This is a genomic window from Pedobacter sp. NEAU-ZC8 (assembly GCF_059278965.1).
On the sequence record NZ_JCAJXC010000024.1, the window covers coordinates 1 to 57,671 of the forward strand.

At 45.6% G+C, this 57,671-nt stretch carries 49 protein-coding genes and 1 tRNA gene (1 of these 50 running past the window's edge); 31 read left to right on the forward strand and 19 right to left on the reverse strand.

Annotated elements, in window-relative coordinates; genetic code table 11:
* Window positions 1-54: 54 nt before the first annotated feature.
* From AC5WJX_RS16310 to AC5WJX_RS16320, 3 genes are all read right to left on the reverse strand, one after another.
* A complete protein-coding gene (locus AC5WJX_RS16310; RefSeq protein ID WP_494483982.1) occupies window positions 55-1,119 on the reverse strand; it encodes an IS110 family RNA-guided transposase in 1,065 nt (354 codons plus the stop codon).
* Window positions 1,120-1,399: 280 nt separating this feature from the next.
* On the reverse strand, window positions 1,400-3,244 hold the full coding sequence (locus tag AC5WJX_RS16315) for a DEAD/DEAH box helicase (protein ID WP_440428036.1): 1,845 nt from the start codon (window positions 3,242-3,244) through the stop codon (window positions 1,400-1,402).
* A 137-nt stretch (window positions 3,245-3,381) separates the two neighbouring features.
* On the reverse strand, window positions 3,382-3,837 hold the full coding sequence (locus AC5WJX_RS16320; protein WP_440428034.1) for a DUF4293 domain-containing protein: 456 nt from the start codon (window positions 3,835-3,837) through the stop codon (window positions 3,382-3,384).
* A 182-nt stretch (window positions 3,838-4,019) separates the two neighbouring features.
* Here AC5WJX_RS16320 and truA point away from each other — a divergent pair, with 182 nt between their 5' ends.
* The 6 genes from truA (at window position 4,020) to AC5WJX_RS16350 (ending at window position 13,906) form a co-directional block, all read left to right on the forward strand.
* A complete protein-coding gene (gene truA / locus AC5WJX_RS16325) occupies window positions 4,020-4,772 on the forward strand; it encodes a tRNA pseudouridine(38-40) synthase TruA (RefSeq protein WP_494485365.1) in 753 nt (250 codons plus the stop codon).
* A 1-nt stretch (window position 4,773) separates the two neighbouring features.
* Complete coding sequence (locus AC5WJX_RS16330; RefSeq protein WP_494485366.1) at window positions 4,774-6,543, forward strand: ABC transporter ATP-binding protein; 1,770 nt, start codon at window positions 4,774-4,776, stop codon at window positions 6,541-6,543.
* A gap of 126 nt (window positions 6,544-6,669) precedes the next feature.
* Window positions 6,670-7,944, forward strand: coding sequence for a dicarboxylate/amino acid:cation symporter (locus AC5WJX_RS16335; RefSeq protein WP_494485367.1), 1,275 nt, complete (start codon window positions 6,670-6,672; stop codon window positions 7,942-7,944).
* Window positions 7,945-7,954: 10 nt separating this feature from the next.
* Window positions 7,955-9,895 (forward strand): alpha-L-fucosidase, encoded by a 1,941-nt coding sequence (locus AC5WJX_RS16340; protein WP_494485368.1) that lies wholly within the window; start codon window positions 7,955-7,957, stop codon window positions 9,893-9,895.
* 48 nt (window positions 9,896-9,943) lie between these two features.
* Window positions 9,944-11,383 carry an alpha-L-fucosidase gene (locus tag AC5WJX_RS16345; protein ID WP_494485369.1) on the forward strand — a complete coding sequence of 480 codons (1,440 nt, stop codon included), beginning with the start codon at window positions 9,944-9,946 and terminating at the stop codon, window positions 11,381-11,383.
* A gap of 108 nt (window positions 11,384-11,491) precedes the next feature.
* Complete coding sequence (locus AC5WJX_RS16350) at window positions 11,492-13,906, forward strand: glycoside hydrolase family 3 N-terminal domain-containing protein (protein WP_494485370.1); 2,415 nt, start codon at window positions 11,492-11,494, stop codon at window positions 13,904-13,906.
* 293 nt (window positions 13,907-14,199) lie between these two features.
* Here the strand turns inward: AC5WJX_RS16350 and AC5WJX_RS16355 are convergent, their stop codons facing one another.
* Entirely contained in the window at window positions 14,200-14,922 is a 723-nt protein-coding gene (locus AC5WJX_RS16355; protein WP_494485371.1) for a hypothetical protein, read from the reverse strand.
* A gap of 149 nt (window positions 14,923-15,071) precedes the next feature.
* On the reverse strand, window positions 15,072-15,974 hold the full coding sequence (locus AC5WJX_RS16360; RefSeq protein ID WP_494485372.1) for a helix-turn-helix domain-containing protein: 903 nt from the start codon (window positions 15,972-15,974) through the stop codon (window positions 15,072-15,074).
* Window positions 15,975-16,133: 159 nt separating this feature from the next.
* On the opposite strand from AC5WJX_RS16360, the gene AC5WJX_RS16365 reads away from it, so the two are divergent.
* From AC5WJX_RS16365 to AC5WJX_RS16410, 10 genes are all read left to right on the forward strand, one after another.
* Complete coding sequence (locus AC5WJX_RS16365; protein ID WP_494485373.1) at window positions 16,134-19,253, forward strand: SusC/RagA family TonB-linked outer membrane protein; 3,120 nt, start codon at window positions 16,134-16,136, stop codon at window positions 19,251-19,253.
* 12 nt (window positions 19,254-19,265) lie between these two features.
* Window positions 19,266-20,852, forward strand: coding sequence for a RagB/SusD family nutrient uptake outer membrane protein (locus AC5WJX_RS16370; RefSeq protein WP_494485374.1), 1,587 nt, complete (start codon window positions 19,266-19,268; stop codon window positions 20,850-20,852).
* A 52-nt stretch (window positions 20,853-20,904) separates the two neighbouring features.
* Entirely contained in the window at window positions 20,905-23,211 is a 2,307-nt protein-coding gene (locus tag AC5WJX_RS16375; RefSeq protein WP_494485375.1) for a family 20 glycosylhydrolase, read from the forward strand.
* 83 nt (window positions 23,212-23,294) lie between these two features.
* Window positions 23,295-24,497: an L-fucose:H+ symporter permease gene (fucP, locus tag AC5WJX_RS16380; RefSeq protein ID WP_494485376.1), complete on the forward strand. Its 1,203-nt coding sequence runs from the start codon at window positions 23,295-23,297 to the stop codon at window positions 24,495-24,497.
* A 1-nt stretch (window position 24,498) separates the two neighbouring features.
* A complete protein-coding gene (locus tag AC5WJX_RS16385) occupies window positions 24,499-24,828 on the forward strand; it encodes an L-rhamnose mutarotase (protein WP_494485377.1) in 330 nt (109 codons plus the stop codon).
* Window positions 24,829-24,832: 4 nt separating this feature from the next.
* Window positions 24,833-26,473, forward strand: a complete 1,641-nt coding sequence (locus AC5WJX_RS16390) for a UxaA family hydrolase (protein ID WP_494485378.1) — start codon at window positions 24,833-24,835, stop codon at window positions 26,471-26,473.
* A 62-nt stretch (window positions 26,474-26,535) separates the two neighbouring features.
* A complete protein-coding gene (locus AC5WJX_RS16395; protein ID WP_494485379.1) occupies window positions 26,536-27,297 on the forward strand; it encodes an SDR family NAD(P)-dependent oxidoreductase in 762 nt (253 codons plus the stop codon).
* 74 nt (window positions 27,298-27,371) lie between these two features.
* A complete protein-coding gene (locus tag AC5WJX_RS16400) occupies window positions 27,372-28,229 on the forward strand; it encodes a fumarylacetoacetate hydrolase family protein (RefSeq protein ID WP_494485380.1) in 858 nt (285 codons plus the stop codon).
* 6 nt (window positions 28,230-28,235) lie between these two features.
* A complete protein-coding gene (locus AC5WJX_RS16405; RefSeq protein WP_494485381.1) occupies window positions 28,236-29,075 on the forward strand; it encodes an amidohydrolase family protein in 840 nt (279 codons plus the stop codon).
* A gap of 23 nt (window positions 29,076-29,098) precedes the next feature.
* On the forward strand, window positions 29,099-29,887 hold the full coding sequence (locus tag AC5WJX_RS16410) for an L-fucose dehydrogenase (protein WP_494485382.1): 789 nt from the start codon (window positions 29,099-29,101) through the stop codon (window positions 29,885-29,887).
* Window positions 29,888-29,898: 11 nt separating this feature from the next.
* Here AC5WJX_RS16410 and AC5WJX_RS16415 read toward each other — a convergent pair whose 3' ends face one another.
* Genes AC5WJX_RS16415 through AC5WJX_RS16440 form a run of 6 tightly spaced genes read right to left on the reverse strand, consistent with a single transcriptional unit; the run spans window position 29,899 to window position 33,802 of the window.
* Window positions 29,899-30,342: a luciferase domain-containing protein gene (locus tag AC5WJX_RS16415; RefSeq protein WP_494485383.1), complete on the reverse strand. Its 444-nt coding sequence runs from the start codon at window positions 30,340-30,342 to the stop codon at window positions 29,899-29,901.
* The gene (locus tag AC5WJX_RS16420) at window positions 30,329-31,240 is read right to left on the reverse strand and encodes an SRPBCC family protein (RefSeq protein ID WP_494485384.1); all 912 of its coding nucleotides are present in this window, start codon (window positions 31,238-31,240) and stop codon (window positions 30,329-30,331) included. The genes AC5WJX_RS16415 and AC5WJX_RS16420 overlap by 14 nt, the downstream gene beginning before the upstream one ends.
* A 52-nt stretch (window positions 31,241-31,292) precedes the next feature.
* Entirely contained in the window at window positions 31,293-31,697 is a 405-nt protein-coding gene (locus tag AC5WJX_RS16425; protein ID WP_494485385.1) for a hypothetical protein, read from the reverse strand.
* 33 nt (window positions 31,698-31,730) lie between these two features.
* The gene (locus tag AC5WJX_RS16430; protein ID WP_494485386.1) at window positions 31,731-32,264 is read right to left on the reverse strand and encodes a GNAT family N-acetyltransferase; all 534 of its coding nucleotides are present in this window, start codon (window positions 32,262-32,264) and stop codon (window positions 31,731-31,733) included.
* Complete coding sequence (locus AC5WJX_RS16435) at window positions 32,265-32,477, reverse strand: hypothetical protein (RefSeq protein WP_494485387.1); 213 nt, start codon at window positions 32,475-32,477, stop codon at window positions 32,265-32,267.
* 59 nt (window positions 32,478-32,536) lie between these two features.
* On the reverse strand, window positions 32,537-33,802 hold the full coding sequence (locus AC5WJX_RS16440; protein ID WP_494485388.1) for an erythromycin esterase family protein: 1,266 nt from the start codon (window positions 33,800-33,802) through the stop codon (window positions 32,537-32,539).
* A gap of 341 nt (window positions 33,803-34,143) precedes the next feature.
* Between AC5WJX_RS16440 and AC5WJX_RS16445 the strand changes: the two genes are divergently transcribed.
* The 6 genes from AC5WJX_RS16445 (at window position 34,144) to AC5WJX_RS16470 (ending at window position 39,232) form a co-directional block, all read left to right on the forward strand.
* On the forward strand, window positions 34,144-34,989 hold the full coding sequence (locus tag AC5WJX_RS16445) for a hypothetical protein (protein ID WP_494485389.1): 846 nt from the start codon (window positions 34,144-34,146) through the stop codon (window positions 34,987-34,989).
* A gap of 77 nt (window positions 34,990-35,066) precedes the next feature.
* Complete coding sequence (locus tag AC5WJX_RS16450; protein WP_440427992.1) at window positions 35,067-35,471, forward strand: hypothetical protein; 405 nt, start codon at window positions 35,067-35,069, stop codon at window positions 35,469-35,471.
* A gap of 270 nt (window positions 35,472-35,741) precedes the next feature.
* Window positions 35,742-36,614 carry a succinate--CoA ligase subunit alpha gene (gene sucD / locus AC5WJX_RS16455; RefSeq protein ID WP_494485390.1) on the forward strand — a complete coding sequence of 291 codons (873 nt, stop codon included), beginning with the start codon at window positions 35,742-35,744 and terminating at the stop codon, window positions 36,612-36,614.
* Between the two features lie 191 nt (window positions 36,615-36,805).
* A complete protein-coding gene (locus AC5WJX_RS16460; protein ID WP_494485391.1) occupies window positions 36,806-37,303 on the forward strand; it encodes a methionine-R-sulfoxide reductase in 498 nt (165 codons plus the stop codon).
* Between the two features lie 191 nt (window positions 37,304-37,494).
* Window positions 37,495-37,579: transfer RNA gene (locus AC5WJX_RS16465), tRNA-Ser, on the forward strand.
* A gap of 165 nt (window positions 37,580-37,744) precedes the next feature.
* Window positions 37,745-39,232: an anti-phage protein gene (locus tag AC5WJX_RS16470; protein ID WP_494485392.1), complete on the forward strand. Its 1,488-nt coding sequence runs from the start codon at window positions 37,745-37,747 to the stop codon at window positions 39,230-39,232.
* A gap of 315 nt (window positions 39,233-39,547) precedes the next feature.
* On the opposite strand, the gene AC5WJX_RS16475 is transcribed toward AC5WJX_RS16470, so the two are convergent.
* Window positions 39,548-39,856: a helix-turn-helix domain-containing protein gene (locus AC5WJX_RS16475; RefSeq protein ID WP_494485393.1), complete on the reverse strand. Its 309-nt coding sequence runs from the start codon at window positions 39,854-39,856 to the stop codon at window positions 39,548-39,550.
* 779 nt (window positions 39,857-40,635) lie between these two features.
* On the opposite strand from AC5WJX_RS16475, the gene AC5WJX_RS16480 reads away from it, so the two are divergent.
* A complete protein-coding gene (locus AC5WJX_RS16480; RefSeq protein WP_494485394.1) occupies window positions 40,636-41,475 on the forward strand; it encodes an MBL fold metallo-hydrolase in 840 nt (279 codons plus the stop codon).
* Window positions 41,476-41,536: 61 nt separating this feature from the next.
* Here AC5WJX_RS16480 and AC5WJX_RS16485 read toward each other — a convergent pair whose 3' ends face one another.
* Together AC5WJX_RS16485 and AC5WJX_RS16490 are read right to left on the reverse strand one after the other, a co-directional pair.
* Window positions 41,537-42,034 (reverse strand): SRPBCC family protein, encoded by a 498-nt coding sequence (locus tag AC5WJX_RS16485; protein WP_494485395.1) that lies wholly within the window; start codon window positions 42,032-42,034, stop codon window positions 41,537-41,539.
* Window positions 42,031-42,351 (reverse strand): ArsR/SmtB family transcription factor, encoded by a 321-nt coding sequence (locus AC5WJX_RS16490; RefSeq protein ID WP_494485396.1) that lies wholly within the window; start codon window positions 42,349-42,351, stop codon window positions 42,031-42,033. The genes AC5WJX_RS16485 and AC5WJX_RS16490 overlap by 4 nt, the downstream gene beginning before the upstream one ends.
* 140 nt (window positions 42,352-42,491) lie before the next feature.
* On the opposite strand from AC5WJX_RS16490, the gene AC5WJX_RS16495 reads away from it, so the two are divergent.
* Window positions 42,492-43,823, forward strand: a complete 1,332-nt coding sequence (locus tag AC5WJX_RS16495) for a DUF6089 family protein (RefSeq protein ID WP_494485397.1) — start codon at window positions 42,492-42,494, stop codon at window positions 43,821-43,823.
* 136 nt (window positions 43,824-43,959) lie between these two features.
* A complete protein-coding gene (locus AC5WJX_RS16500; RefSeq protein WP_494485427.1) occupies window positions 43,960-44,661 on the forward strand; it encodes an NADPH-dependent F420 reductase in 702 nt (233 codons plus the stop codon).
* Between the two features lie 123 nt (window positions 44,662-44,784).
* Here AC5WJX_RS16500 and AC5WJX_RS16505 read toward each other — a convergent pair whose 3' ends face one another.
* The 3 genes from AC5WJX_RS16505 to AC5WJX_RS16515 form a co-directional block, all read right to left on the reverse strand.
* Window positions 44,785-45,927, reverse strand: a complete 1,143-nt coding sequence (locus AC5WJX_RS16505) for a glycoside hydrolase family 43 protein (protein ID WP_494485398.1) — start codon at window positions 45,925-45,927, stop codon at window positions 44,785-44,787.
* Window positions 45,928-46,107: 180 nt separating this feature from the next.
* On the reverse strand, window positions 46,108-47,013 hold the full coding sequence (locus AC5WJX_RS16510) for a helix-turn-helix domain-containing protein (protein WP_494485399.1): 906 nt from the start codon (window positions 47,011-47,013) through the stop codon (window positions 46,108-46,110).
* Window positions 47,014-47,059: 46 nt separating this feature from the next.
* Window positions 47,060-47,833, reverse strand: a complete 774-nt coding sequence (locus AC5WJX_RS16515; protein WP_494485400.1) for an SDR family NAD(P)-dependent oxidoreductase — start codon at window positions 47,831-47,833, stop codon at window positions 47,060-47,062.
* Between the two features lie 234 nt (window positions 47,834-48,067).
* Here AC5WJX_RS16515 and AC5WJX_RS16520 point away from each other — a divergent pair, with 234 nt between their 5' ends.
* The 3 genes from AC5WJX_RS16520 to AC5WJX_RS16530 all read left to right on the forward strand — a co-directional run bounded on the left by AC5WJX_RS16520 (window position 48,068) and on the right by AC5WJX_RS16530 (window position 52,653).
* Complete coding sequence (locus AC5WJX_RS16520; protein ID WP_494485401.1) at window positions 48,068-49,441, forward strand: hypothetical protein; 1,374 nt, start codon at window positions 48,068-48,070, stop codon at window positions 49,439-49,441.
* A 113-nt stretch (window positions 49,442-49,554) separates the two neighbouring features.
* Window positions 49,555-50,958 carry an ATP-binding protein gene (locus AC5WJX_RS16525; RefSeq protein WP_494485402.1) on the forward strand — a complete coding sequence of 468 codons (1,404 nt, stop codon included), beginning with the start codon at window positions 49,555-49,557 and terminating at the stop codon, window positions 50,956-50,958.
* A gap of 33 nt (window positions 50,959-50,991) precedes the next feature.
* Window positions 50,992-52,653: an NAD(P)/FAD-dependent oxidoreductase gene (locus tag AC5WJX_RS16530; protein WP_494485403.1), complete on the forward strand. Its 1,662-nt coding sequence runs from the start codon at window positions 50,992-50,994 to the stop codon at window positions 52,651-52,653.
* 30 nt (window positions 52,654-52,683) lie between these two features.
* Here the strand turns inward: AC5WJX_RS16530 and AC5WJX_RS16535 are convergent, their stop codons facing one another.
* Window positions 52,684-53,994: an alkaline phosphatase family protein gene (locus AC5WJX_RS16535; protein WP_494485404.1), complete on the reverse strand. Its 1,311-nt coding sequence runs from the start codon at window positions 53,992-53,994 to the stop codon at window positions 52,684-52,686.
* Between the two features lie 330 nt (window positions 53,995-54,324).
* Here AC5WJX_RS16535 and AC5WJX_RS16540 point away from each other — a divergent pair, with 330 nt between their 5' ends.
* Both AC5WJX_RS16540 and AC5WJX_RS16545 read left to right on the forward strand, forming a co-directional pair.
* Window positions 54,325-55,380, forward strand: coding sequence for an AI-2E family transporter (locus tag AC5WJX_RS16540; RefSeq protein WP_494485405.1), 1,056 nt, complete (start codon window positions 54,325-54,327; stop codon window positions 55,378-55,380).
* Window positions 55,381-55,488: 108 nt separating this feature from the next.
* Window positions 55,489-56,343 carry an ATP-grasp fold amidoligase family protein gene (locus AC5WJX_RS16545; RefSeq protein WP_494485406.1) on the forward strand — a complete coding sequence of 285 codons (855 nt, stop codon included), beginning with the start codon at window positions 55,489-55,491 and terminating at the stop codon, window positions 56,341-56,343.
* 29 nt (window positions 56,344-56,372) lie between these two features.
* On the opposite strand, the gene AC5WJX_RS16550 is transcribed toward AC5WJX_RS16545, so the two are convergent.
* Complete coding sequence (locus AC5WJX_RS16550) at window positions 56,373-57,098, reverse strand: SGNH/GDSL hydrolase family protein (RefSeq protein ID WP_494485407.1); 726 nt, start codon at window positions 57,096-57,098, stop codon at window positions 56,373-56,375.
* A gap of 200 nt (window positions 57,099-57,298) precedes the next feature.
* On the opposite strand from AC5WJX_RS16550, the gene gltS reads away from it, so the two are divergent.
* A protein-coding gene (gene gltS / locus AC5WJX_RS16555) for a sodium/glutamate symporter (RefSeq protein WP_494485408.1) crosses the window boundary here: on the forward strand, window positions 57,299-57,671 show its 5' portion. The gene runs 827 nt beyond the window's last position; only the first 373 of its 1,200 coding nucleotides appear in the window; it begins with the start codon at window positions 57,299-57,301; its stop codon lies off the right edge, out of view.

Sequence of the window (57,671 nt, forward strand, 5' to 3'; positions counted from 1 at the left end):
AAAAGGTACTGTTATAAATTGCAAACATTTTAGACAAAAAAGTATTTTTGTATTTCAAAGAAGTTCGACTATGGAACTATCTAGCGTAGTCTCAACTTTCGGGTTGGGACTACTTAGTTTATAGCCCTCAATGAACTCCGTATCATTCTTCCATAAAGTATAGATCAATATTAATAGCTTTCTTTGAATGGCAACTTGTCCAATCATCTTTGAGGGTTTGTTTTGATTGATTCTTGTATACATTTCTTTTAGACCAGGATTGAATCTGCAAGCGACCATTGCCGGGAAGTACAATGCATTTCTGATGTACCGATTGCCTTTTTTAGAGATTCTGGTCTTGCCTTTTATGGAGGTTCCTGATTCTCTTTGCACGACATCATAGCCTGAATAACTTACCAGTTGTTTAGCATTCCTGAAATGCTCAAATCCCATAGTTTCGGCCAGGATAGTAGCTATGGTAATCAAACCTACTCCCTTTATGGTGAGCAGCTTTGTTATTCTTTCTTTCAGGTTGCTGTCTGTTTCTATAAGCCTTTTTATCTCTTTTAACGTTTTTGCAATTTCTTTGTCGATATCTTCAATCAACTTTTTATTACTCTTGAGAATGAAGCTTTGAACATCGTGCGAAGCGTCCTTACTGTGCTTGATGTTGCCAAGGCTAGTTTTTTGTTCTTGTAGCTGAACATAATATCTGGTTAGATTCCTCAGCTGTAATAAGGCGGCAGGAGGTGGAGTCCAAAGCTTATGAGTCCGCTCTACTCCAAGCTGACTTAAGATCCTTGCATCAACAGCATCTGTCTTGGTCTTGATGTTTAAGCTCGAAAAGTAGTGTTTAGAGGTGTTAGGAAGCACCACATGAACCCTTTTCTTTACTTTATGTAAATGGTGTGCCAAATTTTCGTAATAAACACCCGTGGCTTCCATTAGAAACACAAGCTCTGGTCCGATGGCGATAGCGCCCTTGGCCCAGCGAAGCATTTGGTTAAAACCTTTAGTATCATTGCCAAAGGTTACTACTTTTGAGAACGCTAATTCGCCATTCTCTGCACGCTGACACAGACATACTGTAAATGTAGCTTGTGAGATATCTATCCCAACTGATTGTTTTGTAATAGCCATAATCAAGAATTTAGATCGTATCGACTTAATTCCCCTTCGTCTATCCTTTTGTTTTATCCAGGCTCCTAGTTATGGCCTTAAGTACTGTTCAGACTCCTGAGAATAAAATCGTGTCGTTCAACCTTTTTTACGGTATAACATATAGCCTACCTAGCCCGATCTGAACTGACACGAACAGCCAACACATTTTGCATAACAACAATATATTGACCTTTTTAAAATTCTCAGTAAAAATAAAAGGCGGATCATTGATCCGCCTTTTTTTATTTATATGTTTTGATTAAGATCTACGTCTTCTATCGCCACCGCCATCACGTCTTCCGCTTCCAGCTTTGTCATCACGGCTACGGCCAGAGAAATCTCTGAAACCACCACCGCTGTTACCGCCTTCACGTCTGCCGCCACCGCCATAGCTTCTGCGTTCACCGCCATCACGACGACCACCGCCACCGTAACCACCGCTTCTGCGTTCGCCTCTGTCGCTGCTCACCGGAGCGTCACCAGATTTTTCAATCCTTACGCCACGGTTGTTGAATTCAATACCTTTAAAGTTATTGAATAGGGAGTCAACAGCTTCGTTTTCAACTTCGAAGAAAGAGTAAACACCTTTAAGGTCAATTTTACCAACGTTCTTACCGCTGATCTTACCGTTATTACAAACGAAAGATAACAAGTCGCCACGGGTGAAATCATCTACTGAACCAAGGTTAATGAACAGACGGGTATAACCTTCACTGCTTCTTGAACCACGTTCGCCACGCTCGCCTCTTTCGCCACGTACACCACGCTCATCTGCTGCTGCATTAAGATCAGGTGCATTTTTGTAGTATTCCAGGAAGCGGTTAAACTCCAGGGAAGCAAAACGTTTGATCACATCTTCTTTGCTCAACTCAGCAAACTCATCCATAATTCTAGGGATGTACTGGTCGATCTGGCTTTCATTAACTTCTACGTTCTGTACTTTGTGGATCAGGGAGAATAGTTGTTTCTCACATACGTCAAAGCCTGTAGGAAGTTCAGCTTTGGTAAATTGTTTACCAATGATTCTTTCGATCTGACGAATTTTACCAATCTCTTTAGAGTTGATGATACAGATAGAGATACCGGTTTTACCAGCTCTACCGGTACGACCGCTACGGTGAGTGTAGCTTTCGATCTCATCAGGTAAAGAGTAGTTGATTACGTGCGTAACATTGTTTACGTCGATACCACGTGCTGCAACATCAGTAGCAATTAACAACTGCATGTTACGGTCGCGGAAACGTTGCATTACCTTATCACGTTGTTGTTGAGAAAGGTCACCGTGTAAAGCATCTGCATTGTAACCATCTTTAATCAGGTGCTCTGCAACATCCTGGGTATCCAGTTTAGTTTTACAAAAAACAACTGCAAAGATTTCAGGGTTAAAATCTACGATACGTTTAAGGGCAGCATATTTATCTCTTGCACGTACTTGGTAGTACTCGTGCTCGATATTAACGTTACCAGTGTTTTTGGTACCCATGGTTAATTCCGTAGGGTTGTCCATGTAGTTTCTCGCTATTCTTCTAACCTCAGGAGGCATAGTAGCAGAAAACAACCATGTTTTTTTATCGTCAGGTGTTGTAGACAAAATTTCGTTAATGTCTTCCTGGAAGCCCATGTTTAACATTTCATCGGCTTCGTCTAATACAACATACTTCACGCTGGAGAAGTCTATTGCTTTACGGCCGATGATGTCTAACATACGGCCCGGTGTAGCCACAACAATTTGTACACCGTTTCTAATCTCACGCAATTGCTGCATAATGTTCGCGCCACCGTAAACGGCAACCACGCTAGCACCAGAGATGTTTTTTGAGTAATTCTTGATGTCGCTCGCAATCTGCAAACAAAGCTCTCTTGTAGGGCATAAAATTAATGCCTGAGGCTTGTTGAGCTTAAAGTCGATAAGCTCAATCAGCGGCAATCCAAATGCGGCTGTCTTTCCTGTTCCTGTTTGGGCCAAACCAACAAAGTCGTTACTGCCCTCTAACAATACAGGAATAGCTTGCTCCTGAATAGGTGTTGGATTTTCGAAACCTAAATCCGTTACAGCATTAACAACGTCATCACTTATCCCCAATAATTTGAATGGGTTATTCATTTTAACTTTTTTAATTAAGCCGCAAAGGTAAGGTTTTTAATCCGTATTTCATTGATAGCGAAGTAAATAAAAACAGCCGATCAAGGATCGGCTGTGGGGTTATATGGGTTTAAAAATCAGCTGTTTAGGTGTATTTGTTAGCGGAGCCTGTCGGCTGATTTGATCAGCTTCTCGTCATTATTGACGCCTCGAACGCCTAAACCGATGAATATGATCGAAATTAAAGGAAGGAAAGCACCGAGTTCGTAGCTTACACCTTCCAGTCCGCCGGGCATCTTAGCTACATAGATATAGGTCAAAACTGACAAAATTAAGATAAAGATCAGGCTGATCAGCGCAAAGTTCTTTTGCTTCTTACGGTCACGGAAGCTAAATATCGTGAACAATAAAAGCACTGCACTCAGGATGGTTAGGATGGCCACCGGGATAAATAGATCAATCACCGTTTTACCATTCGTCTGCTGATAGAGTCCGATGGCATTAATCCAGTATTCCGAATCATTAACCACTTTGCTCACAATAGGGGTCATCAACAGTAGGGATATGCTCAAGGCAGCCAGGAAAAACCATATGGTTTGTATTCTTTGTATCATCAGGTTCTGTTTTTTGATCAAAAATACATTTTTATATGAAAAGCGGATAAAAGGAGATGACGTTTGTGTAGTGCTGCGTGCTGACGAAGAAAATGGAAGTGCTTAGGAGAATTTACATAAGGTAAATAATCGCACTTCAAAAAACACGATGTTTAAACCCTTAAACAACTACTTTTGCAGGAGTGACTTCAAATCGTTTTTTCATAGAACTGGCTTACAATGGTACGGCGTATCATGGCTGGCAGATTCAGCCGAATGCATTAAGTGTGCAGGAATGTCTGGATAAGGCGCTTACAACCTTCTTCCGGCAGTCTGTTAGCTCGCTTGGATGTGGGCGTACCGACACGGGTGTTCATGCCACGCAGTTTTTTGCGCATGTGGACCTGCAGGATGTAGATGCCGAAAAGCTGAATCAGTATGTCGGAAGCATCAATGCCCTGCTGCCATACGACATTGCCATCAAGCGGATCTTTCCCGTGGCGCCTGATGCACATGCCCGCTTTCATGCTACATCACGTGCCTATAAATACTACCTGCACTTCCATAAGGATCCTTTTAAACTGAACCGTTCCTGGTTGTTCAAAGGCGACCTCGACGTGGAAGCGATGAATAAGGCTGCGGAAATCATTCAACAATATACCGACTTCTCGTGTTTTAGTAAGTCGAACACCCAAACTTTCACCAACAACTGCAAGATCAGCATGGCAAGGTTTGAATGGGCGGAGGATGGCCTGGTTTTCCGTATTGAAGCAGATCGCTTCCTGCGGAATATGGTTCGGGCAATTGTTGGCACGCTGATCCGCGTTGGTAAGAAAGAAATTCCAGTGGAGGCCATTGCAGATATTATAAATAGTAAAAACCGGAGTAATGCGGGACAATCGGTGCCGGCCTGTGGCCTGTACCTGGTTCGTGTGACTTACCCATTTGTAAAGTAAAATGTCAAAAATCACAGGTGACGTAATTAACATAAACTTGTTAAAAAGGGTTTTTCAATATGTAAAACCTTACAAGAACATTTTCATCTATTCCGTTATCCTGACAATTCTATTGGCACTGGTGGCGCCGGTAAGGCCCTTCCTGATTAAATATACACTGGACGAGCATATCCTTAAAGGTGATTATCAAGGCCTGCTGAACATGACCATACTGATGATCGTGTTATTGGTGCTGCAAAGTGTAATTCAGTACAGCCACACGTTACTGACAAATACGCTGGGACAGTCGGCCATTAAAGATCTCCGCGCCGCTGTCTTTAACCACATCACTAAACTGCGGCTGAAGTTCTTTGATCGTACGCCAATCGGGCAGCTGATCACCCGTACGGTTTCCGATCTGGAGACCATTGCTGATATATTTTCTGAAGGGCTGATCGTGATCATCGGCGACGTGCTGATGGTGATCGTGATCATTGCTGTGATGTTATACCGGGATGTAGCGCTGACCATCATTGTGCTACTGCCATTGCCTTTGCTGATCGTAGCTACATCCATTTTTCAAAAAGCCATTAAATCGGCATTCCAGGAGATCCGTACCGAGGTGTCCAACCTGAATACCTACCTGCAGGAGCACATCACCGGCATTTCCATCATCCAGTATTTCGCCCGTGAGGAACAAGAATACCGGAAGTTTAAGAAGATTAACTCCCGTTATCGCGATGCGAACATCCGTTCCAACTGGTATTATTCCATCTTTTTTCCAGTGGTGGAGATTATATCCGCGATGTCGATGGGATTGTTGGTTTGGTATGGCGCCAAGAGTATCCTGGAGAAACCCATGGATGTAACGCCGGGTACCATCACCGAGTTCCTGTTGTATATCAGCATGCTGTTCCGGCCGATACGAGAGCTTGCCGATAAGTTTAATACCCTGCAGATGGGGATGGTGGGTGCCGAGCGCGTGTTCAAAGTGCTGGATACCGATGAGCTGACCAGCAACACAGGCACCTATAAACCGGTGACGATGGAGGGGCAGATCGCGTTTAAAAACGTATGGTTTGCCTACAACGATGAGCAGTATGTGTTGAAAGACCTGAGCTTTGAGGTGAAGGCAGGGCAAACCGTGGCGCTGGTTGGTGCCACAGGAGCCGGTAAATCGTCCACCATAAACATCCTGAACCGCTTCTACGAGATTCAGAAAGGAGAGGTGCTGGTTGATGGCGTGAATATTCACAAGTATGATCTGGACTACCTGAGGAGCAACATCGCAACGGTACTTCAGGATGTCTTTCTGTTTTCAGATACCATATTCAATAACATCACACTGAACAATCCGGAAATCACCATGGAAGAAGTGGTGGATGCAGCGAAGAAAGTGGGTGCGCACGATTTTATCCAGCGACTGCCGGGCGGATACCAGTACAATGTGATGGAGCGTGGCTCTACCTTGTCCGCAGGACAAGCGCAGCTCATCTCTTTCATTCGTGCCTTGGTGTACAATCCATCTATCCTCGTGCTGGATGAGGCCACCTCTTCTGTAGATACCGAAACGGAGCTGCTGATCCAGCATGCCATTGATAATTTGATGAGTGGTCGTACCGCAATCGTTATCGCGCACAGGCTGTCTACCATTCAAAAAGCAGACCTGATCATTGTGCTCGATAAGGGCGAGATCAAGGAAAAAGGCACACACCAGGAGCTGCTTAAGTTCGAAGGTTATTACAAGCGATTGTACGACCTGCAGTTTTACTCGGGCGGCATCGCAACTTAGCTCCGGCTGCTTCAACGTTCAATTAGCTGTCAGCAGCCTGCCTTTCTTATAAAAACATTCGCTTACGTAACGAATCAGGTACTTAGGCCTTGCGGCTAAATGCGCCAAAATTCGTAATATCGGCAAATGAAGAAAATTGCTGCGAATCTAACTTTCCAGGTCCTTTTTGCAATTACCCTCGGTATTCTGGTGGGTACATTTGTTCCTGGCTTCGCAGCGCAGGCTAAGCTGATCAGTCAGGGCTTCATTAACCTGATCACCATGCTGATCGCACCAATCGTGTTCCTGACCATTGTTTTAGGTATTGCCCATATGGGCGATATGAAAAAGGTTGGCCGTGTGGGTGGAAAAGCACTGCTTTACTTTGAGATCGTTTCCACACTGGCCATCGCCATCGGACTGGTTGTGGCCAATGTACTGAAACCTGGTGTAGGTGTCCCGGCTGCGGATGGTGACGTCTCCAAGATCAAATCCTACACAGAACAGGGTGAAAGTATCGACTGGACGGAGTTCTTCTTCCACATCATTCCCAAAAACATCTTCGAATCATTTACCAAAGGTGATATTCTGCAGATACTTTTCTTTGCCATCCTTTTCGGCTATGGGCTGAACAAGATGGGCGCTGAAGGTGCTTCTGTGTTGAGGGGCCTGGACAAAGTCTCTAAAGTATTCTTCAACATCATGAAGATCGTGATGCGCCTCGCACCGATTGGTGCTTTCGGGGGCATGGCCTATAGTGTGGGTACTTACGGTCTGCATACGCTTTTGCCTATGGCCAAGCTGATGGGCTCCGTGTACCTGACCTGCTTCCTTTTCATCTTTGTGGTCCTAAATGGCATCTGCCGTTATTATAAATTCTCCTTATGGAGCTACCTGAAGTTCATCCGTCAGGAAATCCTGATCGTACTTGGAACCTCGTCTTCAGAATCTGTGCTGCCAAGTATGATGCAGAAAATGGAAGCCATTGGCTGTAAGAAGTCGGTCGTAGGACTGGTTATCCCGACAGGTTACTCCTTTAATCTAGATGGAACAGCGATTTACCTGTCCATGGCCGTGATCTTCCTGGCACAGGTTTTCCATGTACCCTTAGATCTTGGTCAGCAGTTAACCATTCTGGCGGTGCTGATGGTAACCTCTAAAGGTGCTGCCGGCGTAACGGGCAGCGGCTTTATTGTACTGGCCTCTACATTAACGGCACTGAAGATTATGCCGGTAGAACATATCGCTATTCTGCTTGGCGTAGATCGCTTTATGTCTGAAGCGCGGGCCATTACCAACATGATCGGTAATGGCATCGCCACAATTGTGATTGCCAAAAGTGAAAAAGAATTTGATGAAGATAAATATCAGCTTGCCATACAACCCGTCAGGATTGAGCAGGCTGAAGAAGATATCAGTTAAAAACCTAAGCATGAAAAGAACCACATCTTCAAAATCCCTCTGCGTATCCTCGCTGCTATGCATGTCCAGTCTATTTGGCTTCAGCCAGTCGCCACCCAAACCCTACGGTGCTTTACCGACACCTGCACAGTTGGAATGGCACGAAATGGAGATGTATGCACTGATTCACTTCGGTGTAGACACCTATACAGACAAGGAATGGGGTTTTGGGGATGAAGATCCCAAGATTCTTAATCCGGTGAAGTTTGATGCAAAACAGATTGTGGCGACAGCCAAATCCGCAGGCTTCAAAGGTGTGGTTGTGGTTGCCAAGCACCATGACGGTCTATGCATCTGGCCAACGAAAACCACTGAACACAACATCAGCAATACCCCCTGGAAGGATGGTAAAGGTGATATGCTGCAGGAATATCGCGAAGCCTGTGATGCCTTGGGCATGAAGCTGGGGGTTTACGTTTCCCCATGGGACCGCAACAGTCCACATTACGGCACGCCGAAATACCTGGAGCTATATCGTGAGCAGCTCCGTGAGGTGTACAGCAACTACGGAAAGCTGTTCATCTCTTGGCATGACGGCGCCAATGGTGGCGATGGCTATTATGGCGGTGCAAATGAAACCCGCAAGATCGACCGGACCACCTATTATGACTGGCTGAATACCTGGGCCATTACCAGGAAGATGCAGCCCGCTGCAGTAATCTTCGGAGACGTAGGGCCGGATGTACGTTGGGTGGGTAACGAGGAAGGTCATGCGGGAGAAACCAGCTGGGCAACCTATACGCCCCTGGCACCAGATGCAGGCAAAACTCCAGCAAATGGGTATGTGCAGCACCTCAGAGGTATTGAAGGCACAAGAAATGGTAAATATTGGATGCCTGCAGAGGCGGATGTCTCCCTCCGTCCGGGATGGTTTTACCACGCCAACCAGAACCATCAGGTGAAATCGCCTGCTGTCTTAATGGACCTGTACTACAAGAGCGTTGGCCGTGGTGCAAACCTGGATCTTGGTTTATCTCCAAACCGCGATGGGCTACTGGATGATACCGATGTGAACGCCTTAAAAGGCTTTGGCGACTTAGTGCGTGAAACCTTTAAAACCAACCTGGCAAAAGGTGCAACGCTTAAAGCATCGAACATCCGGGCAAAAGGTGCCGCCAGGTTCGGCCCTGCAAATCTGCTGGATGAGGATCGCTATTCTTACTGGAGCACCGATGATGCGGTACATACGCCAACATTAACCATGGTGCTGCCGGAAGAGCGGACCTTTAACGTGATCCGCCTGAGAGAAAATATAAAACTCGGACAGCGCATTGAAGCTGTGGAAGTCGAAGCCATGCGGAATAATAAATGGGAGAAGATTGGTGCAGCAACAAGCATTGGGGCGAACCGTTTGATCCGTTTAGCGGAACCTGTGAAAGCAAAACAACTGCGGTTAACCATCAGCAAATCTCCAGTGAGCATTGCCCTGAGCGACTTCGGTCTGTATATGGAGCCAAAGTCTAAGGAGGTGGCTTCAGCGCCCGTTACAAACGCTGCTGAGGTAAGTAAAAGCGGTTGGAAAATAATTGCTCCTGCTGCAGGTGATCAGGCTCAAAACGCCATAGACGGTAATCCTGCTACCCTCTGGACTGCGGAAAGTACTGCTGAATTTAAGCCTGCCAGTATTGATATTGACCTTGGTTTCCCTGTCGGGATTTCTGCATTCACCTATTTGCCGAGACAGGACAAAAAGGTAGATGGCGTTGCAGATCAGTATAGCTTCTATGTAAGTGAAGATGGTGAAACTTACAGGGAGGTTGTTTCAGGCGAGTTCTCCAACATTCGGGCAAATCCGATAGAACAGGTGATCAGTTTGAAGGAAAAGGTACAAGCGCGTTACATCCGCTTTGTCGGGAAACGTAGTCTGGATGGTAAAGGCATTACAGTTGCCGAGCTCGGGATTCGGAAATAGATTCATCAGCCTTAAAATAAATCATACATCAACAACCAAAACAGCTCCATGCGGATTAGAACCTACCTACTCTTACTCTTAGCACTCTCAGCATATGGCAAGGCGCAGGCACAGAACGGTGTGCATCAGCAAAGCAGCACTTACGAATGGCCAAAAGAACCTGAAGTCCGCCAGAAGCTGGATCAATGGCAGGACCAGAAGTTCGGCATGCTGATCCACTGGGGGCTGTACGCTGTTCCGGGTATCATCGAGTCCTGGGAGCTTTGCTCAGAACCCTGGATCGAGCGCGACAGCACCATCGCTTATGAAGATTACAAGAAGTGGTACTGGGGATTAAGTAAGGAATTTAATCCGCTGAAGTTTGATCCGGAGCAATGGGCGAAGGCCGGTAAAGACGCGGGTATGAAGTACATGGTGTTTACGACCAAACATCATGATGGCTTTGCCATGTTCGACACCAAACAATCTGATTTCAGCATTGCCAAAGGGCCTTTTGCAAGAAACCCGCGGAAGGATGTCGCCAAACACATTTTTGATGCTTTCCGCAAGCGCGACTTCATGATTGGTGCTTATTTCTCCAAGCCGGACTGGCACTCTCAATACTTCTGGTGGTCAAAATACGCGACCCCGGACCGCAATACCAATTACGATATCCGTAAACACCCATGGCGCTGGAATCAGTTCAAAACCTTTACGCACAACCAGCTTTCGGAGCTGATGAGCAACTATGGCTCCATTGACATTCTATGGCTTGATGGCGGCTGGGTGCGCCCGCTGGAAACCGTAAATGACGAGGTGCGCAGCTGGGGTGCTGCCATCCCCGAATGGGACCAGCAGATCGACATGCCGAAGATCGCAACGATGGCCAGGGCCAAGCAGCCCGGTTTACTGATGGTTGACCGCACCGTGCATGGTCCTTATGAAAACTACCAAACGCCAGAGCAAAAGATCCCGGAGAAGCAGCTGGACCATCCCTGGGAGAGCTGTCTAACCTTGGGCAATGCCTGGGGCTTTGTGAAAAACGACCAGTATAAACCTGCATCAGCAGTGATCAAAGCGATGGCAGAAGTGGTGGCGAAAGGTGGAAGTTTGCTCCTTGGTGTAGGACCGCAGCCGGACGGATTATTGCCGGCGGTTGCAGTTTCAAGACTGGAGGAAATTGGTCGCTGGTTAAAGGTTAATGGCAAGGCCATTTATGGCACACGCATCACCAAGGATTATGTGGATGGAAATACCTGGTTCAGCCAGAGCAAGGATGGGCAAATGAAATATGCGATCCATTGCCTGGATGCTTCTGGTAAGCCTGGGAAAATGATCAGCTGGAAAGGCAACCCGCCTGCGAAAGGCAGTGTTGTAACACTACTGAATACCGGTAAGCCTGTTAAATGGACGCTAAAAGATAAGGTGGTAAGGGTTCAATTACCCGAGTCATTGAAAAATAACCCTGATCTTTTTGGCGCCCTTGCATTTTCCTACCAGGCAAAGTAGTCAATCCTGCAAGTTGTGGTGCCGCTTGTTGGCATCTTTATGCTCTAAGCGCGCTTCCATCTCCAATAAATTGAATTAGCAATAAGTACTTCGAATAAAACCTATCTTATGAACACCCGAACCCGCCTTGCTCCCCTGATCCTATTCACTGTCCTTAGTCTCTTGCCATGCTGGTCTGCTGCGCAGCAAAAGCCTTTGTATAAAGAAGCGAAAGCGCCTGTTGATGCGCGGGTAGAGGACCTGATTGGCAGGATGACCATAGAGGAAAAACTAGGGCAGCTGGTGACGCATCTGGGTTGGGAGATGTACGATAAGTCCGGCGACAAGATCAGCGTTTCGGAGAAGTTCAAAAAGGCTTTAACCGAACACAGGGTTGGTAATCTTTGGGCAACCTTGCGGGCAGATCCATGGACGCAGAAAACCCTTGCCACGGGACTGAATCCTTATACCGCGGCACAGGCGACAAACATGTTGCAGAAATATAACCTGGAGCATTCCCGTTTAGGCATCCCCATTTTTATCGCGGAAGAATGTCCACATGGGCACATGGCCATTGGTACGACGGTGTTCCCGACGGCCATTGGGCAGGGCAGCACCTGGAATCCAATCCTGATTGGCAAGATGGCAGAGACGATCTCCCGGGAAGCCAGGCTACAGGGTGGGCACATTGGCTACGGGCCCGTGCTGGATTTGGCCAGAGAACCAAGGTGGTCGCGGGTGGAAGAAACCTATGGCGAAGATCCTTTTCTGAACAGCATGATGGGTGCTGCTATGGTGAAGGGCTTTCAGGGCAGTAACCTAGGCAGTGGGGTAAACATCATTTCTACACTGAAGCATTTCACCGCCTACGGGGTACCGGAAGGTGGGCACAATGGTGGCCCGGTAAGTGTGGGCCTGCGGGAATTGTACCAGAGCTATCTGCCGCCCTTTAAGGCTGCAGTGGAAGCCGGTGCTTTATCCATCATGACTGCCTACAATGCCATTGACGGGGTACCCTGTACCGCAAATCCATTCCTGTTGAAAGATATCCTGCGGGAGCAGTGGGGTTTCAAAGGCTTCGTCGTATCCGATCTGGGTAGCGTAAACGGACTAGCAGGCAACCATGGCATTGCTGGCTCTTTAGCGGAAGCTGCAACACTCGCACTTAACGCGGGTGTGGATAATGACCTTGGCGGCACGGCATATGCAAAGCTTGGGGAATCCATAGAAAGCAATGCCGTAGAAATGGCCCGGCTTGACGAAGCGGTTAAACGGGTGCTGAAGTTGAAGTTTCAAATGGGGCTATTTGAAAACCCCTATGTAGATCCAGGTCAGGCGAAAAAGCAAGTGCGTAACCAGGCTGCTATTGCAGTCGCACGACAAGTTGCACAGGAATCGATGATCCTGCTGAAAAATGAAAAGCAGACCCTGCCACTCAGCAAGCAGATCAAATCTATCGCCGTAATAGGTCCGAATGCTAATAATATTTACAACCAGCTTGGCGATTATACCGCGCCGCAAGCGGAGGATAATATTGTCACTCCACTGGAGGGTATCAAAGCGAAATTGCCGGCACATGTGAAAGTTAATTATGTAAAAGGCTGCGATATCCGTGACACCAGCGATGTGGATATTGCCGCTGCGGTGAAGGCTGCTGAGGCATCCGATATAGCGGTGCTGGTATTGGGTGGCTCCAGTGCACGTGACTTCAAGACGGAATACATCAGCACCGGCGCTGCCACCGTGAGTTCGGCTAAATCTGAACAGCTGAGTGACATGGAAAGTGGTGAAGGCTTTGACCGCCAATCACTCGATCTGCTGGGCAAACAGCTGGAGCTGCTCAAGGCCGTGACGGCAACAGGAAAGCCAGTGGTCCTGGTGTTCATCGGGGGGCGCCCTTTAAACATGAACTGGCCTGCCGAAAACCTGAATGCGATCATCTATGCCTGGTACCCAGGCCAGGAAGGTGGGCATGCCATTGCCGATGTGCTTTTTGGTGACTACAACCCTGCCGGCCGATTGCCGATATCCATACCACGACACGTGGGGCAGCTGCCTGTGTATTATAACGACAGGAATCAACAGAAACATGCCTATGTAGAAGGTCCTGCAGATGCGCTTTACGGCTTTGGACATGGTTTAAGTTACAGCAGCTTCGCTTACAAGAATTTGCAAATGCAATCCCTGGAGCAAGGTGTGCAAGGACAAGGTGTTAGCTCAGTGAAAACCCCATTGGTGAAAGTTAGTGTTGAAGTCAGCAATACGAGCGCAGTACCTGGTGATGAGGTTGTTCAACTCTACCTCCACGATGAAAAGGCATCCACGGTAGTGCCTCTAAAGCAGCTAAAAGCTTTCGAGCGAATAAAACTTAAAGCAGGGGAAAGTAGACGGGTTGAGTTTACGCTTACAAAGGAAGATCTGATGCTCTATGATGCTTCGATGAAACCTGTGGTGGAAAAAGGCAGTTTTAAAGTAATGGTTGGTGCAAGTTCCAGAGACATCCGCTTAGAAGGGAAGTTCCAGATGGAACAAGACTACCGTTAATAAAATCATTACCACCTCAGGCAGCATTTTGCATATACTGCCTTTCATGGAAAAGAAGTTATGTTTGAATTGCAGCCTGCCTGTTGCTGGTCGTACGGACAAGAAGTTTTGTGACGATGCCTGCAGAAGTACCTATCATGCTAAATTCAGCAGCAGCGAAGCAGATTACGTTAAACAGATCAACCTTAGGCTGAAACGCAACCGTAAGATCCTTTTAGCATTAAACCCCGAGGGGAAAGCCAAGGTAAGCCGGAAAGAATTGCTGGCTCAAGGCTTCGATTTCCAGTGTTTCACTAGCATCTATAAGACTGAGAAAAATGCCTGTTATTATTTCTGCTATGAAATGGGGTACCTGCTACTCGAACACGAGCATGTACTGCTGGTAAAAAAGAAGCAATAAAACAACAAGGAGAATATAATTCTACCATGACCAGCTTGTTTCCATCAAAAGAGAGAATCCACCATTCATCAGTTATCGGTGCAGATGCACCAAGATCCACAAATCGTAAATGGGGGCTGCTTGGATCTTCAATACTTCTGATTTTGCGTACTGATTTCGGAAATAATTTCTGCATATCCTCAAGTGTGGTCTCGCCATTTAGCGTGATTGCAGGTGTTTTAAGTTCAAGGTCAGGCTGCTTGCGAAAGTCTATACACTGGAACCTGGCGCTATCATTAACCAAGTAGAACATACTTCCTTTTAGATACACGTATTGATAAGGCTCGGGATAAACCTGACAGTCGTACTCGGGGTTATTTACAACACTGTCCGGCTTACCAAATTCCTCCAAAAACTGCTCATATTTGCTCTCCAGGGGCAAAACACCATTAATTTTCACAGTGCTATAATGAAGATATTCTGCATTGAATTTTGTTGTGTCAATAGGAGAGGCGCCAGCATGAGGATCCAAAGCTGTACCTATATACTTCTGGGGTTCATTACTCTGGCTGCAAGCGTAAAATGTCGTGAGTAAAATTGACAAATAGAAAAGCACAAGGTAGGTCCTTGATTTCATATGAGGCGTTTAATTTAGATAGTCATTTAGTTACCGAAAATAAGAATATTTCATCGATCTAAAAAATAGGCTATATCACTCGAACATCAAATGGCCAGAGCCGCATAAAGATAATTAGTCTTAACCCTCGACGCTACAAAACCCGATCGTTAATCTAACATTAGCTGACGCTTGTAACTTGAAGGATTCATCTTTAGCACCTTCTTGAAGATCTTGGAGAAATGGTGCCTGTCGGAAAAGCCGCATTCATAAGAAATTTCATCAAAGGATTTTTGTGAGTGGTGCAGCAGGTTACATGCAGCCTGTACTTTCAGCCTCAGAATATATTGCTGCATCGGCATGCCGGTGCAGTTTTTAAACAAGCGCGCGAAGGAGTTCGTCGCCATATTGGCCTGCGTTGCCAGCACTTCATTGCACAGCCTGGTATGAAAGTGCTGCTCAATGTACTTAATCGCTTTCAAGATCCGGTAATCCGTATTACCCGAAGCCCAGGCCGTTTCCGGCAGCTGCATCAGGCAGTGGGAGATCAGCATCTTCGCCCGAAGTCCTTCCTGGTAGTTGGTGATCGAATCCGCGATACAGGCCGCCTTTATGCTGTACAGCAGTGTGCGTGTGGTTTCATTCAGGTTTAACTGAATAATTCCTGTATTCGCAAGGTCCAGCGGATACCCCAGGGAAAAGTGAATGAACAGGTGATCCACCTGATGAAGCGCCTGCAGCCTGGCCGTATCATCATCAGCACGGAACTTCCTGCCTTTGATGGACTCATCCTCATTGTTCGGCCGCTGTTTCAGCCGGCTGGCAAAAGCTGTATTCGGCGGAATGATCAGTATGACGTTTTCATTCAGGGCGAAACGCTGACCCGAGTAGGTGATGGTTGAACCGGACACCGCATTGTGGTAGATGCGCCAGAAAGGTACACTCAGATCATTACATTCCCACTCGTCTAAAATCCAGTATCTGCAACAGAAAAGCTTGATATTCACGTCCTTGAAATGTTGCTGTGCATCCGACGGATCATGCTTCAACTGTTCACTTATTTTTCTAGCCATGCATCATGTTTGTTTTGTACATATTCTTGAAGGGAATACACAACCATTTCCTCGTATCCAATTGCCAATTTAGGAAAACTTAATGTTAACCAAATATAAACTGATCTACATAGCTCGAATACTCCCCAAGCTTAAAATATCACCTAGATAATAACCGACATGACTAAAAAACCTTTACCAATTCTAGCGGCTGTTTTTACCTGCTGTACTTCCATTCTTGGGTACAATCAGGTATATGCTGCTACCCATTTTCCGATCATCATCAATTCCTCTGGCCCTGGAGCCTCCGGATTGGCACCGGTGATCGATGTTCAGCAAACAGCCATCAAAGGGCGGGTACTGGATGAGAACTCCTCGCCGATTCCGGGTGTCGGCGTGATCCTGAAAGGCAGTACGGGTGGAACCACCACAGACAGCAATGGTAACTACGTCATCAATGTGCCGGATGGCGGCGGCTCCCTGGTATTCAGCTACATTGGCTATGTAAAGCAGGAAATTGCAATCAACAACCGGAACGAGATCAACGTGACGCTGAAGGCTGATGTGCAGGCGCTGTCGGAGGTGGTCGTGGTGGGTTACGGTACCCAGAAGAAAGTGAACTTAACCGGTGCAGTATCGTCTGTGAAAGGTGACGACCTGAACTGGAAACCAGTAGGGCAGGTATCTTCGGCCTTGCAAGGTGTCGCTTCAGGTGTTACCGTTACCCAGAACCAGGGCCAACCAGGTCGTGATCAGGGAACCATCCGTATTCGTGGTATCGGTACCTTGAACAACAGCAATCCGCTGGTACTCGTTGATGGGGTGCAAACCGATATGAACAACGTGGATGCAAATGACATCGCTTCTGTGTCCGTATTAAAAGATGCTGCGGCGGCATCCATCTATGGTGTTCGTGCGGCGAACGGAGTGGTCTTAATCACCACCAAAAGAGGGGCAAGCGGGCAAACAACCTTCAATTACTCCAACTATTTCGGCTGGCAGGACCCAACACGCCTGTCCAGGTATGTGGGTGCCCAGGAGTTTATGCGGCTTTCTAATCAAATGTACACCAATTCGGGTGCAGGTGCAGTGTACTCCGACGAGCAGATCAACCAGTACAATAACCCCAACCGTGACCTGAACCTCTATCCAGACAATTACTGGATGGATAAAGTGTTAACCGGGAGCGGCTTCCAACAGCAGCACAGCATCGCAGTAGCTGGTGGAACCGAGAAGAACCAATACCGGTTCTCAACCAACTACTTCGACCAGAAAGGATTGGTGAAGAATATGGACTACAAAAGATTAACCGTCCGCTTAAATGCTGACGCCAAGATTTCCAAACGTTTAGATTTCAGTGCAGACATTTCTGCGAACATCTCCGGGCAGAAAGAACCACAGGGTGTTTCCGGTTCCGCATGGTACCAATTCAGTCAGGCGGCCATTGCAAACCCACTTGCGGTAGATAAATACACCGACGGCACCTGGGCGACCTTACGCGGCGGACAAAATCCTGTTCGTTTACAGGAAGAAGGTGGTTTGTATAACAACAAAAGAAACCTCTTCATCGGAAACTTCAAGTTAAACTATCAGGTGCTGGAGGGCCTTACCTTAACAGCAACAGCTGCCGATACCTATCAGGCGAGCTACAACAGTGCACATAACAGGGCTTTTGATTACATTCAGTATGATACCAAAAACGTCATTACCGTTGGGCAGAACGACATCAATAAGCAATATGTAGGTTACTGGCTGCAGAACTATCAGGGTTTGGTCAACTATAAAAAAGATTTCGGTAAACACAGCCTGAACCTTTTGGCCGGTGCATCCAGGTTAAGTGAAAACTATGATAACCTGAACGGCTTCCGTCGCGGCATCCCTGATCCGGATCTGGCAGAACTTAATGCCGGTTCAGCCAGCACAGCCACGAATAGTGGTACATCAACCGAATACCTCCTGCTTTCTGTGTTCGGAAGATTGAACTATTCCTATGCCGATAAATACCTGCTGGAGGCGAACATCCGCCGTGATGGCTCTTCCCGCTTTCCCGATGGCTCAAACTACGGTTGGTTCCCATCTTTCTCCGCCGGCTGGAACATCGCCAAAGAGGCATTCCTGGAAAATAGCACCTTTATCCAGGAGTTGAAATTAAGGGGTTCATGGGGTAAGCTTGGCAATGACAACCCACTGGCAAGTGCTTCCTCTTCCGTACTCAACTACCCTTACCAATCCACTTTCAGCTACAACAACAGCTATCCTTTTGGCGGAGTCCTCAATACCGCTGCCAGCCAGTCGATGTATAGCAACAGCGGACTAACCTGGGAAACGACTACGATGACAGATATCGGTTTTGACTTAGCCGTACTTCAAAACAAGCTGAGATTCACTTTCGACTACTACAAAAAAACAACAGACAACATTCTATATGCGCTGCCAATTCCAAATACTGTGGGCTTCAGTCCATCTTACCAGAATGCAGGAAGCATGGAAAATAAAGGTTTTGAATTCAGCGTAAACTACAGTGGTAAGATCGGGGAGGACTTCAAGTTTGATGTTGGGGCAAACCTCTCTGACGTGAAAAACAAGATCACCGATCTGAAGGGTACCGATTATATGTCGACTGACAACAATAACAACACCATCGGATTTTTTACTGGAATTCCTTTTGGTGCCTACTACGGCTATCAGGCAGATGGAATATTCCAATCGCAGGCCGAAGTGGATGCTCATGCCACGCAGACAGCAAATACAGCTGCAGGAGATCTGATCTACCGTGACCAGAATGGTGATGGGGTGATCAACGCCGCCGACCGCGTGTACCTGGGTAGCAATATTCCACGCTTCACCTATGGTTTTAACCTGAACCTGCAGTATAAAGGTTTTGACTTCTCTACCTTGCTTCAAGGGGTGGCCAAGGTGGACATCAGCACCTTGGTGATGGAAAGAGCACCGGTAAGTACGGACGGTAATTTCAAGCCGATCCACCAGGACAGCTGGACACCACAAAACACTGGTGCAGCATTCCCAAGATTGGTGACATCCACCCAGAACTACCAGGCATCCTCTTTCTGGATCAACAGCGGATCTTACCTGCGCGTGAAAAGCATGCAGCTGGGTTATACCTTGAATTCAGCTGTTGCATCACGCTTCGGCATTTCGAAGCTTCGGATCTTTGCCTCCGGACAGAACCTCTTTACCTTCAGTAAACTGGCGGATGATATCGACCCGGAATCACCAAATGAAAACCGCTACTACCCACAAGTTAAAACCTTCACTTTTGGTTTAAACGCAAACTTTTAATCAGACACAAACATGAAAAACCTTAAATATCTTGTAACAGGCGCAGCTTTAGTCATCGGTTCTTTTTCCGCATGCAAGAAAGATGTCCTGGATAAACAACCGCTGGATGCTTCTTCAGGTGCCACCTACTGGAAAACAGAGGCAAATGCAGTGCAAGCGGTGAACAACATTTACCGCTATATGGGCGACTTCACAGACCGCATCTTCCTGTCCTGCGCTACAGACGACAGTTACTCCTGGAGCAACTGGCCATCCGATGTACAGTATGTTGGTAACGGAACGGCAACGGCCAGTACGGGAACGTTCAGTCACTACTGGAGCAACTTCTACAACATGATTGGCGCGGCGAATAACGTGCTCGACAACATCAACAAAGTGTCCGGTATGAACGAAACCATGCGGAACCGCCTGATTGGAGAATCCCGTTTCCTGAGGGCCTATGCTTATCAGCAGCTGATCGGCATGTATGGTGATGTGCCACTGGTAACCCATGTACAGGAAGTTAGTGAATTCAATGTGCCAAGAACCAAAAGCGCTGACGTAGCGACCTTCATCATTAAAGAACTGGATACCATCGCCAACTATCTGCCAAGAACCTATGAGAGTGCAGACCTTGGTCGTGTTACCCAGGGTGCTGCAAACGCGCTGAAAGCACGGGTGTACCTGTATCAGGGCGACTGGGCCAATGCCGCGACAGCTGCACAAGCGGTTATGACTGCGGGAACCTATAACATTGATAACGATTATCTGAGCCTGTTCAATGGTACCAACAAGAACAGTTCAGAGATCATCCTTTCCGGTCGCTATCTGGAAAATACCTATGCCAATGCAACAGCAACCTGGGTAGGCGGACCAACCTTGGGCGGCTGGGGTCAGGTAGTGCCACTGCAGTCGCTGGTGGATAGCTACGAAGCCATCGACGGCAGGACCATCGACAACTCACCATTGTATGATCCTGAAAAGCCCTTTGAAAACCGCGATCCCAGGCTTAAGCTGACCATTGTTGTTCCGGACATTGAAGTCAACGGGAAGGTAATTGATGTAACCAAAGCAGGCTCCATTGATGCCATCGGACAAAACAATGCTTCCTTCACTGGATATTACTACAAGAAATACATTCCAACGGTGATCGGTGGGAACTGGGAAACCAACTCTGCGAACGACATCGTGTTGATCCGCTACGCGGAGGTGCTTTTAACCTATGCGGAGGCAAAAGTTGAAGCCGGGCAGATCGACCAATCTGTTTATGATGCCATCAATCAGGTGAGATCAAGACCAGGGGTGAACATGCCTGCTGTTACCGCAAGCAATGCTTCCTCGCAAGCAGCGCTGCGCGAGATTATCCGAAGGGAAAGACATGTGGAGTTCCCACTGGAGGACACCAGGTTCTTCGATATCCGCAGGTGGAAGATTGCTGAACAGGTGATGAACGGTAATGCTTATGGCATACTGAACAACTTCAACGCATCAAGAGCAGACTTCGGACAGCATGTACTGGTAGAGAAACGTACATTCAACCCGGCCAAAGATTACTTATGGGCGCTCCCGCAAAATGAATTGGACCTTAACAAAAACCTGAGCCAGAATCCAGGATGGTAACTGAAATTCTTACCTTAAGCCATTCAATTATCTACACCACTTAATATAAAGAATGAATTATACCCCATTGAAGCGCATTACACTTCGATTTTTATTAGCCATAGCCCTGGCTGGCAGCACCATCACCAGCCCTTTACATGCTCAAGAACAAACACAAATAGCCCTAATCCCGTACCCTACAGCACTAAGCATGGGTACGGGTAATTTTACCCTGAGCCTTTCCAGCAGCATCCGTACAGAAGATAAGCGCTTTGCAAATGAAGCGGCACAGCTGAATGCACTTTTGGCGCAGTACCTGGGTAAAGCGCTTGGCAATTCCAAAACTGGCAAAAGCCTGTTCCGTTTACAGTTTGATCCGCAGATCAGCGCTCCTGAAGCGTACAAAGTGGAGGTTACCGCCAATGAAGTGCTGCTGAAAGCCAAGGAACCTGCGGGCATGTTCCGTGCGGTGCAAACCATCAGACAGCTGTTGCCGGCAAATGAAGGTAAAGCAGGATTCGCTAAAAGCCTGAACATCCCGGTCCTTAAAATTGCCGACCAGCCCGCCTATGACTGGCGCGGCATGCACCTGGATGTCTCCCGGCACTTCTTCTCCATGGATTACCTGCACAAGTTTATCGACCTGATGGCCTTATACAAATTCAACAAGTTCCATTTGCACCTGACCGACGACCAGGGCTGGCGCGTGGAGATCAAGAAGTATCCTAAACTCACCGAAGAAGGTGCATGGCGAAGCTTTAATAACCAGGACTCCCTGTGTATCGAACGCTCCAAAGAGAACCCCGACTTCGCTATTGATCCCAGGTTTATTGTTAACAGGAAGGGAAAGCAACAATACGGCGGTTTCTACACCCAAAAAGAATTGAAAGAACTGGTTGCCTATGCAGCAGCAAAACACATTACCATCATTCCCGAAGTCGATATGCCGGGCCACATGATGGCCGCCATCAACAGCTACCCCTTTCTGGTAGGTGCAGGGGAGAACAAGTGGAATGAAGTATTCACCACGCCGATCAGCCCTTGCTCTGACGATGTATTCCAATTCGCAGAGGACATCTTCTCCGAGATCATCGACATCTTTCCAAGCAAGTACATCCATGTTGGCGGCGACGAAGTGGATCGCAGCAGCTGGGAGAAATCACCTGTCTGCAAGGAATTCATGGCCAGACACGGACTGAAGACCTCCGCCGAACTGCAAAGCTATTTCATCAATCACATGGAGAAGTATTTCAACTCCAAAGGTCGCCAGCTGATCGGATGGGATGAGATCCTGGAAGACGGGATCAGCTCCACCGCCATGGTGATGTACTGGCGATCCTGGGTGCCAAATGCACCAGTGAAAGCAGCGAAGAATGGCAATAAGGTGATCATGTCGCCGGGCAACCCGCTGTACTTTGACGCCGATCCGGACCATACCTCCGTGTACAATGTGTACCACTTCAATCCAATACCTAAGGGTTTAACTGCTACGGAAGCAAAAGGCATCATCGGCGCACAGGCGAACACCTGGGCGGAAAAGATCCCCTCGGAAAACCGTGCGGAATACATGATCTACCCTCGAATGACCGCCCTGGCGGAGCGCTTGTGGACGAACAAGGAACTCTACAAAAGCTACCAGGAACGTTTAACGCAACACTTCCCGCGACTGGAAGCCCTAAAGGTGAATTACCGTTTACCAGATATTGAAGGTTTGGTGGAGAAGAATGTCTTCACAGACGTAACCACTTTGAACCCCAGGAAATCAATGCCAACACTCACGCTGCGGTACACCACAGATGGAAGCCAGCCAACAGAAAAGTCCACTGAACTGAACAAGCCACTGGTCATCAGGGATAACCTGAAGGTTCAACTCGCAGCCTTCAGCAAAACCGGTATCCGCGGGGACATCTACAAACTGGAATACAGTAAACAGCCTTTGGCAGCAGCAGCCCAGGTTGGGAGTGTTAAACCTGGCTTGCAATGCGCGTACTACCCCGGAGCCTATAAAAGTGCAAGGCTGATGAAGGGGCAACCGGCAGCGACCTACACCGTAACCAAAGTTGAAGTGCCGAAGGAAGCCACTGCAGACTCGTTCGGTGTAAAGTTTAGCGGTTACCTGAACATTCCGCAAGACGGGGTTTATAGTTTTTACTTAACTTGTGATGACGGTGGTATCCTGAAAGTCGGGCCGCTGGAAACGGTTAACAACGACGGCTGGCACCCACCGATGGAGAAAAGCGGACAGGCAGCTTTGAAGAAAGGCTTGCAACCTATAGCCCTCGACTTTGTGGAAGGTGGCGGCGGTTACACGCTGAAGCTGAAATACAGCCTGAATGGCTCGGCACCAGTTGACCTGCCTTCCGAATGGATGATGCATTAAGAACTACTAAACAATGCAATAATCATTAAATTGAAAGCATGAAATAGCACACAGAAAAAACAAAACCAACCAAATATAAACCGATGACTAAAACCAAATACCTGTTGCCCCTGGTGATGATCACCTCTTTGTTTTTTCTGTGGGGCTTTGCTTATGGACTGCTGGATGTGTTAAATAAACATTTCCAGGAAACCTTAAACATCACTAAAAGTCGATCTACCTTATTACAGGCCGCGTATTTTGGCGCATACTTCATCGTTGCGCTACCTGCAGGCCTGTTCATGAACCGCTACGGATACAAGCGGGGCATTATCCTTGGGCTCCTGCTGTATGCCTTTGGCGCCTTCGTGTTCTACCCGGCATCTGAAGCATCCAGCTTTAACCTTTTCCTGCTGGCCCTGTTTATCCTGGCCTCCGGACTGGCATGTCTGGAAACCGCGGCAAACCCCTATGTCACCGTCCTCGGCGATCCGGAAACCGCAACCACCAGGCTCAACCTTTCGCAATGTTTCAATGGGGTAGGCTCTTTCCTCGGTCCTGTAATTGCCTCTTATCTTTTCTTCGGCGAAAGCACAGCAACGGATGGCAATAACCTGGATTCGGTGAAGATGATCTATGTGATCATCGGCATCCTGGTGCTGGTTGTTGCGGGGATTTTCATGCGCACCACTTTGCCGGAGATCAAGGAAACCGAGATCGTCAGTTCGACGGAGTTGAACGAAAGACCCTTGTTCAGCCACAGTAACTTCACCTTCGGACTAGTGACCCAGTTCTTTTATGTGGCCGCACAGGTAGGCATCGCCGCCTTGTTCATTAATTACTGCACCGAAAGCGGCGTGGATATCAACAATGCAGCGGCAGCTAAATTCCTGTCCATCGGACTCATACTATTCACTGTCGGCAGGTTCGTCGGCACCAGCCTCATGCGGGTCATTCCTGCGAGCAGATTGCTTGCGATCTACGCACTGATCAACGTGGTCCTTAATGTCGTCGTGATCAGTCAGCAGCATTGGTTTTCGGTTTACGCGCTACTGGGCCTGTTCTTTTTCATGTCCATCATGTTCCCGACCATCTTCGCTTTAAGCATCAAAGATCTGGGGAAACACACCAAAAAAGCATCATCCTTCCTGATCATGTCCATCGTTGGTGGCGCCATTGTGCCCGTGCTTATGGGCCTGCTTGCCGATCAGTATTCAACCGCTATAGCCTACATCATTCCATTATTCTGCTTTTTGATCGTGTTCTTTTACGGATTGAAGGGCTATAAAGTAAAACCTGTCGTTTAATATGAATAAATACTGTTTCGCGTTGGATCTTAAGGACGATCCGGCATTGATCAAAGCCTATGAAGAATACCACCGCCAGATCTGGCCGGAGATCGTCGCCAGCATTAAGGATGCCGGCATTACCAAACTGGAGATCTACCGCTATGCCAACCGGCTGATGATGCTTATGGAAGTGGATGACAGCTACAGTCCGGAGCGCAAAGCAGCGATGGATGCAGCAAACGAGAAGGTGCAGGACTGGGAAAAGCTGATGTGGAACTACCAGCAGGCTTTACCAGGGGTGAAACCTGGAGAAAAATGGATGCTGATGAACAAGATATTTGAATTGTAAAGCTATGAATTACCTTAAAATAGATCCTAAAGACAATGTGCTTGTTGCCTTGTCGGATTTAGCCGAAGGCACAACACTCGAGTTTGAGGGCCAGGTGCTGGTAGTACAGGAAGATGTACCGGCCAAACACAAGATCTTTATGCAGGATATGCTGCCCGGCGATGAAGTGATCATGTACGGCGTACTCGTCGGTAAAGCCATTTGTTTTATTCCAAAAGGGGGATTGATGAGCACGGAGAACACCAGGCATGCCTCGCAGGATTATGCTTACCGGGAGGTAGATTACCAGTGGCAGACGCCGGATGTTTCCGCCTTTCAACACCGTACCTTCAACGGTTATGCCCGTAATGATGGACGTGTAGGGACCGCCAATTACTGGCTGTTCATCCCAACCGTTTTCTGTGAGAACCGGAACCTGGATGTGATCAAAGAATCGCTCCATAATACTCTAGGATACACCGTTACCGACAAATACCGTTCCTTCAGCAAGCAACTGCTGGAAGCGTATGAAGCAGGAACACCCTTGGATGATCGTCTGCTGGACCTGCAAGCCCTGGCACATCCTTCCAAAAACAGGGTCTTCAAAAACGTTGATGGCATCAAGTTCCTGAATCATCAGGGCGGCTGTGGTGGCACGCGGCAAGATGCGGAGCTGCTGAGCAATCTACTGGCTGCCTATGCGGATCATCCCAATGTGGGCGGTATTACCGTGCTGAGCCTCGGTTGTCAGCACCTGCAAACCTCCGATTTCCTGGCGGACCTGAAGCGCCGCAATCCCAACTTCAATAAGCCAGTGCTGATCTTTGAACAGCAGCAGAGCAAAAGTGAAGAGCGACTGATCAAGGAAGCGATTCTACACACGTTCAAAGGCCTGCAGGAGATCAATCAGCAGGAGCGCCAACCTGCGCCACTAAGCGCCTTATGTGTCGGCGTGAAATGTGGCGGCAGTGATGGGTTCAGCGGGATCTCTGCAAACCCTGCCGTTGGCTATGCGGCTGATATGCTGGTCGCCCTAGGCGCTAAAGTGCTGCTGGCGGAATTCCCGGAGTTGTGTGGTGCAGAGCAGAACCTGATCGACCGTTGTGTAGATGAAGCCACCGCAAACAAGTTCATCCGCCTGATGCGGGAATATGATGCCCAGGCCCATGCCGTAGGCTCGGGTTTTTACATGAATCCCTCACCTGGGAACATCAAGGATGGCCTGATCACGGATGCCATTAAAAGTACCGGTGCGGCAAAAAAGGGTGGCACTTCACCAGTAGTGGATGTGCTCGATTATACCGAACCTGCAAAACTGCCCGGACTCAGCCTGGTTTGTACGCCCGGCAATGATGTGGAGGCTACAACGGGGAAAGCTGCCAGTGGTGCAACGCTGATCCTGTTCACCACAGGACTGGGTACCCCAACCGGAAATCCCGTTTGCCCGGTGATCAAGGTGGCGACGAACACGGCACTTACAGACCGGATGGGCGATATCATTGATATTGATACCGGTCCGGTTATCCGTGCAGAAAAGACCATCCAACAAATGGGCGAAGAGATCCTGGAATATTGCATTAAAGCAGCAAGCGGCGAGATCATTCCTAAGGCGGTACTGCTGAACCAGGATGATTTCATCCCCTGGAAAAGAGGCGTCTCCTTATAGATAAAAACGACATTAAAACTTATTCACTTTGAAGAAGGCTATCAAAATACAAATCAAACAACATGTATAGTTTAGAAGGAAAATCGGCCGTAATTACCGGCGGCGGAAGTGGCATTGGAAAAGCCATTGCGACCCTATTTGCGAAGCAAGGTGCAACCGTGCATATCATCGAATTAAATGAAGATGCTGCCGGAACGACCATCGCGGAGATCGGCGAAGCGGGTGTTGCTGTAGGACACAGCTGCAATGTTGCGGTGCAAGAACAGGTACTGGAGGTATTCAACAAGATCGCTGAGATTGATATCCTGGTGAACAATGCCGGTATCGCTCATGTGGGTACTGCAGAATCCACCACAGAAGAAGATTTTACGAAGGTATTTGACGTGAATGTGCGGGGGGCTTACAACTGCCTGCATGCGGCAATCCCTTTGATGAAGCAAAAGGGTAAAGGCGTGATCCTGAACATCGCCTCTATTGCGGCCCTGGTGGGGATCACAGACCGCTTTGCGTATTCCATGAGCAAAGGTGCGATCTATGCCATGACACTCTCCGTGGCCCGCGACTACCTTGCACACAACATCCGTTGCAACAGCATCTCCCCGGCAAGGGTACACACGCCATTTGTGGATGGCTTCATTGCGAAGAACTATCCTGGAAAGGAAAGCGAAGTATTTGAAAAACTATCCAAAAGCCAGCCGATCGGCCGCATGGGAGAGCCTGCCGAAGTGGCGAACCTGGCACTTTTCCTTTGTGCAGACGAAGCAAGTTTCATTACCGGCAACGACTATCCACTGGATGGCGGCTTTGTAAAACTGAACAACTAAATATCAACCTAAAACAGAAAACCCAAATGCTGCTGGCAAGATATGCCTATGGCAGCATTTAAAGCATAAATACTATGAAATTAATCAGATGGGGCGCTGAAGGCAGCGAGAAAATAGGTGTAATCATCGGCGAGAACTGGTACGATACCTCAGCCATGGGCCTGGACTACAATGAAGCATTTTTTGCGAATGACGGGCTGGAGCAATTGGCGCAATTCCTTAAAGACAATGAAGGTAAGCTGGAGCAGATCAGCAAGGACGAGCGACTGGGTTCACCAATTGCCAGACCTTCGAAAATCGTATGTATCGGACTGAACTATGTGGATCATGCACGGGAAACCAATGCAAATATCCCTGCAGAGCCGATCATCTTCATGAAGTCAACCACCGCTATAGTCGGTCCGAATGACGACATCATCATTCCAAAAAACTCCCTAAAGACAGACTGGGAAGTAGAACTAGCCGTTGTGATCGGTAAAAAAGCATCGTATGTCGAAGAATCCGAAGCGCTGGACTATGTAGCCGGGTATGCACTGCACAACGATGTTTCCGAACGGGAGTTCCAGATTGAAAGAGGTGGTACCTGGGATAAAGGCAAGGGCTGCGATACCTTTGCCCCGATTGGACCCTTCCTGGCTACCCCGGACGAAGTCGGTGACGTGGATAACCTGCGCCTATGGCTTAAGGTAAACGGCGAAACCATGCAGGACGGGAACACCAGCGACTTCATTTTCAACGTACCGAATGTGGTATCTTATGTGAGCCAGTTCATGACCCTGCTTCCCGGTGATGTAATTTCTACAGGTACACCGGCTGGTGTGGGGCTGGGTTTCAAACCACCAATCTACCTGAAGCCTGGCGATGTCGTGGAACTTGGTATCGATAATTTGGGTGTTTCTAAGCAACACGTGAAAGCATATACTAAAGCATAAAAATTGATGTTGAAGATTGATGCACATCAGCATTTCTGGCAATACAATCCGGTAAGGGACGCCTGGATCAATAACGACATGGCGATCCTGCAGGAAGACTTTTTGCCGGAACACCTGCAGCCGATACTGGAGCATTACGATTTCCAGGGAACGGTGGTGGTGCAATCGGATCAGAGTCCTGAGGAAAACCGCTTCCAGCTGGAGAATGCAGAAAAGCATCCTTTCATCAAGGCGGTGGTCGGCTGGGTGGATATGCAGGCGCCTGATCTGGAAGCGCAGCTGCGCGCTTATCAGCAATACCCCAAGTTGAAAGGCTTCCGGTCCATGCTGCAGAGCGATCCAGACCGCTCGCTGATGCTGCGGCCGGATTTCCAGGCGGGCATTGCGAAGTTACAAGCTTACGGATACACCTTTGATCTGCTGGTCTTACCCGATCAGCTGAAATATGCCGAAGCGCTGGTCGCCGCCTTTCCCGGGCAGCGTTTTGTACTAAACCACCTCGGCAAGCCGAACATCCGGCTGCGGCAGTTTGAAGATTGGGTGGGAGACATCAAGGCGCTCGCCGCCCATGAAAACGTCTACTGCAAGGTATCTGGAATGGTTACCGAAGCCGATCTGACCCACTGGAAATTTGAAGACCTCAAACCTTACATTGACAGCATCTTCCACTGCTTCGGCATTGAGCGGGTCATGTATGGCTCTGACTGGCCGGTGTGCCGCCTTGCCGCAACTTTTGGCGAGGTAATGGAGATACTGGAAAACTATACAGCAAACTTTACAGCAGCGGAGCGTGAGCTTTTCTGGGCAAAGAATGCCATCCGCTTCTACAACATCAACATGCGTTAAACCAATAATAGCATCAAGAAAATATGGAACTGAACCTGAAAGATAAAGTCGTAATCGTAACCGGCGGTGCAAAGGGCATTGGCGCAGGCATTGTAAAAGCACTGGCTGCAGAAGGTGCTATCCCGGTGATCGTGGGCAGAAAAGCTGCTGACAATCTTGTACTGCTGGACGAGCTGCAAAAGGCGGGCTACAATGCCATGCAAGTGGAAGCTGAGCTGAGCGATCCTGCACAGTGTTCCAGTGCCATACAGCAGGTGCTGGAGCGTTTTGAAAGGATTGATGGCCTGATCAACAATGCCGGTGCAAATGATGGGGTAGGGCTGGAGCATGGCAGCTATCAGGGCTTTGTAGACAGCCTACATAAAAATGTGATTCACTATTACCTGATGGCACAAGAGGCATTGCCAGCTTTGAAAGCATCCAAAGGCGCCATTGTGAACATCAGTTCAAAGGTGGCAGATACCGGACAGGGCGGTACTTCGGCCTATGCTGCGGCAAATGGTGCCAGGAATGCACTGACACGCGAATGGGCGGTAGAGCTATTGCCCTACGGTATCCGCGTGAATGCGGTGATCGTAGCGGAGTGTTTTACACCATTGTACCAGACCTGGATCAATACCCTGCCGAACCCCGAGGAGAAACTGCAATCCATAACCAGCAAGATTCCCTTAGGGCATCGCATGACCACAGCTGAAGAGATTGCGAATACGGCAATATTCCTGTTGTCAGATAGATCCAGCCATACCACCGGCCAACTGATCTATGTGGATGGGGGCTATGTGCACCTGGACCGGTCGATAAGTAATTCGTAAAGGCTGGGCCACTAACTGCTGACTGTTCGATTTTTCAAAGCATAACCCAACTGTAGCAATTTGATTGCGTAGGCTTCATCATCGTGGGAACGCATATAGAAACTGATCCAACCGGACTTCTTGAATAGGTGATGATCATTCACTCTACCCTCCACGCTCAACATCTCCTTCACCTGTCTATTCAACGCTACATCTAGTAAGCCATTGCTATGCAGATGTCCAACCTCCCGGTCACCAACGTTAAACTGCAATCCACCATATTTATGTATGCTTACGCTGGTGTTATCCCAGCTCAGGAATTCATCTTCCAAATGATCAAAATAGTCCAATAGGTCCGCATGACGGCAGTAGGTCCACAACCTTAGGTAGCCATCAAAAATGTGCGGCAATCCCGGAACGTGTTTTAGGAATCCTAGGTTCTGCACAACGAATTCAAATACGTTATTTGCTTTCACTAAGAAGTTTGATATGCTGCATTACACGCAAATGAACATTCCGGGTGATGCGCTCTGCCCATAGATCATAATACCAGATTGGAAATACATAGAGCCTGTACCAGCTGTTACCAACGAGCGTAGTCGTTCCGTCACCATTATCTTGTAAGAGAAACTGGCCACGTAGAATATCGATATGTCCCATAATTTCCGGATCTTTTGGCTGTTTGATGATGTCAAAGGTTAATTCTTTTGCTGGTTTGTAGGTTACCATGATCTCGTCAAATACGTAGCCGTTGCTGAAGATACATTTGCGTCCTGCACCTTCATAGTGTCCATCAACAGTTGCGGCGACTGGGCTAGGCATCCCAGCTTTAAATAGCCAGAAGTTTTCCTCTTGCTCTATTTTGTTGAAAGCCACGACATGTTCCCATACCTTTTCAGGCGGCGCATTAACAATAATAACATCCGATACCAGACTTTCATAATGGTGTTCAGATACCGAGTCTACAATGAAAAGTACCACCAAAAGTGAGACGACACTCACATTCAGGTGTTTTCGACGACGTTTAAACATTGCTTTACCTGTGAATAAGCCCGTTAGGATAAAGCCGAAGATTAATGGGGATACAATTAGCAGGCATATCATTCCCTCACCAAGGAAAATAACACTTAAAAGTATCGCAAGAAGCCCGTTCAATATGGCACGGGAAACCAGCGTTTTAGTTTTGTAATCATGATCTTTCCAGTACCAGGCACAGATCATTCCCATTAAAACAGGTACGATAACAAATTCGGCATAGATCAAGACACCTGGACTGGAATTAAATAGCCTCGCAATCCCGATGCTACCAAAAGCAAATAAATTAGAAAAAACATAACCTTTTGCTGAGTCTGTAAAGTAGCTTTTTAAGCCCATATGAAATTTTGATGTTTAGTAATATATTTCAGGTTAGCGGGAGCTATTCTGTTCAATTCTTTATTGGCTGCTGGATCCCCACCTTAAAAAATCCATACATGACTACAACAGTTAGTAATGCACCGGCAGAGCCATAATAGGCATCTATAATGTCTGGTGTATTAAGAATACTAATCAGAACTTCGACAATGAAGTTCATTAACACTGCAATGATTCCAAGCCAGATTACCAACTTAAATGCTGCACCTTGCAGCGTCATAATAAAGGCGAGTAGCGCGACCATCAATGAAGTAATTGCGAAGTTCGAGAGGTGATTAGATATTTCCGCGAAGACGATGTTTTGAGACTTACGATTCTTTGCAAGCACTAATCCCAAGTCAAAAAAGATAATGCAATAGAAGATGATAATCCCGCGAATGGTTGGAGCAAAGTTAAATAGCTGTTTTTTTGATTGCATGAATTTAGTGTTGATGGCTTACCGAGGCTGAAATTATTTAAGCAAAGTTGCATTTTGCAGTGTATACCAGGCATGCGGATCTCCGTCGTATTCAAAGGAATTCACGAAACTAAAACCGCTGCTTTCCAATACCTTCCTTGATGCTCTATGTTCCAGATCTGCAATCGCATAAATGACTGGTAGCTGAAGTTCCTCGAAAGCATATTTGATCACGCCTTTTGTTGATTCCTTGGCATAGCCCTTTCCCCAGTAGCGTCTGATGAAGCGGTAGCCCAGATCATGGAAGTTCTGAAAACCGTTCATGCTCTCGGTGATAAACTTTAGTCCTCCCCAGCCTATGAATTGATCTGTCTCCTTCTCGATGATTGCCAGTCGGGCGACACCGAAATCCAGGTACTGCTGCCTGATATCATGGATGTGTTGAATCGATTCTTCAAAGGTCTTCACTGGACTGCGGCCTAGAAAGCGATGAACCTCCGGATCGCTGTCCATCTCAAACATGCCAGGGGCATCTCCAGGTAAGATTTCCCGCAGGTACAGTCGTTCTGTTTCAATAATTGCATGCATTTACTGGTGATTAAGATCGGTGCTACTTGGGTTAAATTCAAACCTGCCATTCAGGACCGGCGTTTTGGTGACGCTGTTGTAAAACGAAACCAGATATGCAAATTTAGCCTCCGGATTATCACTGACCGTACCGGAGATCCTATAGGTTTTTTCCTGTGCTGTAAGCGACATGGCACAGCAGCAGAGTATCAATACCAGCAAGTTTTTTTTCATGAACATGGAGCGTTTAAGAAGGTTAATTGCCTCTCAAGATAAGGTTTTTTGCCAAAAAATTAATCGAGGGTCAACGCGGAAGACTTACGAAAGAAAATTAAGCCATCATAGCTCTTTCTCAAGTTGACCTTGATATCAATCGGTGTTAGTAATGTTGCTCCGATGGAGCGTATGTACAAGTCTTGATTGAAAAAATTCTTAAAGTTTCCTGACTTACTTGCTTCCTGTACGTTAAAAAAGAAATTTTCATATTTAGCCTTTGAAAACAGATACTCCAATGAATTAACATTTGAAAGCGGGGGCAGCTCTATTTCGGTTAAGCGCCTCATTTTATCCTCGGCATCATAAAGCCGGGCGGAACCCTCGCCGGCAAGCAAAGCCAATGCGTAATATTTATCCCCAAATTTCTTCTCTAACCAGTTACCCATCGCATTGTATTTACTTAGCAATCCTTTAGAAATATGTCCGTTATGTGCCCATACTACTACTTTTTGATGGTCTTGCGTCTGATCTGCAATCCATGCTATATTGTCAGCCATGAATTTATCGCGATAATACCTAGTTAAATACATGCTCTTGTTTCTCATTTTGATGCTTTGACTTAGTAAGGCATTGTATTGCGTGTAAATTGATGCGCTATCCCGATCTTTAAGATTTTTAATCCCAGTTGCAAGTGTCTTCCTGACCAAAGTAAGATCGCTCAGAAGTTCTTTAGGAACTGCGGCAGAAAAGTCTGTTTCGAATAGTTTTGCAAATTCTTTAAGCGACTTTTTCTCCGCCTCATTTAACATTGACATCAACTTGGGGGTATGTAGAATCTTATTGGAAACCATTGCAGGATATTGCACATCCATACCTTCGAAGTGTACTTTTTCGAGCGCTGGCTTATCTTTATTATAATCCTTAATCCAGATGATCATTTTCATTAATTCGTTGGATATTAAACTGGGAAACATTCCGGATGCATTTAAAATTTCTTTAAGGTTGCTTTGATCTTTGGGGTCTATTACATAGTGATTAATCCGGTCTAATCCGGCCATTTCATATTCGATTGTAATGCGCTTCAAATTATGATTTAAGATGAGGTACCTGATCATTCTATCTCTGAAAAGCACATGTTCCCGGGTACCATGAGTTGCTTCACCAAGAGCGATCACTTTTTTAGCATGGAGAAGTTGACCCACAAATTCCAGATCCTGAAAATCGTCAGTAGTGCTAGCATAATTGATCTTTTGAATGTTAGCATTCAATACGGGAACGTAGTCAGTAAGATCTTGTGCCGATGCATTGACAATAGTTAAAAGCACTATTAGTAGGAAGGTCATCTGTTTCATATGAACGAGTGGTGCGCATCACCGTTTTTTGTTTTAGAAGCTCAATATAAAAATAAAAGACAAGGATGGTCAGGATTATACGTTGAACCGCCCTCAACCCGGCCTCTAACCGGGGTCGAAACGCCCTTGACCCAGCCAATACCGGATTAAGGGCGGATCGAGGACGTTTGGATGCCTTTTCAAGGGGAAATCTGATGGGCTATTAACGATGGGCTTGCTGAATGATGCTCGGGGATAAGCCTGCCGAACTGCTTGACCCTGATGATTTAACATATCTTTTAACATTTATTCCGCCTAACACAATAAACTAAAAGTTTATCTTCGCATAAATAATGGAAAGCATGGCCAGCCATAAAGTCGCGTTACTGGTTCACAGTTGCGACAGATACGAATTGCTGTTTAAGGGATTTGACTACTTCTTCCGGTCGAACTGGGATTTCAACATCCCCCTGCATTATTATTTCGCTACAGAGGAGGTCGAGGTTGATCTTCCTGGTTTTACAAACATCCGATCCGGGAAAGGGGAGTGGAGCGATAGGCTTCGCTTATTGCTGGAGCAGATCGAAGAAGAATACATCCTTTATTTTCAGGAAGACATGTGGTTGAATAAACCCGTGGATCCGGAATTCATCAATGCGCTGATCTGCAAAGCCACGTCAAACAAATGGATGCAGGTAAAGCTGAACTCCTCGGAGGTCTTCCGTACCCAGCCCAGCGGTTTGTCGATCAACGGCTTCGAAGTGAGCAGGGTAAATAATAAAACCAGTGGCTTTTTGATGTCGCACCAGGTGACACTTTGGAACAAGCAGTTTCTGATGGATCAGCTGAAACCGGGAGAACATCCCTGGCGCAATGAACGTAAGGGCACCAAAAGGATGCGGAAACTGGATAAGGAAATTTTCCATCTGGATTATTTTGCGGAAAACGGTCAGCCGGAAATCAACAACAATATGCCAGGCGTTAAACGCAGTGCGTACCAGAGTATCTCTATGAATGCCTGCCTGAACCATAATGCATTGCCCTTTATTGAGCAACTGGAAAAAGATCCCGCATATGCCGGCTATGCAGCAAAACTGCGTTACAACTTCGAACATAAGATTACGCACGATGGCAAGCCTAAACCCTTAAAGAAAGACATCTTTAAGCGGCTGAAAGACTGGCTAAAAGCCGTGGGTTAAGAATCAAATAATTTTCTTGCAATTCAGAATTATTATGTAGTTTGGAATAAATAAACCAAACCAAATACAATCTGATTATGAAAAAACTTGCTACACTTATTGTTGGAGTATTCGCTCTGATGATCATTTCTGTTGCTGCCAAGGCACAGTCGAACACCGATTTTTTTGTTGGCAAATGGGACATCCTGGTAAAGGGTACGCCGCAGGGCGATGTGAACATGAAAGTGAGCTTCGAAAAGAAGGATGGGAAGCTTGTTGGCACCATGGTAAATCCGGATACTCAAAAAGAAGAACCGTTTAATAAGTTGGATACCACGGAAAAGGGGATTATTGTCTATTTTTCGGCTCAAGGCTATGATGTGGATATGAGCCTGGAGAAACAAGATGATGACCATGTAATAGGATCCGTAATGAGTATGCTTGAAGTAACCGGGGTAAGGGTGAAAAAAGAGGTAACAACATTAACCGTTGTAGCAGAGTAAGTTAGCTGCTAAGGGGGAGCTATTTTCAAATTTTTTTAGAAAACATTTGTGGTTAAATAACTTTTTTCTACATTTGTATCGAGAGCGTTAATTTAACGGGGGCAGGTTTTCGGACTTGTCCCCGTTTCTTTTTTCAATCTGTTTTCAAATGCCTTTCCGGGGCATTTATCTCATTTCAATTCCATATTGCAGGCATTTCAATTATTGTATGGATTGCATTTGACATTCCATCTCAATTAACTTAGATTTGCCAATAAAAAAATTAGATACATGAGTGTTTTAGTAAATAAGGATTCAAAAGTTATAGTTCAGGGTTTTACCGGAAATGAAGGTACTTATCATGCTTCTCAGATGATAGAATACGGAACTAACGTTGTTGGCGGGGTAACTCCTGGTAAAGGCGGACAAACTCACTTAGACAGGCCAGTTTTTAACACGGTTAAAGATGCTGTTGATCAGGCTGGTGCTAATGTATCAATCATTTTTGTACCTCCTGCTTTTGCGGCTGATGCAATTATGGAAGCTGCAGAGGCTGGTATTAAAGTTATCGTTTGTATTACTGAAGGTATCCCAACAAAGGATATGATTCAGGTAAAAGAATATATCTCTGGCAGGGATTGCCGTTTGATCGGTCCAAACTGTCCAGGTATCATTACTGCTGATGAAGCTAAAATTGGTATCATGCCAGGTTTTATCTTCAAAAGAGGTACTGTAGGTGTGGTTTCTAAATCAGGAACTTTAACTTACGAAGCAGTTGATCAGGTTGTTAAAGCTGGTTTAGGTATCACAACCGCTATCGGTATTGGTGGTGACCCGATCATCGGAACAACAACTAAAGAAGCTGTTGAATTATTAATGAACGACCCTGAAACTGAAGGTATCATCATGATTGGTGAGATCGGTGGTGGAATGGAAGCTGAAGCAGCGCGTTGGATCAAAGAAAACGGTACTAAACCGGTAGTTGGTTTCATCGCTGGTCAAACTGCTCCTGCAGGTCGTAGAATGGGTCATGCTGGTGCCATTGTAGGTGGTGCAGATGATACTGCTGCTGCTAAAATGAAGATCATGGCAGAATGTGGTATCCGCGTAGTGGAAAGCCCTGCTGAGATCGGTGCTGCAATGGCAGAAGCTTTGAAAAAGTAATTAAGAACTTCTTGCATAATACGAACGAGATTTGCTTCTGCAGGTCTCGTTTTTTGTTTTTTAAGGTTTTGTGGCCGGACAATATATCACGTGTCTCTTTGACTTCTTTGCTCGCTTAAAGGCTTGCTTTGTTGACATTAAGATTACAGCGGCCGAAATCCATGGCACGTTTTTGCTTCGTATATTTATATATGAAATCTACCTTGAAGAAATTAATGTTTACACTTGCAGGTTTCCTGCTGATGAGCAGCATCACCGCTTGCGCACAGAAGCAACCGAAAGCTGCAACTGTACCCACAACAACTACGAAAAAAGATATGAGTAACTGGAATAAATTAACCAAAGAAGAGGAAGCAGTAATCGTGCACAAAGGCACGGAGTATCCAGGCACTGGAGAACTGCTGAACAATAAAGAAAAGGGTACGTATACCTGCAAAAGGTGTAATGCGCCATTGTACCGCTCTGAAACGAAGTTCGAGTCGTATTGCGGCTGGCCAAGTTTTGATGACGAAATAGAAGGCGCAGTGAAGCGGATTCCGGATGCGGATGGTTCAAGAACGGAGATTGTGTGTGCCGCCTGTGGCGGTCACCTGGGTCACGTGTTCCTTGGTGAAGGTTTTACTTTGAAGAACACCAGGCATTGCGTGAATTCTGTATCGATGAACTTCGTGCCGGATACGAAAGGGTAGGTTTTTTAAACCTCTGAGGAGGTTTGGAAAGCATAAATGGACAAGAGAACTGAAAATCTCCTTTCTGTTTATGCTTTTTTTGTTGTTAGAAGTGGTTGATTTTCTTTCAGATGCGTTTTTTAGTGGATTTTTAATGGTTGGATTTGTAGTAGCAGGTTTGTAGGTTCGGTTTGGAATTGTACTTTTGCGGCGGAGAGTTGGCAGAGTGGTCGATTGCGGCAGTCTTGAAAACTGTTGAGTGTAATAGCTCCGGGGGTTCGAATCCCTCACTCTCCGCATTACCCTATTAGGAAACCGCTTAAGTATAACACTTAAGCGGTTTTTTTTATTAAAACCCTTTTTATTTGTGCTACATAGCTGAATAGGCTTTGAAGATCAAATCTTTGTTTTATTATTGTACTTGATAGTTAAAATATCATCCAACAACCCAGGTATAAAAAGATGAGCAAAAGTTACAAGGAGTTCTATAAATCATTCGGCCTCGAAAAATTTCCCTTTGACACGTTTACAACCGAGATGGAATTTGAAATTGCCAAAGACATTTTCATTTCTCAAGGAGAATACGATCCGATTATTGACGCTTTCAAAGCTGGTAGGAATATTATACTTCGAGGAGAGCGCGGCGTCGGAAAGACTGCAATCTTAGAAGATTTCAAAAGGTATGCAAAAACCAATAAGATCATAACTATCGTTCATGACTATTCTACTTTGAAGTCCAATCCAACTTCTACAGATGTATATAGAGTTTTAATAAATAATTTTTTAATTGACTTATTAACAAAGTTAGGATCAAATTCTTTAAAGCTGCTTAAGCTTTCTAAGGAAGAAAGGGTGTTAATGTCATATTTACTTTCCGAATATCTTCCATCTTACTCTCAAAACACTTTGAAGGAACGAGTCTCAAAAATTCAGGTACCTGTATGGTCAAGAATTGGCGCTAAAATTTACAATATCTTTCGTAGGCCATTAAACTTAGCAGGAACTGTAGGCAAAAATCTTGTTTACGAATATCTTCTCAAACATTACTCTTTTCTTCCGGTGGTACATGATCCAAAAGAGGTTCAAGAATTTTTTCCAGAACTGAAATTCGGAGTGGAGTTTGATTTTTCTCATCAAGAGGTCTCATATAATTTATTAAAAAAAATTGGAGAGCTATCGGGAAAGTTAGGCTTTGCTAAACCTATAATTTTATTAGACCGCTTAGATGAAGATGCAAGATTTCAAAATGATGCAGACGCTATATCAGAGTTCATCAAGCCTTTCTTGACTGATACAAACTTGTTAAGCATTGAAGAAATTCAAATTGTATTTTTTATCTGGTCAACGCCATTAAGATTTATTGAGGAATCCGTTCGGACACAAAAGTACTACTGTCCCTCTCTTCAATGGTCTAAATCCGATTTAGAAAAGCTGGTTAATAAGCGATTGGCATTCTATTCAAAATCTCAAATTATTGACTACCGTATTCTTTTCCGAAACGTAGACGAACAGATGATTTCTGAAATATTCACGCTTTCCAACTCCAACCCTAGAGATTTGATTCACATATTCAAGAAGATATTTGAAGAGCAATATTCATTAGATGCAACAGAAAAAATATCCGCTGAAGCTATTGAACGGGCCCTTCCGAAGTTTGTGACTGATTTTAACTATTATGAATATTATCCAAAAAGATCTAATTCTCGAGCAAATTCAATGGATATTTACTCTTATGCCGCTCACCTCTTAAAATTAGATTCACCTGAATTTTCAAAAAATCAACTGAATGAGAAAGCCGGAACAGGTAGTTCTACAAATAATTATGTAGTTAGCATGGAAAGAATAGGATTAATTGAGAATGTGAGGCAGGAACGGGGGAATGCAGTCTTCAAAATCAAAGACCAGAAGATTGTGTATGCTCTTAAAAAGAATTTAGAGTTGAAGAAGTGATAGGATTATTTTTCTTGACTCTTTACACGATATGCACAAGCTGATACAAGTTTTAACCACTAGTTTAATCTATGGAATATTCATTTGTAATGCAATGCGTTATGTACCTGTTGTTTATGTATTCTGTTGAAGTTGTTAACTTGTGTTCCAGTAGATTTAATAACTATTTAAGGAGTTCGCGTAATTCTTAGAGTGAATTGGTTATGCAAATGCGCTATTTACGATAATACCCATGGCGAATTATATTAGTTCAGAAATCCGATCTTCTTAGATGCGGTACAAAATTTGCCCAAGGAGAAAGATATTCGAAATAAATCAAGTTTCGTATTCACTCTTTAAATCCAATTCAGATTTAAACGCTGTCGTTGTTTGACCTGTTTGAGCCTTAAAAAATCTCATCAGATGGTTCGGTTCAGGGAAATTGAGCTCATAGGCAATTTCGTTGATTGTTTTATTAGAATACAGCAGCATATTTTGAATTTCAAAAACAAGCCGTTGTTTTAGTAACTGGCTCGCTGTTGTATTGAATTGCGCCTTTACCGCCTTGTTGAGTGAAATTCTGCTAATACCTAAGAGGTCCGCGTAGTCTATAATTCTTTGTTTATCCTTGATGTGGATTTCCATCAAATTTTTAAATAGGAAAGCGAAGTTATACCCTGAATTTTGAATGGAAAGTGAATGCTGATCGGAATACCGGCGATTTAGCGTCTGAAGCAAATAGTATAATAATGACCGGATGATGTGCACACTATCTGTTTTGCTGTTGATGAGTTCCGTTTTAATTTCTGTTAACAGGCTACAGTACTTTTGCATCTCTACTTCATCGATACTCATCTTCAAGGGATGATGCAGTTGGTAGAAGTATAGTAATCGATAGGTGAATAGCTTGTCCGCGAAAAATTCGTTTAAAAATGCCTCCTGGAAAATTAGCGTGGTTACCTCAAGCTGATCCTGGTCTAAGTTCCATTTGCGATTTTGATATGGCGAGATAAAGATGAGCGTCCCATCAGATATTCTAATTTCCTGATGATTTAAGGTAAGCGTACCTTGCGATTTTTTAAAAAATAGAATTTCGAAATAGTCAGCATTAAAGGTGCCTCGATCCTTATAGTCGATCTCTTTGTCTGTTAAAACATTTAACAGGAAATCAACCCCGCACTCGGTTTTATGGAACTTAATAGTTTTCAGAACTTATATGGTTTAGGTGGTAAAGTTACTGAAGATTATCTGTTTACCTTGGATCTGGGATGTGCTAAACTTGTCCATGGTTATCAAATTGGTAGTATTCCGATGGGTTTTGATAGGAGCCAGTCCACTCAAACTCCTGACATTTGATCCCAACAATCACCGCGCTTTAATATCAAGATTGGAGTGACGGCAATGTTTTAAACAAAATCATAGTTATGAGAAAAGTAATTCTATCATTCGCACTAATGCTCTTCGCCACATTGTCCTTTGCCCAAAAGAATATGGGCAACAAACCACATGTCCAGCTAATTAGAAACGCGACATTAATCATTGAGTACAATGGAAAGAAGATTTTAGTTGATCCGATGTTGTCTCCAAAAGGCGCAATTGAATCCTGGGCTGGTATTCAAACCAATCCTACGGTTGAGTTAAAGGTGCCGATGGAAGAAATCGTTAAAGGCCTGGATCTCGTGATGGTGACACATACACATGACGACCATTTCGACAAAGTTGCAAGTAAAACCCTGGATAAGTCCATAGCGCTGATTAATCAACCGGCAGACGAAGCTTTTTTCGAGAAGGAGGGATTTATCAATGCAGTAACCTTAGCAGATAGAAAGCTATGGAACGGTATCACGATTCACAGGATAGCGGCTGAGCATGGTAGCGGCGAGGTTTTGAAGCTGATGGGCAAGACATCGGGCTTCGTGCTACAGGCTAAAAACCAGCCAACGATCTATGTCGTTGGAGATGCAATTTGGACGGATGCTATAAAAGATAACATTAGGAGGTTTAGGCCGGATTACATCATCGTTAATTCTGGTGGAGCAGCTGTTAAAGGTTATGAAAATATACCAATCATCATGGATGAAGCCCAGACAATGGCGCTAATAACGGAAAGTGGCAAGGCTAAAGTAATAGCAGTACACATGGATGCGCTAGACCATTGCAGGACTACGAGAAAATCACTGAGGCAGAAAGCAACCGAATCAAACATCGGAAAAGAGAAGCTGATTATCCCTCAGGATGGAGAAGTAATAAAGCTCGGTTTGTAGTTCGAATGAGGCAAAAAGCTACAAGATGCTGATACATTTCAAAAGATGTATCAGCATTTTATCATCTTCGAACCAAAGTTTCAAGTAATTTTTCCAGGTTATCAATGCTCATTTTGAATCCTTCCTGGAATCCCATTTCAATCATCCGCTCTAAACGGGCAAGTGATTCATTGTAAATCGTTATGATCACTTTAGTAATACCGTTCTCTTCGCTAAAATTGTAATCCCAGTCAGAGCCTGGCATTTCAGGATTTCCATCCTGGTCTGCAAAGGTGTTGTACATCTTGAAATTGGTTTTCGGCGTAATGGACCGGTATTCCTGAATAGACCAGCGCTCTTGTCCCTCTGGGCTTACCATTGCATAAAACCGACGTCCACCAACCTTGAAATCCATAGACTTTGTTTTGGATGACCAGGGTTTAGGTGCCACCCATTGATCGAGCAATTCTGGTTTAGTAAAGGCATCCCATACCAATGATAAGTCAGCATCAAACTCCCGGGTTATCACTGCCGTTTTAGTTGCTTTGTCAACGGTAAAATCAAATAGTAAGTTTTTCATCTTTTATTTTGTTTAAGTGTTGATAATACGCTGTCAAGTTGGTTGAACCGGGTTTCCCAGATCGCTCTGAACTGGCTTAGCCACTCGTCAATCTCTTTAATTTTTTCAACTTCAAGGGAATAGTATATCTCTCTGCCTTGATGCTCCTGAGTTATTAGCTCGCATTCTGTAAGGATGCGTAGATGTTTTGATACGGCTTGCCGGGTGATGTTGAAGTTATCTGCAATGGCATTTGGTGTCATCGCCTGTAATGCAATCAATCCAATTATGGCCCTTCTCGTGGGATCTGCTATAGCTTGAAAAATATCTCGTCTCATTCCGGTTTGTGAAACTGTTCGGTTGCAAATATACGCAACCTTTTGGTTTCGCAAGTATTTTATCTTTATTTCATGCATTTACTTTGTGGTACAATGATTGTGTAATAGTGGGAAATATCGTTTATCCACTAACTAAAAATATGAAACAACTGTTATCAAAAAGTTTACCTGCATTCATTGCAGGTATTTTTATGGCCGGAGCTACACAAGCTCAAGAGCCTGCAACAACAACTCCTACAGCACCATTTAACACCTGGTCTATCGGTGTTAATGCTGGAGTACTCAGCCCAATTGCACCTTTTGGTGGAAAGAACGATTTTTCAAACTGGCAGTCGAGCTTCGGATATGGTATCTATGTGAAAAAACAATTCACAAATTATTTCTCACTTCGTTTAGATGGTGTTAGGGGTAAGTTAAAAGCTGATAATTCTGAGCCATACGATAGTGGAGTAACCAACTCAGGAGCGGTAAGTGCTTTTGAAACTGACTTATCTTACTCAGCGAGCCTAAATGCGGTGTTAAACATGTTTAACATTGACATGTTTCAAAAAGAGAATACTCTACAGTTATTTGTTTCAGCGGGTGCGGGACTTTCAGGTTACAAGCCTACCATCACCAGAAATGGAACAACTTCTGATTATGCTCCAGACAAAACCATTAGCGAGTTAGTGATTCCTGTGGGTGTTGGTGCCAAATTCAGAGTATCTGAAAAGATCAATTTTGACCTGGGCTGGACGGTTAGTTTTGTTGATGGCGACAACCTTGATGGTGCTTACCTGAGCAACAACAATGATAAATTTTCTTATGCTTACGCAGGTCTGGAGTTTGCGCTTGGAAAAGGCAAGCAATTGGCCTGGCACAATCCAGTAGCTGCAACTTATGATGAAGTGTTGGCAGCAAAAGCAACCGCAAATCAGTTGAAGAGTGATCTTGATGCTCAAAAAGCAGAGAACGCAAAATTGAGAACAGATCTTGCTGGTGTTATTAATGATGAAGATGGCGATGGTGTTGCCGATAAATTCGACAAATGTCCAGGTACCACTTCAGGAGTTGTAGTTGACGGCGCAGGTTGCCCATTGGTGGCTCCAGCTCCGGTTGTACAGGAGAAAATTATTATCACAGAAGCAGACCGTAAGGTTGTGGCTGATGCGATTCGCAATCTGGAGTTTGATTTTGGTAAGGCGACGATACGTCAAAAATCATATCCAACACTTAACCGCGTTGCTGATTTGTTGAAATCTAAAAACTTTAGCCTGAAACTGGCTGGACATACGGATGATAAAGGATCGGCTTCTTACAACATGGGTCTTTCTAAAGACAGAGCGGAATCGATCAAAGCATACTTGGTTTCTCAAGGGGTAAATGCATCAAGAGTTGAAGCTACAGGTTACGGTGAGAGCCAACCTATTGCTTCTAACAAAACTGAAGCTGGCCGTCAGAAAAACAGACGTGTAGAGTTTACTTTATACTAATAACAGTCTAATAAGAGAAACCGCCAGGAAACTGGCGGTTTTTTTGGTTTAAGGCAAATGAACATTCCATTGCCATAGTACTTATTTAGCAAAACTTTTTAGCGGTTTTTTAGGTTAATTTAGTTTTTACATCAGAATACAATTAAATCCAGAAGACATGAAAATAGGAATTATTGGATCAGGGAATATTGGTACTGCACTTGTACATCATCTGACAAAACTCGGGCATGAAGTGAAGATCGCCAACTCAAGAGGGCCCGAAACCTTAAAAGACCTTGCCGCTGAAACAGGTGCAATAGCAGCAACGGCCGAAGAGGCCGCAGGGGCAGAAAATCTGGTTATTATTACGATCCCGGAAAAAGCAATACCAGAATTGCCGACCGCGGTACTTTCAGCCTCAAAAGCGACTATCGTTGATACCGGAAATTACTACCCGACCCGGGATGGAGAACTTAAAGAAATTGTTGATGGCCTACCGGATAGTGCCTGGGTGGCTAGCGTCATTGGTCATCCCGTGATCAAAGCATTCAACAACATCTACGCGGCAAGCCTGGCGGAGAAGGCTATGCCTGCGGGAAGTCCAAACCGGATAGCACTTTCCGTTGCAGGCGACGATGAATCCGGAAAGCAGGTGGTCATGCAACTGATTGATGCCATCGGCTTTGATGCTATTGATGCTGGCTCACTTTCAGAATCCTGGAAGCAAGAGCCCGGCACACCCGCTTATTGCAACGACCTGGATAGAGAAGCTTTGAAAGCTGCTTTGGAAGATGCCGATCTAAGCAAACGGGCGGAGTGCCGTGCAGCTGCAGACGCGCAATTGCGTGCTCTTTTGTAGTATAGTATTGTTATCATTGGGTCTGTTCCAGATGAATGCTGGTACACTTCAACATTGGTGTACCAGCATTATTATTTTAGCAGGACTGCATTTGGGATGCTTTCCGCTTCATAGCTCTTAATATCATAAAGAACCTGAAGGGATCTTTTGCGGCTGCGTACTGGGACCGTATACGGTGATTTTGCCATTTTCCACTTTCATTCTGTCAATAAATACTACTCTTTCCGAACCCGTGGCTGTCGTTCTTCCATGATAGACGCAAAACATTTCCTTCCCATCCGGAGAATAAACAATGCTATTGTGCCCTGTCCCAGAGACTATGCCACCTTTATGCGTGTTCTTGTGCAGAATAGGATTCTCTTCTGCCTTTTTGAAAGGACCCAGGGGAGAACCTGATGTGGCATAACCCACAGCGTAGTGCTCGCCTCCGAAATGGTTTGCAGAGTACATAATATAGTAGATGCCGTCCTTTTTAAACGTCACGGAGCCCTCGGTCCATCGCCGGTTAACTTCTCCGGAAGTTACGGAGAGGCTTTCCCAAGCTGCTTGCTTGTCCTTTAACTTTACCGGAGGGCGAAGTAGCAATATTGGCTCACCGGTTACACCGGAAAAGTCTGGCTTCAGCTCTACCCCATACACCCAGCTTTCTTCAATTTCTTTAAACTTACCACTTTTGCGAGCCTGGTTTGCTATTTCGCTCTCCACCGGATGTTTATAGGCCGCTCGTGAATAGTAGAGGTACGATTTGCCATTAGTATCGAAAAATACATTGGCGTCTATAATCGGGTAGCCAGGATCGAAGAGTGGTTTCGCTGCCAAGTCAATGAAGGGGCCTGTAGGTTTATCGGATACTGCAACGCCTATCTTAAAGTTTTCCATCTCCTTTGCAGGGTTTACCTTCCATTGTGCACTGTAAAAGAGATAGAACTTACCTTTTACTTCGTATACTTCTGGTGCCCAGTAGGCTCCATTCCAGGCGCTATTCGGATCACTCCATCCATTTTTATTGTCATAGGCGTAGACCTTTCCTTCGGGCTTCCAATTGACTAAGTCTTTAGATGAATATGCGGAGAAACCACGATCCGTTGCTGGTCCGGTGCCGTACATGTAATAGGTGCCATTAGTAAACAACACAAAGGGATCTCCTAACTGTACTTTCAAAGGATTGGTATAAACTTTCTCCTGACTTCTTGAAGGTGTTTGAGCCATTGTAGCCTTGGCAAACACCAGGCTTAAAAAAATCAGGAACAGGAATTCTTTTCTCATATAGGATAGGTAAGTAAGGAATCTTGAAAGTAGCAAAAACAACAAGAAAAAGAAACTGCACAAGGCCAAGAATGATATTGACGAGCCACAAAGGGTCTACACTGGTAAATACAAGCTGACATGATGATCCAATGATCACTAGCATATTTACCTCAAAGGGTTAATGCATGTTACGATACATCAGTTGAAAGCCTGTCTGAACTCCAGTGGTGTAAGATTCGTTTTGATCTTAAACAGCCGGCTAAATGATTGAGGGTGCTCAAAACCTAACTGGTAAGCGACTTCACTAACGGTCAGGCTGGTGACCGATAAAAGTTCTTTTGATTTTTCGATCAGTTTCTGGTGGATATGCTGCTGCGCACTGAGCCCGGTCAGCGTTCGCAGCATATCACTCAGATAGTTGGGGCTAAAGTTAAGCTGATCAGCGAGAAACTGCACCGTGGGTACACCGGCATTGGCCAGTTGCTCTTCTTCAAAGCAGGTGTTCAGCAGTTCTTCTATCCGTTGTAGCAGATCATTGTGCGCTACTTGTCTGGTGAGGAACTGCCGTTTGTAAAAGCGCTTTGCGTAACTGAGCAGCAACTCAATTTGGGCGATCACCACCTCATGGCTGAATTCGTCTATCCGGCTGTTTAACTCCTGTCCAATGATGTTATAGATCGCGAGCATAGTTGTTTTCTCCTCCTCGGAAAGGTGCAATGATTCGTTGATTGCGTAAGAGAAGAAACCGTAGCTTTTGATCTTTTTAGCCAGCGCATGACCCTGGAGAAAATCCGGGTGAATAATTAGTGAAAAGCCCTTATTGTTCTTGTAGTCATGAGAATTACCAATAAGCTGATTTGGTGCAGTGAAAAGCAGACTGCCTTCGTCGAAATCATAATAGCTCTGGCCATACTTGAACTGCCCAGCCAGTGCTGTAACGAAAGATATCTTGTAAAAACCGGAGATGTAACTTACCGGAAGCCGGTTGAGGTTCACCAGATCTTTGTTCGGATCGAATAAAGTAATTAATGGATGCACAGGCCCGGCAAGCCCGAGCATCCGGTGAATTTCAGTTATGGAATCCAGTTTGGGTATCTTCTGCATGACATCTTTTATTTATAAAGATAAGGACTATGACCGTTGTGTTGTATCACCACTGAAGAGGTCCCTCTGGCCCGGTAAAGGTCATGTTTGGTCCATTGGTGTCGAGCGCTACACGGATCGGTTCACGAGAACCAACTTCAACACTATCTGTACCCTGGAAGTTGTTCAACGCCGTAGCTGTAAAGCCAGGGCTAACCGCGTTGACTTTGATGTTCTCTTTTTCCAGTTCGAGTGCAAAGGCCATAGTCACCGCATTCATCGCTGTTTTTGATGCGCCATATACCAAATCAAAATGCTCCCTTGCCCATGTTGCCGGGTCAGCGATCCAGGAGAGTGAACCCAAGCCGCTTGATACGTTGACAATTCGTGCTGCAGATGCTTTTCGCAACAAGGGCAGCATGGTCTGGGTAACGGCTATGGTCCCGAAGACATTTGTTTCCCATACAGTTCGAACTTCATCTAAGGAGGCTTTGCTGGCGCGGTTTGCCTCTACGACCTCTTGAAGTGTTCTGCCTGGCTTGCCGGCATGCGATATACCAGCATTATTTACCAGCAGATCGAGGTAGCCATGTTCCTTCGCGAGGTGTGCTGCAGCAGCAGAAAGGGTTGCCTGCTTGGTAACGTCCAATTCAATTGCCTGCGCGTTATCGCCAATCTCGGTTGCAGCCTTTGCGCCATTCTCCGGATTACGTGACCCGATATAAACGATGTACCCATTATTGGCGAGCGCCTTGGCGATTTGAAATCCCACGCCCTGATTGGCGCCGGTAACTAGTGCGATGAGCTGCTTGTTTGCTGATGATTCTTTTCTGTTTTCCATGTTTGCTATTATTTGTTAATTCAAAATTCAGCATTTATTGGATGCGCAGATTAACCAGATCAAGGAGATTTGTAACCAAATCGAATCGGATGATTTCTTTTCGAGAAGCGCTGCTTCAGCGTGTGAAAACAAACTTAAAACTACTACAACTAGCGATTTACAAAGTTCTTTTTAAAGCCTAATTTAACATAATCAGGCGAGCCACCACGCCGATGTTCTTAAACATACTAGTTTATGAAAAATCAATGGTTAAGTCGGCTTTGCATGGTTATGCTAGTTGCCGGAGCACTTGTTTGGGGCTGTAAAAAGGAGCAGGTAATGGATGTGCCTGCATTGCTGAGTGACTCAACTGCCAAACTCAGTTCGAAGACTGCGGCACTGAATCAGAATACATCAAGGGTTAGGGGACCGCTGCCATACTACAAGACCTTTACAGAAACCGACTTTGTTTCGGCTGGAGTAGGAGGACTTCGGGACGTAGGGGTCGGAACCATCAACCTGCCCAACTCATTTTCCTATCAGTCGATTAAGACAGCGCTATTGTATTGGCACGGGTACAGTAATTCAACTTCGGCTACCGGTCAACAGATCAATGTAAATTCGAGCAGGATTACAGGTGTAAGAATTGGTCTCTCTTTCGGCTATGGCTATGCGAACACCCAGGCTTACCGGGCTGATATTACCGAACTTTTGCGATCAAGTGCTAAGCGTGCAATAAAGCTGAGTGAATTCGGCAACTTGAACCCGAATGGTGCCTCCATCATAATATTTTATGATGATGGAAACAGCAGCAATAACAGGGATGTGGTGATCTTTAATGGAAACGACGCCAATACTGAGTTCGCGGGCATACCTGGCATTCCAGAAGCGCCTAGAGATCCATCGGACTGGTCTGTAATTCTGGAAGGTGTCAACTATTTCCAGGGGAATGCCTTTCTCCAATTACACGTGTCGGATGGTGACTCCTCAACTGACGGTGAAATTATTGTGTGGCCCGCGTCCATCTTCAGAGGTCCCGATATTTTCAGCGGAACAACCGTTCCGGGGGGACGGTGGGACATTCTGGACGTTGAAGTAAATTCAGCTTTATTCCCAGGTTTAAACAACTTAGAGTTATTCTCAAGGTATGAAAGTGACTTCCTCAATCTTATTGTGGCGCTATACGATCTGCCAGCCCGAATAGCGCTTAGAAAAGAACCTATTCCAGTGGGATTCGACATCAAACCTGATGAATGCCCGAATAATTTCATTTGTTCAGAAAAAGGACTAGTGTCAGTAGCCATACTCGGCAGCGACTCGGTGGATGTAACAACGATCGACCTTAAATCAATACGCATCAATGGTGTTGCACCAGAATCATCTACCATTGAATATAGCAGCTCCCCAATTTCCGGGAAGGCAGTTGACTGTAGAACTTGCGGAAGGGAGTTGCCCGATGGCCTGAGAGATCTGGTGCTAAAGTTTGATATTCAAAAAGTCGGCAAAACGCTGGGCAATGTGAAATTAAATCAATGTGTTAAACTGAACATTACCGGACGGAAAATTACTTCAACAGGAAGCCTGCCGATTTCCGGTACGGATTTCATCACCATTAAAAATCCAAAGTAACACGCATCTTGATTTAAGTCAATATTTTGCTTGAAGATTTTGGTTATCTTTAGAAGAGAGAACGTTATCTCTATTTCCAATATTTCCAAAGATCATAGCAAACGAGAAGCCTTATGCAATTAGTGACTAAAGAATGGTTACAGTCGATAGAATCTCTACGTGAAGTTCCATCAGACCAGTTGCAGTGGTGGATCGATCAGAGCCACCATTATGAGTTGCAGGAGGGCGACTTCCTGATCAGACAAGGGACAGAGACCACAGGAACGCATGTTATCATCGATGGCCGCGTGCAAATGTACATCAGCCAAAAAAATAGTGTACAAAACTTAACTGTTCTGGGGGCCAAGGACATTACCGGTTATCTACCATTTTCCAGAGGTATCGTGAATAGTATCGATGGTAGGGCGCTGACCAGGACGCAGGTCATGACCTTTCCCGTGGGAAGCATGAACAGTTTAATTCATTCACATTTTGAACTCACACAGGCCCTTGTACACATCATGTCGACCAGGGTACGTGAGGCAACAATATTCCAGCAGCAGAATGAAAAAATGATTGCTTTGGGTAAACTCTCTGCAGGCCTTGCGCATGAGTTGAATAATCCGGCAGCGGCCATTGTAAGAGGTTCAGACTCGCTGCTGAAACACTTGAAGCTGCAGCCCGAGAATTTCAAAGCGGTGGTTTCTATAAAAATGAGTGCAGAGCATGTAGACCGGGCAAATACTAAGCTTTTCGAAGTCCTTTCAAGGAAGGAGAAGCCCGTTCTGACGATGATGCAGCGCAGGAGATTGGAAGACGACTTTGTAGATTGCCTGGATAGCCATGGCGTGGTAAATAGCCAGGAATTGTCTGAAAACTTTGTGGAGTACGGCTTTACCTGCGATGATATGGATGAGTTCTCGGCGCTGATTGCCTCGGAAAACTTGTCGCCGGTACTGAACTGGATGAACAATAACCTGGTTACCGAGAGAATGGTCAATGACATACAGGAAGCAAGCAGGAGAATTGAAAAATTGGTGGGTGCGATAAAGAATTTTACCCATATGGATCGTGGTCGTGACAAGGAGTATACAGACGTCCACAGCGGCATTCAGAACACGATTACCATGCTCGAGTACAAGTTTACAAAGGGAAATGTTGAGCTGCTGGAAGAATACGACACCTCTTTGCCGAAAATCAAGGTGTTTGTTGGAGATCTTAACCAGGTATGGACGAACATCATCGACAATGCCCTGGATGCAATGGAAGTAAACAAAAGGGGCAGGTTAGAAATAAAAACAAGAAGAGACCGGGAGTATGTGGAAGTAACGATAACGGACGACGGCCCCGGCATTCCAGAAGACATCAAGAACCGGATATTTGAACCTTTTTTTACGACAAAAGAAATCGGGAAGGGCACCGGACTTGGACTTGATGTCGTCTCCAGAATAGTCAGGCAACACAATGGTTCTCTGAAGGTAGATTCCAAGCCAGGATGTACCGCGTTTGTACTTTGTTTTCCGATCAATGAACCCTAGTTTACTAAAGATTATTAAAGCAGCATTCACCCAATGAACGAACCAATCATATTTTGTATCGATGACGACCTGCAGGTATTACGGGCGATAACACGGGATCTTAAAGCCAAGTACAGACAAGAATATAAGGTTTTGAGCACCACGTCCATAAAGGAGGCTTTTGATGCGCTTTTGGAGTTGAAGAACCAGGGGGAAGCTGTTGCCATCTTTATCGCTGACCAGAGAATGCCCGAAATGGACGGGGTATCATTTCTCGTAAAAGCGCTTGAATTTTATCCTGATGCCAAAAGGGTCTTACTTACCGCTTATTCCGATACAGATGCCGCCATAAAAGCGATCAATGAAGTCAAGCTGGATTATTATTTGATGAAGCCTTGGGACCCACCTGAAGAACGGCTCTTTCCGGTCATTGATGATCTCTTAGATGAATGGCAGAATAGTTACAAGCCTGATTTTAAAGGGATGAAGCTAATCGGGTACCAGTTTTCACCGAAGTCGCACAACCTGAAAGAATACCTGGCAGGCAACCTCGTTCCATACCACTGGATGGATATCGAAAAAAACAGGGAAGCACAGCAGCTGCTGGAACTTAATAATATTCAGTTGAAAGACCTGCCAGCCGTTTTATTTGAAGACGGAACCGTTCTACAAACACCCTCCATCCAGGAGCTTGCAGCCAGGATAGGCTTGAGCCCCGGGCTAAAGAATGAAGTTTATGATGTGGTCATTATTGGCGCTGGCCCTGCAGGTTTAGCGGCTTCAGTTTACGGCGCATCGGAAGGCTTAAAGACGCTTTTGATAGAGCGACATTCCCCAGGAGGACAGGCTGGTACCAGTTCCAAGATTGAGAACTATCTGGGCTTCCCCGCGGGACTCAGCGGCTCTGAACTTACACGAAGGGCCTTAACACAATCTACCCGTTTTGGCACTGAATTTCTTTCTCCACAGGATGTGCGTTCAATTCATGAAAAGGACGGATACAAACGACTTGTATTAGAGGGTGGCATCGAGATCAACACACGGGCGGTTGTAATCACTACCGGTGTGGACTACCGGAAACTGGATACCAAGGGAATTGAGCAGTTTACCGGAGCTGGCATTTACTATGGTGCGGCAATGACTGAAGCGGCGTCATGCAAGGACAAAGAGGTGTACATTGTGGGTGGAGGGAACTCTGCAGGGCAGGCAGCGATGTATCTTTCGAAGTTTGCGCGCAATGTTTATATCGTCATACGTAAGGAGGATCTTGTTTCATCCATGTCCTCGTATTTAATTGATCAGATCAAAGGAACCAGAAACATCCAGGTGTTGGGTAAAACGGAGATTAAAGAAGCCATGGGGGAGGACAGGATTGAGCAGGTGCGCATTGGCAGGATTGACCGTGATGAATCTGAAACTAAGGTGGCCGATGCCATATATATCTTTATTGGTTCAAAACCTTATACCGACTGGATTGGCGAAGAGATCATTAGAAATGACAAAGGCTTCATTGAAACCGGAAGAGATGCACAGAATTATGAACGATTCAAAAAAATATGGAAACTTCAGCGCGACCCTTACCTGCTCGAGACCAGTGCCCATGGCATCTTTGCCGCTGGTGATGTCCGGGCAAATGCCATGAACCGGGTAGCTTCAGCAGTCGGCGAAGGAAGTATGGCCATCAGTTTCGTCCATAAATACTTAGCGGAAGTGTAAGGCCGCTTGCATATGCGATGAGCAGCGAAGCTATTTGGTTAATAAACTTGCCGGTATTTTTCCATCAACTTTTGGAAATGGTATGCCAAGAAGTTCTACCATTATAGGTGTCATATCCTGCAGGTTCATTTCTTCGATAACAGCGCCTTTGCGGATGCCGGGACCATGGGCCACTAAGCCCGTACGGATATTTTTTGTATCTGGGAAATGTCCGTGAGCACCGCCTTTTCCGGCTTTTACAGCTTCACCCGTGGTGGTAGCGCTGAATGAACCATCATGCTCGGCGGTAAGTGCGAAAGCCACACCAGGGTTATAGCCGCCTTTTGCCAGCTTTTCCTTGCTGATCATGCGGTAGTATTGCTTAACACTATCCGGCTGTGCCGCTAAGAGTGCTTTTACCTTATTGGCTGTAGCCTTGTCTGATGGGTCTTTCAGGTACAGGAAAGCAGATCCACCTACCGTGTTAAATTGTGCTTTCCAATCGCCTGCTTTAAGGTCCTTGATCAGGCCGGCTTCTTTTAGCCATACATTAGGTGAGATCGTCGTTTTTACATCGTAAAACCCATGGTCGCCACCAATCAGCAAGACGGTACTTTCCCATATGCCTGCGGTTTTCAGGGCATCCACAAGGATACCAACGGCAGCATCTGCATCAGCGACAGCTTCCTGCACGCGTGTTCCCTGGCGTCCGGCAGCATGTGAGGCACCGTCGACAGAAAACACGTGAATGGTCATTAATTCAGGTTTGCTCTTTTTGATGATGTGGGCAGCAATTTTCGCAATGTTCTGATTTTTCCCGTGATCTATCTTCTCAACGCCACCAAACACCTCTTTCTTAACCTCTGCGTAAAAGCCCTTTGGTAATGAATATTGCTCCCGCACCCCGTCACCCAGGCCACCAATGTCAGGAATGTTGTAGTCTACCGGCGCGTCTGCAGAAACCGGCCAGTAAAGTGAAGCAACCGTCATGCCCTTGTTTTTTGCGGCTTTCCAGATCGTCGGCACATGAATGGAACTATCCTGCCAGTAGGGCTGTTGTGCTGCGGCATCTGGCGTAAATACGTTGTTATAGAATATTCTGTGTTTTGCGGGTTGCACACCTGTAACGATCGTCGTATGCGAAGGGTAGGTCATGGAAGGGAATACACTGTTTACACCTTTTGCATAGGCACCATTTTTCATTAGCGCCTGTACATTTGGCATTTGCCAGTTACTGTCAAGATAGAAGTCCGGTCGGAAACCATCTATGGTGACGAAGATGACGTGTTTTGCGGATTGAGCCAGAAGCTGGCTTGCTGTAATAAACAAGGTCAGAATTGCGAGTGCTAGTTGCTTTTTCATTATAAATACCATCAGGAACTAAGGTGACTAAAGGTGTTTGATAAGATGTTAACATCCTATGATCTTATCATCAAATTTATAGACCTTAATATACAAAAAATCAGCAACCATCTTGGTCGCAGAAAGCTTAAATCGGCATTGTGACCATTGCTAGTAGACTATGGGGCCGCTATTTTTTACACCAATAGCCAATGATCGTACTGGCTAAGGGAAGCTAAATTACGTCCCGCTGAGTCAAACAAAGCCGGGGTACATTCGTTTTAGTTTCGACAGCTCAATTACCTGGGCTTCGGCTCGCTCCAGGCAACAATCATTCAATGTTTAATGTCTATGATCAACGACCAAGATCCTCGTGATGGTTCAAATTCAGCGCTTTCATTCAGCCATAAGGTCTGGATTGTAACTGGCATAATCACTTTATCTGTTATCGTGATCTTTGTGTTAAAAGCCGCATTTAGCGTGTTGCTGATTGTTCTGGCCGCATGCCTCATTGCGGTATTTTTTCATGGTTTGGGGGATATGATCGAGCGGTTTACTAAGCTAAAACACAGCATCTCCGTGTTTATTGGGGTGTTGATCTCAATTGCATTTCTCGCTGGCATATTCTGGTTCATGGGCAGCACAATACAGGCACAAATTGCGGAGCTTAACAGCGATCTCCCCGAAATGATTGCTAAAGCTAAAGCCTCATTGAGCCATTCCGCTGTAGGTAATAAGATTCTTGAAAGCATTGCCGGCTTTGATGATACTAAAATGGTGTCTACCGCAAAAGGGGTGTTTAACACCAGCTTCGGGGTAATTGGAGATCTTTACATCATCATATTTCTTGGTATATTTTTTACCGTTGATCCGTCTATTTACAAGGAGGGTATAATAAAACTGACGCCAGTTTCAGGTAAAAAAGATGCCAGGATCGTACTTGATCGAATAAGCAAGGTACTTAAAGGCTGGTTGAAAGGGATGTTGCTCGCTATGTTTTTAATTGGCATATTAACCGTAATTGCCTTAACCATTTTTAAAATTCCCTTGGCGCTGACCTTGGCACTACTAGCCGGGATCATGAATTTCATACCAAACTTTGGACCGCTGATCGCCATGATCCCTGCGGTGCTCATCGGTTTCACCATCAGTGTGAACATGGCCATATTGATTGCCATTACTTATTTAGTCATTCAGACGATTGAGAGTAATGTGGTGACTCCCATGATTCAGAAGAAGATGATTAACCTTCCACCAGCACTCACAATTTTGAGCCAGGTGCTTATGGGCACCGTCTCGGGCTTTCTGGGGATTCTACTAGCCACTCCACTTCTGGCCATCATCATAGTTCTCGTAGATGAACTTTATGTGAAAAAGCAGAAGACCATAGAAATAAGTGAGAAATAATGTCCTCGCTACACATTTTTTGCCTCATAGCACAAAAGCTGACATCCTTCTGAATACCAATTTCGTAGGCTAAATAAAAAGCCCATTAATACGAAACCAAGTATCTGTATGTTCCAAACCATTTCCAACCTAATCAAAAACTCCGGCGAGTTTCCGGCAAGGATTAGAAAACGCCACCACATGTTCTGGTCTGACCCTGAAGCTGAACTCGTGCGAAACTCAAAGATGCATGAAGGCATACCGCTGGACGCCTGGCAAGACGTTCCGAACTGGCAACGTAGATTAAGTAATAAATATAATGCGAGAGAATTCGCGAAGCTACTCGGCTGTAATGTTGCAGATCTTTACTGGAAAGGAAGGGATCTGAGCACCCTTGATTTTAATTCGTTCCCCTCCCAGTATGTCATTCGTCCAACGATCGGGCATGGATCAAAAGGCGTATTCATCATGAACGATGGATTGAATCTTTTTGACCAGAAGCGGTATACAACCGAACAGATTTGTGAGCAACTGCAAGCCGAGCTTGATAAACATCTGGCGCTGGAATTTCTGTTTGAGGAGTTTGTAAGGACGGAAAGCGGGGAATATGAAATTCCTAATGATTTCAAATTCCTTTGCTTCAATGGAGAAGTTGCCTCTGTGGCTGTTATTGATCGAATAAGTCCGAAGGTTGGTTACAGTTACTTTTATGATGAGCATTGGAACAAAATGGAGCGTCTGCACCATTTGTATCCGGGAAAGGATGAACCAGCGAAACCGAAGTGTTTTGATCAGATGTTGGAACAGGCAAAAGGACTTAGTAAAGCTTATGGCATCTTCGTAAGGATTGATTTTTTCGCATCGGACAAAGGCGCCGTTTTTTGTGAGTTCACGCCTACGCCGGCGATGGGACGGGGCTTCACAAAATATGGCAAGCGACTGCTGTTAAAATACTGGGATCGGTATTGTCCGGAGATGATTTAAGCGTTGGGTAAAGAACCTGTTTGCGTGTCTCAATTAGCCTTGTTGAAAGCAGTGATGATCGCATCAACCCACAAGGCGTGCATTTTACCGGAATAATGTAGTCCGTCCTGAGCCACGAGGGCGGGGTCGGTGCTCACTTTGTTTGATATCGTTGTGATATTGGTGTAAATGACACCTCTTGCGCTTGCTTCCGCTTTGTTAATTGCGTTGAATGCAGCGATGTCTTCCGTAATCTTCTGCCTGTCGCGGCCGCTTTTCTTTCCAAAGGGCGTTTGTCCCCAGTCTGGAATGGAGATTACAGTCACATGGTTTGGTTTGCCTCCGGCATAATTGATGGCCCGGTTCAGTAGATCTCGAAATTGTGAACGGTAGCTGGATTTTGATAGTCCCTGGTATTGGTTGTTCACGCCGACCAGTAGACTTACAAAGTCGTATTTCTTGGTGATGTTTGCTGCAAGCACTGCTTTTTGTAAATCACTGGTGGTCCAACCCGTACGGGCAATTACTCTTGGAGCGGCAAAGTTCTTTCCTCGGGCATTTAGTTTAGAAACCAGCAAAAAAGGAAAGCTTTGCGCCTGAGGAACCGATTCTCCAATAGTATAAGAATCGCCAAGTGCAAGGTATGTTTGCTGCGGAATGGCTGCAGAAGTCGCCGCGGTTTCATTTTGGTTGAGGTCAGCCGCTTCAGGGCTGTTGTCATTTTTGCTGCAGCCGAACAGCAGCACGAACACGAATAATGCGGGGAAGATCTTCATGGTTTAACAACCCGCTTGATATCAAATAGTTTCAATGTGATAAATTGTTTTATACTGAGCTGGCCGCGATAAAGAAATGGCCGCAGATTGCTCCAAATTTGCCGCCGCTTAATTCTACTGCAGTTATCGGCAGCCCCGATATGGGGTCTTCAAGTATGCTTCAGATTTTTTATATTGGCAAAAACCTATAAAATCACGCTATGACCTTTGGATTGTTTGAAACGTTAGCCTTTGCCTGTCTTGTTCTGCTTCTGGGATTTTTTATCGTAAAAAAAGTCAGCTTTTTTAGAAATTACAACATTCCCGAACCTGTTGTTGGAGGTTTTTTTATTGCCCTTATCCTTTATATTTTAAATTATACAACCGGCCTTAGTTTCAGCTTTGAAGGCACCCTGCAATCTACCATGATGCTTATTTTCTTTGCTTCGATCGGATTAAGTGCGGACTTCGAAAAGTTAAAAAAGGGGGGCAGACCCTTGATGGTTTTCATCATACTAACGGGCTCGTTCATTATGGTCCAGAATATAGCGGGTGTGTCAATTGCCTCTTTGGTGGGGCTAAATCCGGTATACG

Bases quoted from the DNA above. Each gene is read 5' to 3' on its own strand.
- AC5WJX_RS16540 (WP_494485405.1), top strand. From the start codon at position 54,325: ATGATCAACGACCAAGATCCTCGTGATGGTTCAAATTCAGCGCTTTCA.
- AC5WJX_RS16390 (WP_494485378.1), top strand. From the start codon at position 24,833: ATGAATTACCTTAAAATAGATCCTAAAGACAATGTGCTTGTTGCCTTG.
- AC5WJX_RS16375 (WP_494485375.1), top strand. From the start codon at position 20,905: ATGAATTATACCCCATTGAAGCGCATTACACTTCGATTTTTATTAGCC.
- AC5WJX_RS16440 (WP_494485388.1), bottom strand. From the start codon at position 33,802: ATGACCTTCCTACTAATAGTGCTTTTAACTATTGTCAATGCATCGGCA.
- AC5WJX_RS16450 (WP_440427992.1), top strand. From the start codon at position 35,067: ATGAAAAAACTTGCTACACTTATTGTTGGAGTATTCGCTCTGATGATC.
- AC5WJX_RS16525 (WP_494485402.1), top strand. From the start codon at position 49,555: ATGCAATTAGTGACTAAAGAATGGTTACAGTCGATAGAATCTCTACGT.
- AC5WJX_RS16365 (WP_494485373.1), top strand. From the start codon at position 16,134: ATGACTAAAAAACCTTTACCAATTCTAGCGGCTGTTTTTACCTGCTGT.
- AC5WJX_RS16350 (WP_494485370.1), top strand. From the start codon at position 11,492: ATGAACACCCGAACCCGCCTTGCTCCCCTGATCCTATTCACTGTCCTT.
- AC5WJX_RS16340 (WP_494485368.1), top strand. From the start codon at position 7,955: ATGAAAAGAACCACATCTTCAAAATCCCTCTGCGTATCCTCGCTGCTA.
- AC5WJX_RS16355 (WP_494485371.1), bottom strand. From the start codon at position 14,922: ATGAAATCAAGGACCTACCTTGTGCTTTTCTATTTGTCAATTTTACTC.
- AC5WJX_RS16490 (WP_494485396.1), bottom strand. From the start codon at position 42,351: ATGAGACGAGATATTTTTCAAGCTATAGCAGATCCCACGAGAAGGGCC.
- AC5WJX_RS16435 (WP_494485387.1), bottom strand. From the start codon at position 32,477: ATGAAAAAAAACTTGCTGGTATTGATACTCTGCTGCTGTGCCATGTCG.
- AC5WJX_RS16385 (WP_494485377.1), top strand. From the start codon at position 24,499: ATGAATAAATACTGTTTCGCGTTGGATCTTAAGGACGATCCGGCATTG.
- AC5WJX_RS16310 (WP_494483982.1), bottom strand. From the start codon at position 1,119: ATGGCTATTACAAAACAATCAGTTGGGATAGATATCTCACAAGCTACA.
- AC5WJX_RS16485 (WP_494485395.1), bottom strand. From the start codon at position 42,034: ATGAAAAACTTACTATTTGATTTTACCGTTGACAAAGCAACTAAAACG.
- AC5WJX_RS16505 (WP_494485398.1), bottom strand. From the start codon at position 45,927: ATGAGAAAAGAATTCCTGTTCCTGATTTTTTTAAGCCTGGTGTTTGCC.
- AC5WJX_RS16360 (WP_494485372.1), bottom strand. From the start codon at position 15,974: ATGGCTAGAAAAATAAGTGAACAGTTGAAGCATGATCCGTCGGATGCA.
- AC5WJX_RS16520 (WP_494485401.1), top strand. From the start codon at position 48,068: ATGAAAAATCAATGGTTAAGTCGGCTTTGCATGGTTATGCTAGTTGCC.
- AC5WJX_RS16515 (WP_494485400.1), bottom strand. From the start codon at position 47,833: ATGGAAAACAGAAAAGAATCATCAGCAAACAAGCAGCTCATCGCACTA.
- fucP (WP_494485376.1), top strand. From the start codon at position 23,295: ATGACTAAAACCAAATACCTGTTGCCCCTGGTGATGATCACCTCTTTG.
- AC5WJX_RS16400 (WP_494485380.1), top strand. From the start codon at position 27,372: ATGAAATTAATCAGATGGGGCGCTGAAGGCAGCGAGAAAATAGGTGTA.
- AC5WJX_RS16345 (WP_494485369.1), top strand. From the start codon at position 9,944: ATGCGGATTAGAACCTACCTACTCTTACTCTTAGCACTCTCAGCATAT.
- AC5WJX_RS16545 (WP_494485406.1), top strand. From the start codon at position 55,489: ATGTTCCAAACCATTTCCAACCTAATCAAAAACTCCGGCGAGTTTCCG.
- AC5WJX_RS16335 (WP_494485367.1), top strand. From the start codon at position 6,670: ATGAAGAAAATTGCTGCGAATCTAACTTTCCAGGTCCTTTTTGCAATT.
- sucD (WP_494485390.1), top strand. From the start codon at position 35,742: ATGAGTGTTTTAGTAAATAAGGATTCAAAAGTTATAGTTCAGGGTTTT.
- AC5WJX_RS16530 (WP_494485403.1), top strand. From the start codon at position 50,992: ATGAACGAACCAATCATATTTTGTATCGATGACGACCTGCAGGTATTA.
- AC5WJX_RS16535 (WP_494485404.1), bottom strand. From the start codon at position 53,994: ATGAAAAAGCAACTAGCACTCGCAATTCTGACCTTGTTTATTACAGCA.
- AC5WJX_RS16460 (WP_494485391.1), top strand. From the start codon at position 36,806: ATGAAATCTACCTTGAAGAAATTAATGTTTACACTTGCAGGTTTCCTG.
- AC5WJX_RS16430 (WP_494485386.1), bottom strand. From the start codon at position 32,264: ATGCATGCAATTATTGAAACAGAACGACTGTACCTGCGGGAAATCTTA.
- AC5WJX_RS16495 (WP_494485397.1), top strand. From the start codon at position 42,492: ATGAAACAACTGTTATCAAAAAGTTTACCTGCATTCATTGCAGGTATT.
- AC5WJX_RS16395 (WP_494485379.1), top strand. From the start codon at position 26,536: ATGTATAGTTTAGAAGGAAAATCGGCCGTAATTACCGGCGGCGGAAGT.
- AC5WJX_RS16475 (WP_494485393.1), bottom strand. From the start codon at position 39,856: ATGGAAATCCACATCAAGGATAAACAAAGAATTATAGACTACGCGGAC.
- AC5WJX_RS16320 (WP_440428034.1), bottom strand. From the start codon at position 3,837: ATGATACAAAGAATACAAACCATATGGTTTTTCCTGGCTGCCTTGAGC.
- AC5WJX_RS16420 (WP_494485384.1), bottom strand. From the start codon at position 31,240: ATGGGCTTAAAAAGCTACTTTACAGACTCAGCAAAAGGTTATGTTTTT.
- AC5WJX_RS16480 (WP_494485394.1), top strand. From the start codon at position 40,636: ATGAGAAAAGTAATTCTATCATTCGCACTAATGCTCTTCGCCACATTG.
- AC5WJX_RS16315 (WP_440428036.1), bottom strand. From the start codon at position 3,244: ATGAATAACCCATTCAAATTATTGGGGATAAGTGATGACGTTGTTAAT.
- AC5WJX_RS16425 (WP_494485385.1), bottom strand. From the start codon at position 31,697: ATGCAATCAAAAAAACAGCTATTTAACTTTGCTCCAACCATTCGCGGG.
- AC5WJX_RS16410 (WP_494485382.1), top strand. From the start codon at position 29,099: ATGGAACTGAACCTGAAAGATAAAGTCGTAATCGTAACCGGCGGTGCA.
- AC5WJX_RS16550 (WP_494485407.1), bottom strand. From the start codon at position 57,098: ATGAAGATCTTCCCCGCATTATTCGTGTTCGTGCTGCTGTTCGGCTGC.
- AC5WJX_RS16405 (WP_494485381.1), top strand. From the start codon at position 28,236: ATGTTGAAGATTGATGCACATCAGCATTTCTGGCAATACAATCCGGTA.
- AC5WJX_RS16330 (WP_494485366.1), top strand. From the start codon at position 4,774: ATGTCAAAAATCACAGGTGACGTAATTAACATAAACTTGTTAAAAAGG.
- AC5WJX_RS16470 (WP_494485392.1), top strand. From the start codon at position 37,745: ATGAGCAAAAGTTACAAGGAGTTCTATAAATCATTCGGCCTCGAAAAA.
- AC5WJX_RS16370 (WP_494485374.1), top strand. From the start codon at position 19,266: ATGAAAAACCTTAAATATCTTGTAACAGGCGCAGCTTTAGTCATCGGT.
- AC5WJX_RS16510 (WP_494485399.1), bottom strand. From the start codon at position 47,013: ATGCAGAAGATACCCAAACTGGATTCCATAACTGAAATTCACCGGATG.
- AC5WJX_RS16445 (WP_494485389.1), top strand. From the start codon at position 34,144: ATGGAAAGCATGGCCAGCCATAAAGTCGCGTTACTGGTTCACAGTTGC.